This window comes from Gemmata algarum, from assembly GCF_034097035.1.
GTDB lineage: Bacteria > Planctomycetota > Planctomycetia > Gemmatales > Gemmataceae > Gemmata > Gemmata algarum.
In genome coordinates this window covers 225,375-283,045 of record NZ_JAXBLV010000110.1, presented here as the reverse complement: position 1 = coordinate 283,045, position 57,671 = coordinate 225,375, and the positions used below count along the sequence as shown (strand labels likewise).

The 57,671-nt window shown below is 67.3% G+C and carries 44 protein-coding genes (2 of these 44 cut by a window edge); 23 read left to right on the top strand and 21 right to left on the bottom strand.

Translation table 11 applies throughout. From position 1 onward, the window contains the following. Both R5W23_RS10470 and R5W23_RS10465 read left to right on the top strand, forming a co-directional pair. Positions 1-765, top strand: the 3' portion of a protein-coding gene (locus R5W23_RS10470; RefSeq protein WP_320686281.1) for a Nal1-like putative serine protease. It extends 240 nt beyond the left edge of the window; the window shows 765 of its 1,005 coding nt (coding positions 241-1,005); its start codon lies beyond the left edge, outside the window; the stop codon is at positions 763-765. Between the two features lie 22 nt (positions 766-787). Continuing rightward, a complete protein-coding gene (locus tag R5W23_RS10465; protein ID WP_320686280.1) occupies positions 788-1,021 on the top strand; it encodes a hypothetical protein in 234 nt (77 codons plus the stop codon). Here R5W23_RS10465 and R5W23_RS10460 read toward each other — a convergent pair whose 3' ends face one another. The 3 genes from R5W23_RS10460 to R5W23_RS10450 form a co-directional block, all read right to left on the bottom strand. Beyond that, positions 1,022-2,569 (bottom strand): tetratricopeptide repeat protein, encoded by a 1,548-nt coding sequence (locus tag R5W23_RS10460; RefSeq protein WP_320686279.1) that lies wholly within the window; start codon positions 2,567-2,569, stop codon positions 1,022-1,024. Further along, positions 2,556-4,307 (bottom strand): CHAT domain-containing protein, encoded by a 1,752-nt coding sequence (locus R5W23_RS10455; RefSeq protein WP_320686278.1) that lies wholly within the window; start codon positions 4,305-4,307, stop codon positions 2,556-2,558. Before R5W23_RS10455 ends, R5W23_RS10460 begins: the two co-directional genes overlap by 14 nt. A gap of 421 nt (positions 4,308-4,728) precedes the next feature. Beyond that, positions 4,729-6,876, bottom strand: coding sequence for a protein kinase domain-containing protein (locus tag R5W23_RS10450; protein WP_320686277.1), 2,148 nt, complete (start codon positions 6,874-6,876; stop codon positions 4,729-4,731). Positions 6,877-7,082: 206 nt separating this feature from the next. On the opposite strand from R5W23_RS10450, the gene R5W23_RS10445 reads away from it, so the two are divergent. Next, positions 7,083-7,997, top strand: coding sequence for a ThuA domain-containing protein (locus R5W23_RS10445; protein ID WP_261185603.1), 915 nt, complete (start codon positions 7,083-7,085; stop codon positions 7,995-7,997). Positions 7,998-8,004: 7 nt separating this feature from the next. Here R5W23_RS10445 and yidD read toward each other — a convergent pair whose 3' ends face one another. From yidD to R5W23_RS10430, 3 genes are read right to left on the bottom strand one after another with little or no spacing between them, the layout of a single operon-like run. After that, the gene (yidD, locus tag R5W23_RS10440) at positions 8,005-8,253 is read right to left on the bottom strand and encodes a membrane protein insertion efficiency factor YidD (RefSeq protein ID WP_010035954.1); all 249 of its coding nucleotides are present in this window, start codon (positions 8,251-8,253) and stop codon (positions 8,005-8,007) included. Then, positions 8,250-8,741, bottom strand: coding sequence for a ribonuclease P protein component (rnpA, locus tag R5W23_RS10435; RefSeq protein WP_320686276.1), 492 nt, complete (start codon positions 8,739-8,741; stop codon positions 8,250-8,252). The genes yidD and rnpA overlap by 4 nt, the downstream gene beginning before the upstream one ends. A gap of 58 nt (positions 8,742-8,799) precedes the next feature. Further along, entirely contained in the window at positions 8,800-9,732 is a 933-nt protein-coding gene (locus tag R5W23_RS10430) for a J domain-containing protein (protein ID WP_320686275.1), read from the bottom strand. 249 nt (positions 9,733-9,981) lie between these two features. On the opposite strand from R5W23_RS10430, the gene R5W23_RS10425 reads away from it, so the two are divergent. Both R5W23_RS10425 and R5W23_RS10420 read left to right on the top strand, forming a co-directional pair. Beyond that, positions 9,982-10,923, top strand: coding sequence for a DUF1559 domain-containing protein (locus R5W23_RS10425; RefSeq protein WP_320686274.1), 942 nt, complete (start codon positions 9,982-9,984; stop codon positions 10,921-10,923). A gap of 406 nt (positions 10,924-11,329) precedes the next feature. Next, the gene (locus R5W23_RS10420) at positions 11,330-12,211 is read left to right on the top strand and encodes a WD40 repeat domain-containing protein (RefSeq protein WP_320686273.1); all 882 of its coding nucleotides are present in this window, start codon (positions 11,330-11,332) and stop codon (positions 12,209-12,211) included. Positions 12,212-12,306: 95 nt separating this feature from the next. On the opposite strand, the gene R5W23_RS10415 is transcribed toward R5W23_RS10420, so the two are convergent. The 4 genes from R5W23_RS10415 to R5W23_RS10400 all read right to left on the bottom strand — a co-directional run bounded on the left by R5W23_RS10415 (position 12,307) and on the right by R5W23_RS10400 (position 17,125). Next, entirely contained in the window at positions 12,307-13,578 is a 1,272-nt protein-coding gene (locus R5W23_RS10415) for a YkgJ family cysteine cluster protein (protein WP_320686272.1), read from the bottom strand. Between the two features lie 34 nt (positions 13,579-13,612). Then, positions 13,613-14,737, bottom strand: coding sequence for a hypothetical protein (locus R5W23_RS10410; RefSeq protein WP_320686271.1), 1,125 nt, complete (start codon positions 14,735-14,737; stop codon positions 13,613-13,615). Positions 14,738-14,884: 147 nt separating this feature from the next. Further along, positions 14,885-15,856, bottom strand: coding sequence for an isoaspartyl peptidase/L-asparaginase (locus R5W23_RS10405; protein ID WP_320686270.1), 972 nt, complete (start codon positions 15,854-15,856; stop codon positions 14,885-14,887). A gap of 801 nt (positions 15,857-16,657) precedes the next feature. After that, the gene (locus R5W23_RS10400) at positions 16,658-17,125 is read right to left on the bottom strand and encodes a CBS domain-containing protein (protein WP_320686269.1); all 468 of its coding nucleotides are present in this window, start codon (positions 17,123-17,125) and stop codon (positions 16,658-16,660) included. A gap of 228 nt (positions 17,126-17,353) precedes the next feature. Here R5W23_RS10400 and R5W23_RS10395 point away from each other — a divergent pair, with 228 nt between their 5' ends. Further along, positions 17,354-18,202 (top strand): metallophosphoesterase, encoded by an 849-nt coding sequence (locus tag R5W23_RS10395; protein ID WP_261185613.1) that lies wholly within the window; start codon positions 17,354-17,356, stop codon positions 18,200-18,202. Positions 18,203-18,308: 106 nt separating this feature from the next. On the opposite strand, the gene R5W23_RS10390 is transcribed toward R5W23_RS10395, so the two are convergent. Next, positions 18,309-20,627, bottom strand: coding sequence for a sigma-70 family RNA polymerase sigma factor (locus R5W23_RS10390; RefSeq protein WP_320686268.1), 2,319 nt, complete (start codon positions 20,625-20,627; stop codon positions 18,309-18,311). A 406-nt stretch (positions 20,628-21,033) separates the two neighbouring features. On the opposite strand from R5W23_RS10390, the gene R5W23_RS10385 reads away from it, so the two are divergent. From R5W23_RS10385 to R5W23_RS10370, 4 genes are all read left to right on the top strand, one after another. After that, a complete protein-coding gene (locus R5W23_RS10385) occupies positions 21,034-22,497 on the top strand; it encodes a hypothetical protein (protein ID WP_320686267.1) in 1,464 nt (487 codons plus the stop codon). Between the two features lie 33 nt (positions 22,498-22,530). After that, entirely contained in the window at positions 22,531-24,600 is a 2,070-nt protein-coding gene (locus tag R5W23_RS10380; protein ID WP_320686266.1) for a YfaP family protein, read from the top strand. 47 nt (positions 24,601-24,647) lie between these two features. Next, complete coding sequence (locus tag R5W23_RS10375; protein ID WP_320686265.1) at positions 24,648-25,544, top strand: vWA domain-containing protein; 897 nt, start codon at positions 24,648-24,650, stop codon at positions 25,542-25,544. An 84-nt stretch (positions 25,545-25,628) separates the two neighbouring features. Further along, positions 25,629-27,467 (top strand): hypothetical protein, encoded by a 1,839-nt coding sequence (locus R5W23_RS10370; RefSeq protein WP_320686264.1) that lies wholly within the window; start codon positions 25,629-25,631, stop codon positions 27,465-27,467. 130 nt (positions 27,468-27,597) lie between these two features. Here R5W23_RS10370 and R5W23_RS10365 read toward each other — a convergent pair whose 3' ends face one another. Continuing rightward, entirely contained in the window at positions 27,598-29,112 is a 1,515-nt protein-coding gene (locus R5W23_RS10365; RefSeq protein WP_320686263.1) for a hypothetical protein, read from the bottom strand. A 231-nt stretch (positions 29,113-29,343) separates the two neighbouring features. Here R5W23_RS10365 and R5W23_RS10360 point away from each other — a divergent pair, with 231 nt between their 5' ends. The 6 genes from R5W23_RS10360 to R5W23_RS10335 all read left to right on the top strand — a co-directional run bounded on the left by R5W23_RS10360 (position 29,344) and on the right by R5W23_RS10335 (position 35,448). Then, a complete protein-coding gene (locus R5W23_RS10360; RefSeq protein ID WP_320686262.1) occupies positions 29,344-30,096 on the top strand; it encodes an FHA domain-containing protein in 753 nt (250 codons plus the stop codon). Positions 30,097-30,208: 112 nt separating this feature from the next. After that, on the top strand, positions 30,209-31,336 hold the full coding sequence (gene mutY / locus R5W23_RS10355) for an A/G-specific adenine glycosylase (RefSeq protein ID WP_320686261.1): 1,128 nt from the start codon (positions 30,209-30,211) through the stop codon (positions 31,334-31,336). Between the two features lie 215 nt (positions 31,337-31,551). Then, on the top strand, positions 31,552-32,451 hold the full coding sequence (locus R5W23_RS10350; RefSeq protein WP_320686260.1) for an HDOD domain-containing protein: 900 nt from the start codon (positions 31,552-31,554) through the stop codon (positions 32,449-32,451). Positions 32,452-32,690: 239 nt separating this feature from the next. Beyond that, positions 32,691-34,076: a HAMP domain-containing sensor histidine kinase gene (locus tag R5W23_RS10345; RefSeq protein ID WP_320686259.1), complete on the top strand. Its 1,386-nt coding sequence runs from the start codon at positions 32,691-32,693 to the stop codon at positions 34,074-34,076. 8 nt (positions 34,077-34,084) lie between these two features. Then, positions 34,085-34,708, top strand: a complete 624-nt coding sequence (locus R5W23_RS10340; RefSeq protein ID WP_320686258.1) for a hypothetical protein — start codon at positions 34,085-34,087, stop codon at positions 34,706-34,708. Positions 34,709-34,818: 110 nt separating this feature from the next. Next, on the top strand, positions 34,819-35,448 hold the full coding sequence (locus R5W23_RS10335; protein WP_320686257.1) for an HAD-IA family hydrolase: 630 nt from the start codon (positions 34,819-34,821) through the stop codon (positions 35,446-35,448). A gap of 10 nt (positions 35,449-35,458) precedes the next feature. Here the strand turns inward: R5W23_RS10335 and R5W23_RS10330 are convergent, their stop codons facing one another. Continuing rightward, on the bottom strand, positions 35,459-36,295 hold the full coding sequence (locus R5W23_RS10330) for a hypothetical protein (protein WP_261185626.1): 837 nt from the start codon (positions 36,293-36,295) through the stop codon (positions 35,459-35,461). Positions 36,296-36,702: 407 nt separating this feature from the next. On the opposite strand from R5W23_RS10330, the gene R5W23_RS10325 reads away from it, so the two are divergent. Together R5W23_RS10325 and R5W23_RS10320 are read left to right on the top strand one after the other, a co-directional pair. Next, positions 36,703-37,077 (top strand): rhodanese-like domain-containing protein, encoded by a 375-nt coding sequence (locus tag R5W23_RS10325; protein WP_320686256.1) that lies wholly within the window; start codon positions 36,703-36,705, stop codon positions 37,075-37,077. Positions 37,078-37,321: 244 nt separating this feature from the next. Next, on the top strand, positions 37,322-38,092 hold the full coding sequence (locus R5W23_RS10320; protein WP_320686255.1) for a 3-keto-disaccharide hydrolase: 771 nt from the start codon (positions 37,322-37,324) through the stop codon (positions 38,090-38,092). Between the two features lie 28 nt (positions 38,093-38,120). Here the strand turns inward: R5W23_RS10320 and R5W23_RS10315 are convergent, their stop codons facing one another. The 3 genes from R5W23_RS10315 to R5W23_RS10305 form a co-directional block, all read right to left on the bottom strand. Further along, on the bottom strand, positions 38,121-38,423 hold the full coding sequence (locus R5W23_RS10315; protein WP_320686254.1) for a S24 family peptidase: 303 nt from the start codon (positions 38,421-38,423) through the stop codon (positions 38,121-38,123). Between the two features lie 131 nt (positions 38,424-38,554). Next, complete coding sequence (locus R5W23_RS10310; protein WP_320686253.1) at positions 38,555-40,441, bottom strand: M61 family metallopeptidase; 1,887 nt, start codon at positions 40,439-40,441, stop codon at positions 38,555-38,557. Positions 40,442-40,605: 164 nt separating this feature from the next. Then, on the bottom strand, positions 40,606-43,398 hold the full coding sequence (locus R5W23_RS10305) for a beta strand repeat-containing protein (RefSeq protein WP_320686252.1): 2,793 nt from the start codon (positions 43,396-43,398) through the stop codon (positions 40,606-40,608). 631 nt (positions 43,399-44,029) lie between these two features. Here R5W23_RS10305 and R5W23_RS10300 point away from each other — a divergent pair. The 3 genes from R5W23_RS10300 to R5W23_RS10290 all read left to right on the top strand — a co-directional run bounded on the left by R5W23_RS10300 (position 44,030) and on the right by R5W23_RS10290 (position 47,225). Beyond that, the gene (locus tag R5W23_RS10300; protein WP_320686251.1) at positions 44,030-46,273 is read left to right on the top strand and encodes a DEAD/DEAH box helicase; all 2,244 of its coding nucleotides are present in this window, start codon (positions 44,030-44,032) and stop codon (positions 46,271-46,273) included. 117 nt (positions 46,274-46,390) lie between these two features. Further along, on the top strand, positions 46,391-46,756 hold the full coding sequence (locus tag R5W23_RS10295) for a hypothetical protein (RefSeq protein ID WP_320686250.1): 366 nt from the start codon (positions 46,391-46,393) through the stop codon (positions 46,754-46,756). Between the two features lie 121 nt (positions 46,757-46,877). Next, complete coding sequence (locus R5W23_RS10290) at positions 46,878-47,225, top strand: hypothetical protein (RefSeq protein WP_010043755.1); 348 nt, start codon at positions 46,878-46,880, stop codon at positions 47,223-47,225. 59 nt (positions 47,226-47,284) lie between these two features. Here R5W23_RS10290 and R5W23_RS10285 read toward each other — a convergent pair whose 3' ends face one another. Continuing rightward, positions 47,285-48,313, bottom strand: a complete 1,029-nt coding sequence (locus R5W23_RS10285) for a bifunctional heptose 7-phosphate kinase/heptose 1-phosphate adenyltransferase (RefSeq protein WP_320686249.1) — start codon at positions 48,311-48,313, stop codon at positions 47,285-47,287. Between the two features lie 211 nt (positions 48,314-48,524). On the opposite strand from R5W23_RS10285, the gene R5W23_RS10280 reads away from it, so the two are divergent. Together R5W23_RS10280 and R5W23_RS10275 are read left to right on the top strand one after the other, a co-directional pair. Then, on the top strand, positions 48,525-48,881 hold the full coding sequence (locus tag R5W23_RS10280) for a hypothetical protein (RefSeq protein WP_320686248.1): 357 nt from the start codon (positions 48,525-48,527) through the stop codon (positions 48,879-48,881). A 124-nt stretch (positions 48,882-49,005) separates the two neighbouring features. Further along, on the top strand, positions 49,006-49,701 hold the full coding sequence (locus R5W23_RS10275) for a carbonic anhydrase (RefSeq protein ID WP_261185636.1): 696 nt from the start codon (positions 49,006-49,008) through the stop codon (positions 49,699-49,701). Between the two features lie 198 nt (positions 49,702-49,899). Here R5W23_RS10275 and R5W23_RS10270 read toward each other — a convergent pair whose 3' ends face one another. From R5W23_RS10270 to R5W23_RS10255, 4 genes are all read right to left on the bottom strand, one after another. Next, positions 49,900-54,882, bottom strand: a complete 4,983-nt coding sequence (locus tag R5W23_RS10270; RefSeq protein ID WP_320686247.1) for a hypothetical protein — start codon at positions 54,880-54,882, stop codon at positions 49,900-49,902. A gap of 84 nt (positions 54,883-54,966) precedes the next feature. Continuing rightward, a complete protein-coding gene (locus tag R5W23_RS10265; RefSeq protein ID WP_320686246.1) occupies positions 54,967-56,181 on the bottom strand; it encodes a PulJ/GspJ family protein in 1,215 nt (404 codons plus the stop codon). Between the two features lie 104 nt (positions 56,182-56,285). After that, the gene (locus R5W23_RS10260; protein WP_320686245.1) at positions 56,286-57,350 is read right to left on the bottom strand and encodes a type IV pilus modification PilV family protein; all 1,065 of its coding nucleotides are present in this window, start codon (positions 57,348-57,350) and stop codon (positions 56,286-56,288) included. Positions 57,351-57,502: 152 nt separating this feature from the next. Continuing rightward, a protein-coding gene (locus tag R5W23_RS10255; protein ID WP_320686244.1) for a pilus assembly FimT family protein crosses the window boundary here: on the bottom strand, positions 57,503-57,671 show its 3' end. 950 nt of this gene lie beyond the right edge of the window; the window shows 169 of its 1,119 coding nt (coding positions 951-1,119); the start codon falls outside the window, past its right edge; it ends in the stop codon at positions 57,503-57,505.

The window sequence follows — 57,671 nt, the reverse complement described above, 5'->3', positions numbered from 1 at the left end:
GAGAAGAAGGCCAAGGGAGAGGTGGACGTTCAGTTCATCGGGACCGTTACGAAGCGGGCCGCGCCCCTGTGGAACCAGCAGAGGCACCGCCCGCTCCAGATCGGCACCTCGGTCGGGCACGTCAAGATCAGCGCCGGAACACTCGGCGCGATCGTGACGCAGCGGGGCACTGGCGGGCACCTGATCCTGTCGAACAACCACGTGCTGGCGAACGAGGGCCGCGCGAAAAAGGGTGACGCCATCCTCCAGACCGGTGCCTTCGACGGCGGCACCGATCCGGCCGACCGGGTTGCGACCCTGACGGACAAGGTCGCGTTCCGCAAAAGCAAGCCGAACGCCGTTGACGCGGCCATTGCCGCACTGGTCGATGGGATCGAGTTCGACGCCCGCACGGTCCGCGGGCTGGGCAAGTTGGCCGGTCTGGGGCCGGGGTTCGTTGACATCGGAACGGAAGTCGCAAAGCTCGGCCGGACCACCGGCCTGACGCGCGGCACGGTCACCGCGTTCGAACTCGATAATGTGGTTGTTCAATTTGACGCCGGTTTTCTCCAGTTCGACGGTCAACTCGAGATCGAGGGGACGGACGAGCCGTTCAGCGCGGGTGGGGACAGCGGATCACTAATCCTCGACGCCGGAACCAAACTGGCAATCGGCCTGCTGTTTGCGGGTTCCGAAATTGGCGGATCGAACGGCCTGGGCGTGACCTACGCGAACCCGCTCCGGACCGTGCTGGACGCGCTGAAGGTGGACTTGGTGAGTGCGTGACACCCGGGTAAAATACGAACCAATGGCCGAACCTCATTCCCACACCCTGGATCAGGCCCGCGCGGCGAAGCCGCGCGCGCAGGAGGTGTTCGGGGCGCTGGCCGAGGTCGTCGGGATCGGCATCACGCGGGTTGCGGACGGTTACGGATTGAAAGTGAACCTCCGCACGCCCCTCCCGACCGACACCGTCACGCCGACGGAGGTGGACGGCGTCCCGGTTCGGCTGGAAGTCGTCGGCCAACCCCGCGCGCAGTAATCACCCCGCCGGAAATGCCGCATTCATCAGCGCCGCTCCCCGGTCCTGCTGGTAAGAAGCAACGACGGCGGTCATCATCTCGTCGAACTGTTGCCGCGAGTAACCTAATTCGCGGCACATATTCGACATAGTCTTTTCAGCTTGACCTTTCTCAAAACTGCCAATGGCTTGAAGTAGCGAAACGCTAAGCGCAACAAGTTTCATCCCCTCGGGCTTGCGACCAGTCGCCCAGGTGATTAGCCCCAGGTTGTGCCATGTGGTAGCCTCCCCGGCCTTATCTCCGATTGTCTGCCGCATGGCCAGTGATTTGTTGAATTTCTGACGAGCGACCAAGTAATTCCGGTCGGTCGCGTCGATGACTGCTAGTTGATGCCAGACCGCCGCCTCTCCAGCCTTATCCCCAATTGATTGCATGATTGACAGGGATTTGCCGAATTTATCTCGGGCCATCGAATAGTTTCGCTCATTTGCATAAATGCTAGCCAACTGATGCAATATAGCTGCCTCCCCTGCTTTATCGCCAATTGATTGCACGATTGCCAGGGACTTGCTGAGCTTATCTCGGGCGGTTGGGTAACGCTCCTCTCGCAAGTCAATGGTCGCCAGATTATTCCATACCGCTGCCTCTCCGACCTTGTCGCCGATTGCCTGCATGATTGACAGAGCATTGCCAAACTTACTCCGGGCCGCGGGGTTATTCCCCTCATTGGCGTCGATGGTTGCCAGATTGCTCCAAGTGGCGGCCTCTCCGGCTTTATCCCCAATTGCCTGCTTAATGACCTGTGACTTGGCGAAATTGCCCCGAGCTGCCGGATAGCTGCCTTCCCGCATGTCGATGGTCGCTAAACTGTGCCAAATTCTACCATCACGTTCATCATCAGGAATTTCTTCCAGGATGGCCCGCGCGGCCTTCCACTCGGCCCGGGCGTTCCACAGATTACTGAGGCGAGTTGTGGCCCAGTTTCGCTCCTCTTGGAGTTCTGCTCGCAGGGCATGGGTCCGGCAAGCCAGCAACCCCACGTCAACGCTCACCCGCAGTTCGTCCTCACGGTCTCTTTCGTAAATCGCTTTCCAGAACCGGGCCAGCGCGCCATCCGCTGCACGCCGCGCCGCTGGCGACAAGCGTTCTTCTTCGATGAGCCAGTTGCGAATTAATCCGGGTACGGCGTAGAGGGGCGGCTGGTCGGTTTCGGCAAATCGTTGGGCCAATCCGTACTCCACCGCCCGCTCGATGGAAGTGGCCGATTCGGCTCCATCAGCGAGTTGCGCCAGACCGTCGAGGGGCAGCGGCAGTTCGCTCACCGCCAGTCGGCTCACGAGGGCCTGGGCGGCCTCGGGCAGGAGTGCGTAGAGCCGCGGGAGCATGAGTTGCTCGCAATACAACCGCCGGGCGTCCTCAAGCGGGGCGTCTTCGGGGATTTCGTCCTCCCAGCCGCCCAGATCGCCCGTACCGAGCCAGGTTCGCACCTGTACCAGAAATCCGGGCGTTCCGCCGAACACGCGGTGCAACCGGTCGATTAACGTGTCGGAGATGTCACCGGCTCGCACGGCTCTCGACCTTTGCGTCCCGCCGGAGGAACTTGCGCAGCTCGAACGACTTCAAATCCGGCACGTCGCAGTGCCGAACGTGGGGCGTGTCATCCAGATTCGGGGTGTCGGCCGGAACGTAGCGACAGGTCACGACGAGCCGGGAGCCGCCGGTCAGGTTCCGGGTGAGAATGCGATAGGCCGCCCGGAGGCCGGGATCGGCAATCGTCCGGGCATCGTCGAGCACGTCCTCGAAGTTGTCGATGACCAGCGCGAGCTTACGCTCCTTCCAATTGTCTACGGCCAACTCGACACGGTCTTCGACCGGGTATTCGCCGTTGCGGATCGCCTTGTAGACTTCTGGGGCCGTGGTCATGAACGGCCGGGCGAGCGTGGGCAGGAGCTTTTCGATCAGGAACATCCGCCCGGCGTCGCTCGGGGTGGTGCCGCGGGTGGCTTTGATTCCGTAGACATCGAACCCGGCCTGTTTCAGCCGCGCGGCCGTGCGGGTCGCCAGCATGCTCTTGCCCATCCCGCCGATCCCGGTCAGGAGGAGTACGGAAAAGGTGCCGTCCCGGAGCGGCGGAATCAACCGCTGTTGCTCTTTCCGCCGGCCGACGAACCCTTCTCGCAACCCTTTGATGTCGTCGCCGAGGAGGACGGCTTCCGTCTTTGGTCCCTTGTACGGTTGCGGAGGGGCGGCCCGATCAACGAGTGCGCAGTCCGGTCCGGCGGCGAACAGCCGGGCCAGGGCGAACGTGAGATCCCACAGCGTGTGCCCGGCGTGGTCGCGGCGGCCGGTCTGCCAGATGTCGCGCCGGGCCTTCGCGGCGGCGGCCGGCACTGATTCCCCGGCGGCCACGAAGCGGTAGAAAGTGGCCGCGAACCGGGTCGCGGTCTCGTCGCCGACGGAGGCGCCCCACCCGAGCACGACCGGCACCCCCGTCGTGACGAAGTGGTCGGCGAGCCCCGTTGCGGCGGCGAGCCCGGTCTTGCAGGCGTTGAACACCACGCACCGGACGGCCGACCCGCGGAACACCTTCTCGGCGATCTGCTCGGCCGATTGTGGGTCCGGTTGCCCGCGCTCGTTCTCGAACGCGAAGTAGCCGACGCCGGTGGAACTGACATTCCCGTGACCGGAGAGGTGAACCACGTGCGGGCAATGTTCGGCCACCAACTGGGCCAATTCCTCAATGCCGCCGGTTTCGGCGAACGGCAGCACGACGGCGTTCTTGTCGAGCCGCTCGGTGGCCCGCAGCATCACCTCTTCTTCCCGTTCGTAGTCGAGCGGCACATCGCCCTCGGGCGCGGCGGCGAGGAACAGGAGCCGGAGCGGGCCGGGGGCCAGGGCGGTCGGCGGCGACGACACGCTGCTGGGTACTCGCAGAACCGCCCAGGTCGGATCGCACCCGAGAGGCGTCGCCCGGCCGGGCAGCTCGACCAGCTCCCAGGGGAGGTTGAACGGCGTGGGGTCGGCGCTGCGGATTACCAGGGTGTGCGGTCCCTGGTCGGCCGGGGACGGCAGGTAAACCTCAACGGGACGAAAGAAAACGTCGTACAGCGCGCGACCGAGTGCCCGGGCGGCGTCCGAATCTATGAGCGGCGCGTGGGGCAACTCGAACGGCCGGGCGAATGCGCTTCGGACCTCGTCGAGAGTTCGCAGGGCCGGGCCATCGAGAGCGATCGCCGCCCCGAGTGGCTCATTGTTCCGCAGCCACTGGGCAGACGGCTTGTCGGCCGTAAAGTTGAGTTCGAGCATGGGCGCGGGGCTCGGCACGTTTAATCGCGAGAGCGAACGCTCGGTTCGGCGCGGAGCGTGTTCGACTGCTGATTGTACCGGCCGTGCGGGCGAAACGCCTGTGCGATTTCAACAACGGATGCGAGCGGGGGGCACGTCTTGTCACCTAAGAAACGGTGGCAGAATGGACTGCTGGTTGCGGCTTCGTTTCGACCCACACGGGCTTCATGTTTACGAACACAAATTTTGACAGGATCGACAAGATTTACCGTATGAAGACCAATCGATTTGAAACCTTGTTGATCTTGTCGATCCTGTCAAAATCTGCTCAGCCATCGCGTATTGGTGCGACCCGCCCTCGCCTCGGCGCCCGCAATGTTACCCGGAGCGGGGTTCATGCCGCCACCATCACTAAGCCCCGACGAGCGCATGCCATCGGGCATCACGACCCAGCGCCGGGGGTGGGCGTTGTGCTGCCGCGGGCGGTGCCGGCGCCGGCCAGCCCGCTCGCGGTGGTGCCGGTGGTGCTCGTTCCGCTCGTCGGCAGCCCGGCCCAGCGCCGCAGCAGTCGCGTCACCGGCGACCGCGATGACGTGTCCATCACCATCATCATTCCGGTCCACATGAGCGTCACCAGCCCCAGCACCGCGACGCCGGCGACCAGCCCCACGAACCCGAGCCGCCACTGCATCTCGCGCACCGGCTGAAGGACCTCGTCGCGTCTCTCCTGCACGAGTACCACCCAGCCGGTGTCCACCTTGTCGGGGCCGACGCGCACCCGGTTCGCGGACGCCAGCCATGTCCCTCGGTACTCCGGCCAGCCTTCGGAAACGGGATCGGTGAACTCCGAGTCGGCGAAGGCCCGCGAATCGTCGCCCGCGCCGAGCGCGTCGCCCCACTTCACAACCGCGTCCGCGTAGTACAGCGGCGGGTTGCTGTTCCCCTGCGTTGTCGCCCAGTAGGGGTGGCGGAGGATCAGCCCGCGGTGCCCGCTCCGGACGTCCGGCCGGGTGTCGATCAGCACCGCGAACCGGTCCGCGCGCTCGGGGGCGGCGTCCGCGAGGTCGAGCGTCATGCCGACCACGCCGATCGGCTTCGAGTCCGGCCCGTCGGCGAAAACCGGGACCGTAAACGCGACCGACCACACGTCCTCGCCGCCTTCGATCTTACGCCGGTACGCGACCGACCGGTGCGGGCGAGCGATGATCCCGGGAACAGGAGTGCCTTCGGGACGCTCGCCCCGGCCGTGGAAATAATCGCGGTAGCCGCGGTACTTGTGTCGGGCGGCGTCGGCCGGGGGCCACGCGGCGCGCTGGAACCCGTTGGCGTCGTCCGCGAACCAGATGGCCGCCTTGTCTCCGGGCGCGAACTGCCGGTCGCCTCGCTCCTTTCGCTCGCCCAGAAGGCGATCAAGGGTGCGGGCCGCTTCGGGGTCGTCTCGCAGCCGCTCGCCCTTCGCGAGCAACTCGCGCACCTGGGCGTTACGGGCCGCGGCGTCGAGTTGCACCCACCGCAACTGGATCTGCGCCGCGAGTTGCCGGGCTTCCGTCTGCGCGGCGAACTTGTTGGCTTCCAGCGCGCGACTCTCGACCCCCTGCGCGGCCGTGTTCACCGTGGTGCGGAACAGGTACTGCCCGAGCAGCCCCATCAACAGAAACAACAGCGCGAACGTCACGCCGGTGACCCACAGAAGCGGCCGGCGCACGCGCTGGATGTTCCACACATCAATGGCGGCTAGCACCGCTTGCGGGTTCGGAAACCGCTTGCTCGGGTTGGGTTCCAGGCAGCGGTCGATGATCGCGGCCAGACCCTTATCGACTCCGGGCACGGCGTAGTGAGCGGACGGCTTCGGGGCCGCGAGGATCAGCTTCCGGTACGCCGCGAGCTGCGAGTCGAGCGTGCCCGTGAGCGTGGCGGTTGCGGCCGGGTCGCCCCGGTGCGGCGGTTCGCCGACCAGCACCCGGTACACGAGCGCGCCGAGGGCGTACACGTCCCACCGGGCATCCGGCACGGCGCTCAGGTCCGCCTGCTCCGGGGCCATGTAAAACAGCGTGCCGAGCGCGGCGGCGGTTTCGTTCGTCCGGCGCGCCTGTCCGAAGTCCGCGAGCTTGGGGCGGTGCTCGTGGTCGAGCAGCACGTTGGCGGGCTTCAGGTCGCAGTGCAGGATGCCCCGGTCGTGCGCGTGAACCAACCCGACGGCGATCTCGCGGAACAGAGCCGCCGCCTCGTGCGCGTGCGGCGTGTGGGTGCGGAGGTGATCCTCGAGCGAACCGTTCTCCAGGTACTCCATCACGTAGTACGGCGGGTCCGCTTCCCACCCGACCTCGAAAAGCTGCACCACGTAGCGGTCGGAGAACAGGTGCCGGAGCTTTTCGACCTCGCGGGCGAGCGCCGACCAGTCGAGCGAGCCCCGGCGGGTGAAGTACTTGATCGCGACCCGGCGACCGCTGTTCCGGTTCAGCGCGGTCCACACCTCCCCGTAAGCCCCGTGGCCCAGGAACGCGAACTGCTCGTACCCCGGCACCTCTAGCGGGGGCCGCGCCCCGCGCAGGCTGAGTTCCCGCGCCGCCTGCTGGTCGGCGTCGGACATCACGGGTGTCAAGCCGGGTTCGCTCAAGGTGAGTACGCTCTGGCTCATGTCAGGAAAAGCGCCGGCGCCGCACAACTTGCGCCGCCTCGCAGAAAGATACGCCGTCACGCGAACGGGGAAAACGTCAGACCGCCGCTCCTGGGGGTAGAAACGGGGCCGCCGGCGCGACACAATCTCTTCGCCTACCTACCCGGAGCAACACGCCGATGTCACTCTCCCGTCGCAAGTTCCTTACTGCCACCGCCGCCACGGCCCTCGTTAGCTCGGGGGGAATCAACCTTCCGTTCGCCAGCGGCGCCGAGAAAAAGAAGAAATTGGTCCTGATCGCGGGTACACCCAGCCACGGCCCCGGCGATCACGAGTTCAACGCCGGCGTCCGGCTACTCAACAAGTGTCTACAGGGCGTTGAAGGTCTGGAAACAGTCGTGTTCCTCAACGGCTACCCGAAGGACGATTCCGCGCTCGACTCCGCCGACGCGATCCTCTGTTATGCAGATGGCGGCGGCAACCACCCGCTCGTTCGTGAGAAGCGCCTGGAGCGGATCGGGAAGCTCATGGCGAAGGGCGTGGGGCTAATGTGCGCCCACTACGGCGTCGAGGTGCCCAAAGATCTTGGCGGGCCGGAGTTTAAGGAATGGATCGGCGGGTACTACGAGAGCCTGTACTCGTGCAACCCGATGTGGGCGCCGGAGTTCAAGGAGTTCCCCAAGCACCCGATCGCGAACGGGGTGAAGCCGTTCACCATCAAGGACGAATGGTACTTCAACATGCGGTTCCGGGACGACATGAAGGGCATCACCCCCATCCTGTCCGCCGCGCCCTCCGACGCGGTGCGCAACGGCCCCTACGTCTCCCCGCGCGGCCCGTACAAGCACATTCAGGAGGCCAAGGGCCGGGCCGAGGCGATGATGTGGGCGCTGGAACGCAAGGACGGCGGCCGGGGGGTGGGGTTCACGGGCGGGCACTTCCACCGCAACTGGAAGGACGACAACTTCCGCAAGGTGGTGCTCAACGCGCTCCTGTGGATCTGCAAACTCGACGTGCCCGCGGACGGCGTGAAGTCGGAAGTCACCGACGCCGAAATCGGCGCCAACTGGGACGAGAAGGGAAGGAAGAAGTGACGCCGGCTCACGGCGGGTCGTACCCGCCTTTGTTCCACGGGTTGCACCGGCAGATGCGCCACGCGCCTTTCGCGCATCCGTAGACCGGCCCGTGCTTCTTCACCGACAGAATGAAGTACTCGCTGCACCCCGGGTGGAACCGGCACATCGGGGGCAGCATCGGCCGAATCACCTTCTGGTACCCGCGCACGCAAAACACCATCAGCCCGCCCAGCACGAGAGCGGGGCCGTGCCACAGCCAGCGGAGTTGGCTCACGGCGCGCCCTCCGGGGCCGCCCCACTCACTTCAGGACGTGGGGGAGCGACGGCCGCAGCGGGCGAGCCCGTTGCGGGGGAAACGTCTCTCCCCGTCTTTTCAGGGCGGGGGCCGGGAGGTGGGCTACTTCTCGGCCCTTCGCTCAGCTTCCGAGCCGCGTACCGCGCCTGCTTCACCAGTGACGCCCGCAGCGCCCCCAGTTCGGGGTACGGCCCCGGGCGCGGGATGAGGATCAGATCGACCCCCTGGGGCAAATCGTGCTGCGACAGCCGGAACGCCTCGCGGAACAGCCGCTTGTAGCGGTTCCGCACCGCCGCGTTGCCGACCTTGCGCGACACCGAGCACCCCAGCCGCGGGTGCGCGAGGCCGTTCTCGCACGCGTACACCACCAGCAGCCCGTCCGCCGCCGACCGCTTGCGCGTGTAGCACCGCTCGAACTCCGCCGGGGTCTTCATGTGGTGCGTTTGCGGGTACTTGAACGACGGCACGACCGGCCCCTCTGCGAACCTTGTTTCCACCCGTCGGCGGCTCACCGAACAGGACGCGTCACACCCACGGGGCGTTCGCGCGCGGGTTCTGCGGGTTCAGTTGCGCGAACGCCGTGATCAGCTCGCGGCTCTTCTCGTCCACCTGACCGGCTGGCACCTCCACCTTGAAAACGAGGTACTGATCCCCGCCCGCAACGCCCTTGCCGCGGAGCCGGAGCTTGCGCCCGCTCGACGTGCCGGGGGGCACGGTCACGGTCACCAGCGCGAGCTTACTGCCGTCGAGCGTCGGAACGTCGACTTTGGCCCCCAGCACCGCCTCCACGAGCGTGAGCGGTACGTCGAGGTACAAGTCGTTGCCCTCGCGCCGGAAGAACGGGTGCGGAGCAATCTTCACCCGCAGGAGCACCTCCTGCCCGCCGGTTGCGTCGGCCGGAACCCGGAGCCGCTTCCCCTCCTCAATGCCCGCCGGCACCTTCACGTCGATGTGCCGCCCGCCGAACTCCAGCCCGACGCTCCCGCCGTTGGCGGCCACGTCGAACGGGATCGTCACGTCGGACTCGATCGGCTCCGCGCGCGGGCGGCTGCGGGAACGGGTCTTGCGCCGCCCGCCGCCGAACAGGTCGCTCAGGTCCGGGCCGCCCGCACCGCCGCCGAACATGTCGAAGAGGCGCTGCGCGGCCTCGGGGTCCATCTGCCCCCCGCCGCCCGGAAACCCACCGCCCGGAAAGCCGCCACCGGGGAACCCGCCGCCCGCGCCCGGGAAGCCGGACTGCGTGCCGGCGAACCCGAACTGGTCGTATTGCGCTTTCTTGTCCGGATCGCCCAGGATGTCGTGGGCGGTCTGAACCTCCTTGTAGTTCGCGTCGGCCTGCTTGTCGCCCGGGTTGCGGTCCGGGTGGTACTTCTTCGACAGCTTCCGGTGCGCCTTGTTGATCTCCTCCGGGGTGGCGGACTTGGAGACGCCGAGCACTTCGTAGGGGTCGCGGGGCATGGTCGTGTTCGGTTCCGGGGCCAAAAGGGGACGCGCGTTATTGTAGTGGCGCCGGCGGCGCCTTCACGACGTTAGAGGCGCCGGCCCCGGCCGGCGATTCCCAGCGCCGGTTCGTCCGAAGGGGAAAACTGACGCCTGACCTGTTGACAAGAACGCTGGCACTGCGATACTCTCATCACTCGTTCACCTCTCCGTCCGTGTCACTCGCAGCCACGGCCCTTTTCCTACCGCTCGCATTGGGAGAATCTCGTGTCGCTCCCGTTCCATTCCGGACGCGGTCACACCCCGCGTGGTTTTACGCTGATCGAGCTGTTGGTGGTGATCGCGATCATCGCGATCCTGATCGGGCTGCTGCTGCCCGCCGTTCAGAAGGTGCGCGAGGCCGCCGCCCGCATGAGGTGCTCCAACAACGTGAAACAGTTGATCCTGGGGATGCACAACTATGCGTCCGCGGTCGGGAACTACCCGCCGGCCATCAAGAACGACGCCAAGGCCGTCGGCGACGTGTTCCCGGGGTGGGGGTGGGGGACACTGGTCCTGCCGTACGTCGAACAGGACAACCTGTACCGCCAGCTCAACCCGGACGCGGTGCCGTTCGGCCCCCAGGTCGGCTACGGGTCGATCACCCCGACCCCGCTGACCCAGACCCGGCTGAGCGTGTTCCGGTGCCCGTCCGACCCGGCCCCGGACCAGAACCCGTTCCGGCTCGAAGAGGCCGACCGGCAGCTCGGCCTGTCGAACTACCGGGCGGTGTGCGGCACCGACAGCAGCGGGTTCTTTTACGCCAACGAGGACCGCAACGGCATCATGTGGCAGAACAGCAAGGTGACGTTCACCGACGTGACCGACGGGACCAGCAACACGGTGGTGATCGGCGAGTGCTTCTTCGAGCAGGATAAGACCAAGCGGAAGTGGGCGGCGATCTGGGCCGGGCACACCGGGTACTATTGCAGCCCGGACCCGGCCGTCGGGTGCGGGGTGCGGATCAGCGACAACATGTGGCACCTGGACGACTCGTCGGCCCAGATCAACGGGACCGCGCCGCAGTCGTTCGGCAGCCGGCACCACGGCGGGGCCTATTTCGGGTTCGCGGACGGGTCGGTGCGGTTCTTCCGCAACAGCGCCGATGCGGCCACGATCAAATGGCTCGGGTGCCGCAACGACGGGAGGGTGATCAACTATGACTTCTAACCGCGCCTCGGTGCGGGCGGGCGCCCTCCTGCTGTACGCCGCGCTGGCCTGCGGCTGTGGGGGGGAACAACCGCCCCCACCGTCGCCACCACCCGCGCAGGGACAGCAAGCTGTACAACCACGGGTCCAGCCGAAAACGCCGAAGAACGTCCCACCCGGCGGAAACAAGATGGAGTGACCGCGGCCGCGACCGCAGGGCCGGCAACCTCCGCACCCGCTCCCGCCGACAAGTCGGCGGGAGCAGCGCGATTTCTCCCGCCCTTCCCAACAACAATCGGATCGCCCGGTCCCCTTGCATTTCGACCGAGACGTCCGGCCTCACATCTGCCTTTCTCCGCGGGCGACACGAGCGGCCCCGTGGTAGCATGGGAGCTGGTCGGCAAGTCGCGAGTTCAGGGCGGGCTCCATGCGCGTGATCGAAACGGGGTTGGGCGCGGTACGCGCGACCGCGGTGTCTCCGGACGGGCGGCGCCTGGCCGTGTCCGGGGAACACGGGCTCGCCCTGTTCGAGTGGGCAACGGGTGAGCGGGTATCGGGCGTACCAGGTACCGCCAGCACCGGACAGGTGGTGTTTGGACCGACTGGCACCTGGGTTGCCCACGTTGCTAGCGCGCAACTGTTGCACCTGTACGGCGACGACTCGTCGCCTGCCCTGCTTGGAGACGGGTCGGAGAAGTTCGCGGGCGGCGTCGCGATATCTCCGGACGGTCGGCTGCTGGCCGCGACCACCGACGGCCGCCCCAACCGTGCGCGGCTCGTGCTGTGGTCCCTGCCCACGTTGAAGCCCGCGCCCGGGTTCGAATTCTGGCCCCCGCTCCACCGGCTCGCGTTCAGCCCGAACGGGCAGTTCCTGGCGGGCGTCTGGCGGCAGGGGTTCGAGCTGCGGTTCGCGGTGTCCGGGGGCATCGACTACAGCTACCCCTCGACCCGCCCGTTGCGAAGCGGGGGCGCCCCCAACTTCGTTTCGTTCGACCGCGCCAGCCGGACATGTACGTTCGGCTGGGACGATCAGTTCCATGTGATCGACATCGCGACCGGCACGAGCAAGCGCGGCCCCACGGTCCGCGACACGTTCCGGGACGCGGCGTTCAGCCCTGGCGCGGACCTGTTCGCGACCGTTGGTGATAACGGCCGGCTGAAGTTCTGGTCCCCTGCGACCTGGACGGTGGTCCGTGAGTACGACTGGAACTGCGGCCCGTTGACGTGCCTCGCCTTCACCGCCGACGGCTCTGCCGGTGTGTGCGGCACCGCCGACGGCCGGCTGGTGCAGTTCGACGTTGACCAGTGAATCGAATGCGGGACACCGTAAGCGAGCCGTTTCTTTGCCCGCTTTTGTTTTTTGCCTTCAACACCGCGTTCCGAACTCCGGGTTCCGCATTCGATTCAGCGCCCGTACCACGCGACCAATTTCGGCAGATCGCCGCGGGCGGCGATCAACCGGAGCGCGAATTTTTGCCGGGCCGACCCGAACAGCGGGTTGAACCCGAAGTTGTCGTCCACCATTCGCACCGCTTGTGTGACGGCCGCGCCCGGCTCCGTTCCGCCCGCGACCAGCACCCGGGCGAGCCACATCGCCGCCGGGAACGTCAGCGCGAGCGACTCGATCCCGTCCCACACCGAGAGGCCGAAGTTCGGCGCGCCGCAGAACTGGAGCGATTCCACCTTGAGGCGGTGCCAGCGGGTCAGGAGCGCGACCGCGTCCGCGCCGAGCGCGCCCAGGGGGCGCTCACCCGCGGCGAACGTGGCGCCGTCGGTGAGGACCGCGTGGACCTTCGGAACCCGCCCCCGCCCGGTCGCGAACCGCACCGCCGAGGCGAACCGCCGCACCGGGCCGCGCTGCGCCTCGCCCTTCTCGGCGCCGTGGTCCTTGCGCGCGAAGAGCGCCACCAACTGCCGGAACACGGTGCGGCCCACCCACCCCGGCCGCGCCACTTCGCCCGGCTCCGCCGGCTCCTCCTCTTCGGCCGCCGTCCCGAGCACGTGGAGTAGCTCGCTGAGCCGCCCGCCGACCACCGCTTTTTTCGGGTCGCCCCCGCCGTCGAATTTGGCCTTGCGCAGCATCGACACGACGAACAGCAGCTTGCGCCAGCGCCGCTCGAACGGGTCCGCCCCGTTCGCGAGCAGTTTCGAGAACGCGGTCGCGATCCGGCCCACGTCGCCCCAGCCCACCGACTGGTTCCCGTACAGCGGCGGGGGCGACCCGTCGAGCGAGCCTTTGACCGCGGTCGATTCGAAGAAGTCGGCGTACTGGCGGGCGTCGCCGGCCTGCGCGCTCAGCGGCCGGCCCTTGTTTTCGGCGGCCGAGGGGCAGGCGAGCCGCAGCCCGAAGTTCCAGTGGTCGCCGGCGGGCACGAGCAGGAACGGGTAGATGCGGCACGCGAGCGGCTTGGCGGCGGAGCCGAACTGCCCGTGGATGCGGCACAGCTTGTCGGCCCCCAGGAACACGCACCCGCCGTCGGCGCGGTGGTTCAGGTAGAACTCGCCGTTCCGCTTCACGAAGTACGGTACGCCCTGGAACTCGGGCAACCGCTCCCAGCCCTGCGCCTCGATCCGGCGCCGCTCCTCGGCGGTCACGGGCACCGCGTAGGAGCGGCAGCAGTCGCCGCACGAGTGGCAGTCCCAGTTCTGGAGCACGGGCAGCGCGCGAACTTGCATTGAGAGGCGGTTCCGTTCGGGTGTAACGGTCGAATCACCGCCGGCCCTTCTTCTGCGGGCCGGGGTTGGGGCCGGGGGCGCGTTCGAACGAGTCGAGGAAGAACTCCGACAGCTTCTCACCGGGCGCCAGATCCGGCCCTTCGACCGACAGGTAGTAAACGCGCCCCTGGACCACGTAGACCCGCACGATGCGCACCGTCTCGCTGTCGGGCAGCCTCAGCTCCCACTCGCGGCCGGGGAGGTTGTCGCGCGTGCTCTTCGCCTCGTCGCGCACGATCCGCCCCTTCGTACTGTCGGCCAAGTGGCGGCCGAAGCTCGCGAACCAGGCGCCGTCGGGGGCCAACGCTTGCGGCTGCGGGGCGTTGCTCACCGCGAACCGGTAGCGGTAGGTCTTCGGGCCGTTGTTCGTGTACGTCTCCCGGTCGACGCCCCGCCCGGGCTTCCACTCGATGCCCGCGACCGTGGCCACCTGGACCTCGGTCGGCGCGCCGGGCATCTTGACGTAGTACTCGCCGTTCGGTTCGGCCGTAATGGGGAACCACACCGCCGGCAGCGCGAACATCGTTTGCAGCCGCGCCACCAGGGCCGGCTTCAGGAAGTACAGCCCGGCCGCGGACAGGTACGCGAGGCCGACCAGTATCAGCACGCCCTTGAGTCGCGTGGTGCCGGTCCAGTCGATGGTGTACACGATGCCCAGGCACAGGGCCGCCGCCGCGACCGCCAGCGCCGCGGGCACCGCGATCGACACCGCCGCCTCGAACCCGGTGACCGTCGGCCCGAGCAGCCACAGGAGCGGGATGGCGAACGGCATCAGCGCGAACCCGACCATCACCGACAGCGGCAGCCCGACCGTCGCGTGCTTGGTGACCGGGTCGTGCTCGTGGTCCGGGGCCTGGCGCGCCTGCGGCGCGACCGGCGAGCCGTTGAGCCGCTCGCGGGGCGGCGCGATGGGGATCGCGGCGGTGGCGCGGGGCGCGGCCCGGTTCGCCCGCGCCGATTTCCGCGCCGGCGCGGGCGGTGGCGCGGAAATCGGCGCCGGCGCCTCCTCGGCCGCAACAAACGGCAGATGGCACCGCGGGCACCCGACCATCTGGCCGAGCGCGCCGGCGTCCACCCGCGACGCACCCCCGCACCCCGGGCACCGCACCACCAACGACATCCCCGTTCCCCTTCCCGCCGTCGGACGCGACGGATGAATTCTACCAGAGCGGCTGCGGCTTTGAGCACGCAGCGCGCGGATTACCGGTTTCGGGCCGCGCCCGGAGCGAAGGCCCCGGCCGGCCGCCGGTCGCAACGTGTGACCGCGCTACGCGGCCGGCCCGATCTCTTTGGCCGTGAGCAGTTCCACCTTGTCGCCGCGGCCGACGGCGTACTTGAACGCCGCCTTTTCGGTGCAGGCCGCGCCGACGTTCCCCTTCGGGTCGAGGGCGAGGAACGCCACGCGCGCCGGGTGAACGCCGCGCCGGCCCGCGGCGGCGTTCGCCCGCTTGCAGGCCAGCTCGCACGCCTCCTGGGGCGTCTTGCCGGCGCGGAGCAGCTCGGCGATGAACAGGCTGCCGCCGATGCGGATGATTTCTTCGCCCACGCCCGTCGCGCCCGCGGCGCCGGCGAGGTCGTCGACGTACAGCCCGGCGCCAATGATCGGCGAATCGCCCACCCGGCCCGGGAGCTTGTACCCCAGCCCGCTCGTCGTGCAGACCCCGCCGAGGTGCCCCTTCTTGTCCAGCGACAGCACCGTCACGGTGTCGTGGTCGAACTCGGAACCCGGCGCGGGAGCGGGTTGGGAGCCCCATTGGAGGGTGATGTCGGAGGCCCCGTCGCGCCGCGCGGGCGCGTGGCCCGCGGGGGCGTCTTTCTTCTTGTCGGGGTGCGCGTCGAGGAACTCTTTGATGCTCTCGGCGGTGTACGGCATCTCCAGCGGGAACCCCTGCTGGAGCGCGAACCACTTCGCGCCCTCGCCCACCAGCATGACGTGCGGGGTCTTCTCCATGACGCGCCGGGCCAGCGCCGCGGGGTGCCGGATGTGCTCGACGCACGCCACCGCCCCGCACGCGAGGGTGCGGCCGTCCATCACGCAGGCGTCGAGCGTGAGCCGCCCGAGCCGGTCCGGGATGCTCCCGAACCCGACCGAGTTGCGGATGGCGGTGTCGTCCTCGACCGCCTGCGCCCCGGCGAGCGCCGCATCGAGAGCGGGGGCGCCCTTCGCCAGTTCCTTCATTGCGGCTTCGACGGCGGTCTTACCGAACGGCCAGGTCGCAATCGTGATCGGTTCAGCCATGAGCAGTTCCAGGTTCCGGTGTGCGGGTTCCGTGTCGGAGAGCGCTTCAGTGTGAGCCCCGGAGCACGCGGACGCAAGACGGCATACGGCGCCACCGATGTTTCGGGCGGCATTTTCGCTTGCGCTCTCGAACCCGGATCAGAGCCGGTACGGTCCGGGGTTAACTCCCCGTGAACCGCCGCTATGGTGCCACGGAATCGTCCCGCCACACACGAACAACACCCGCATGCCATCTGGTAAATAGGAGCCGCGCACGCGCGGGAAAAGAACGCGCGCCAGTAACAACTCAAAACCAACCGTCTCGTAAACACCGAGGGTACCATGCGTCGCTGGCACACAAGGTCGTCCAGACAGAACGGTCGGCGAAACAAACACACCACGAGCCGAGCAGGGGGCTCGTCACCCCGTTCTTCCACGGGCTACTGTAACGGGGGTTACAGTGCCGCACCGGTCACGCCGCTGGGCCACGAGCTGGGCATCCGCTACCAAACGGCTGCCCGCTTGCTGGCGATTCGCTGGGTGGCTACTTCCCACGAATTCCACGCCTCATCTCAGTACGCCACTCCAGATGTGAACAACGCGCGGCACGAATCGCCCTGGACGATCGCGACGCAACGTTCATCTGGATTGGCATTTACACTCGCTGCCGCTCACGCAAACAGCAAAAACCGTCGATCGACCGCGGAGCGCCGGGCCGTACCCGGCCCACCTCTCGAAGCCAACTCGGCGGCAAACGTGCAACCGCCGAGTCCGCAACGGCAAATGTGCTCGGTTGATCGCACGTGTGCCGGGGTCCTTGGGTCACGCGCCTTCGGTGGTTTCGGGATAGCGGTCCGGTTCGGGCGGCAAGTTGAACACCAGTGCCGGGAAGTGCTCGACCAGGTAGTGAACGACCCGGCGCGCCGACAGCACACCCACCGGCCGGCCGGCCTCGTCCACCACGGGCAAGTGCCGGTACCCGCCCCGTTGCATCCGCTTGATCACGGTCCGCACCGAGTCCTTCGGCGCCACCGTTACCGGCGCGGCGGTCATGAACAGCCGGATGGGGGCGGCGAGCGGCTTCTGGGGCGCGAGGACGCGCGTGAGCAGGTCGCGTTCGGTAAAGATGCCGACCACCCGGCCCCGCTCGGTAATGAGCAGGCAGCCGACGTTGCCGGCGCGCATCTCCTCGACGGCGCGGGCGACGGTGTCGTCCGCATCGACCCAGCGGGGCGGCGCCGGGTCGAGCCGGGCCACGCTATCCACCTTGAGGTTGCGGGACAGCTCCATCAGGTACGGACCACTCGTGAACGCGGGCGGGGTGCGGGGTCGTGCGCCTGGCGCCCGGAGGGACGAACAGCAGTTCCCGCACGGGGGAGAGTGTTGAGGGGAAATTCGCTCACCGCTATTGTCCGAACGCACAGCAGTTGGACAAGGCCGGCGGCACGCGCGGCGGTCGGGCGGTGCCGGCTCGCGCGTGATACAATATCAGAACACCACGCCCGCCGAGGACCGCCCGTGCCCGCCCCCGATCGCATGCTGACGCACTTGCGCCAGGCCCTCGCGCTGGTCCGCGCGACCCCGGGGCGCCGCGGACACACCGTGAGCCTGGAGAACTGCACCGAGGTGCTGGTGGCCGGCGACCTGCACGGGCACGTCGGGCACTTCCAGGCGCTGCTCAAGCTCGCCGACCTCGCCAACCACCCGGCCCGGCACTTCGTGCTTCAGGAGGTGATTCACGGGAAGTTCCGCTACCCGAAGGGCGGGGACAAGTCGCACCAGCTCGTCGATCTGTTCTGCGCGCTGAAGGGGCAGTTCCCCAAACAGGTCCACTACCTGCCCGGAAACCACGAGCTGGCGCAGTGGACGAACCGGCCCGTGATGAAGGCCGACGAGAACCAGAACCGGCGGTTCGAGGAGGGGGTGACCGAGGCCTACGGCCCGGCGTTCGGCCCGCAGATCTACGCGGCGTACCTGGACCTGTTCCGGGCGCTGCCGGTCGCACTCCGCACCCCCAACGGGGTGCTGGTCGCGCACAGCCTCCCGGCGGCGCGGTTCCTCCCGGCGTTCGACCCGGCGCGGCTGGAACGCGAAGGCTACCAGGACGAAGACCTGCAAGCCGGCGGTACGGTCCACAGCCTGCTGTGGGGCCGCGACACCAGCGCCGAGGCGGTGACCAACTTCCTTCGCAAAATGGGGTGCGACCTGCTGGTGAGCGGGCACATCGCCAGCGACGCCGGGTTCCTGGTGCCCAACGACCGCCAGGTGATCGTCGACTGCGCCGAGTCGCCCGCGGGGTTCGTGCTGTTCCCGGCCGATCGCGCTCTGACACACGCCGAACTGGTCGCGTGCGTGAAAACGCTGTGAGCGTGCGGACGCTCTTCGCGGGTTGAGAAGTGACTGCGAATTGAGCGCGCGGCAGGGGATAACGACAGGGCCAGCGCCGGAGCGCTGGCCCCCGTGGCAACAACCGTTACGGCTTGGCCGGCTTCGGTGTGGCCGACGGAACCACCTTGAGTTCCAGTACGTCCTTGCTCCGGGCCTCGGTCCCGGCGAGCGCCCGGGCAATCGCGACCCACGCGGTTTTGCGGTCCGCGGCAACACCGATGGCCACCTTGGTCAGCTTCTTCTCTGCGTCGGTCGGGAGCCGGCTCTGGGTCGCCAGTGTGACCGCCTCGAGGAGCGCGTCGTCCGACTTTTGAGCTGCGATCAGCTCTCCGACCAGCTTTTCGAGCTTGTCGGACTGGAGTTGAGAAGTGACGACCACTTTCGTGCCCTGAACCGTGACCGGCGGCGCGGGCGGGGCCGGCGGCTTCGGCGGCGCGGGCACACCGGTGACCGTACTGGTCGGCGGCTTCGGCGGCGCGGGCGGCTTCGGGGCGCCCGGCGGGAGCGGCACGACGAACGGCTGCACCACGCGATCGGGCGAGAGCGGCACGACGAACGGCTGCACCTTGAGATCGAGGGTAGACTTGCCCTCCACGACATTGGGCGTCACGAAGTAGAAGAAGTCGGCCTCTTTCGCCACACCCGGGGCGCCGGGCGCGAGCATCTTCTTCTTCCACTCGTCGCCGAGCTTCTTCGCGACGGCCGGCTCTTTCAGCAGCGTATCGAGGAGCTTCTCGCGCTTCTTCGGGTCCTTGTCCTCGGTGAAGTACTTCAGCTCCAGCGCGGTCGGGGCGGTCCCGCGGGCGTCGGTCAGAACGCGCTTGAGGAACTCCGCGTCGGAGGACCCCAGCGCGACGTTCACGACCGCTCGGTACTTGACGGTCGGGGTGGGTTGCGGCTTCTTATCGTCCGGGACCGTGTCCCACACCGTAAGCCCATATTCGCCGTGGTACTCGAACACCGACCCGGACTTCGCGGCGTCGGCCTGGACCCGCCGCAGGACGACCGTTTTCTTGGTTGCGTCGGCCGGGGGCTGGGTCTTGGCAGCACCGGGTTCGCTGCTCTTGACATCGTAGACGACCCCTTGAGCCGTCTTGGTGACGGTCACATCGGTGGTGATCTCCTCGACCCGGGCGTCGGTTACGGCCGCCGGATCGGACGAGACGAGTTCGATCGCGTCGGTGGGTTTCGCAATGGCGATCGGATCGATCAGCACGAGAGACCGGCCGTCGGCGGAGAACTTCGCGCGGGCCACCCGCACCCGCTCGACCGGCACGCCGAGTTTCTTCGCGGCGGCGGCCCGCCGGTCCTCGTCGTCGGTGATCCACTCGATCACCTTGGCCCGCTTCTCGGCGTCCGTGTCGGACACGAAGAACCAGGTTTCGACGGGCGTCGGGACCGTGCCCCGCACGTCGAGGCTGAGCCGGCGCAGGAACAAGGCGTCGTCCGGCGCGGGCTCCGCTTGCGCCCGCTCCTTGGGCCGGGTGGTGCCGGCGTGCCCGTCCGGGGCCGGTGTGGCCACCGTCACCGTGACCGGAACCGGTTCCTCGCCGGCCGCCGCGGGGGCGAGCCCCACGCCGAGCCCGGTCGTGAGCACCAGCGCGACGGCGGCGACCACCGTGACCGCCTTGAGTTTGGCGAGCATCATCATTTGCATCACCCCTTCAGATAGTTGAACGGCTTGCGCGGACACAGCCGCCCCGACGGCCCCGCCCGCGGCCACCGCCTCGGCCGCCCGGGCGACGCCCGCGGCCAGCGCGTGCGGTACCGCGGACGCGCTGGCGTGCGTGACGAGCAGCCCGGCGAGCGCGCCGCCGGACAGCGTGACGCCTCGGCGGGTGAGCCGGGCCGCGAGCGAGCGGCGGGCCGCCGCCAGGCGCGTCGCGAGCGTCGCCGGTGGCACCCCGAGCTGCCGGGCCACCTCGCGCTGGGGGCGCCCCTCCAGGTCGCACAGCACCACCGCGATCCGGAGCTTTTCCGGCAACCGGGCGAGTTCCTCGTCGATGACGAATTGAACGTCGCCCCACGCGGGCGCGGCGGGCGGTGCGGGCGGTTCGGGCATGACTTCTACCTGCTTCTCGCGGGACCGGCGGCGAGCCAGAACCATTCGGGCCTTGAGCGCCGTGCGGTACGCGATCCCGTACAGGTACGCGCCGACCCGCTCCCGGGGCCGCACGCCGGCGGCGCGCCGGGCGAGCACCAGGAACACCGCCTGGAACGCGTCGTCCGCGGTGGCGTGATCGGGGATCAGCCGCCGGCACACCCCGAGCACCATCGGCCCGTGCCGGCGCACCAGCTCCGCGAACGCGTCCCCGCTGGCCGACGCGACGAACGCGGTGAGCAACTCGCCGTCGGTGCGCGCGGCCGTCTGGCGGCCCAGTACGACCCGCCGGAGGGTCGGCATCAAGCAATCGGCGTGTCTGGTCGGCATGGGAAACCTGTCGGGGAAGTTCGGGGTTCCGCGTCCCAAGTTAAGAACGGGGCGTCGTGCCTTCGCTCGAACTCGGACCGTGGAACCCGGAACGCTTCCTGTGTCCGCTACCGTGTCTTGCCCGCGACCGCGGGCGCGCTCGGAAAAATTTTCCGGCGCCGAAGGATTGGGTGCATCTTAGCCGGGGTAACATAGACCTTTCGGTTCCGGCGTCCGATCACGTTGCGCCTCGTAAACGCCCTTTGCGCGCGAGCCGGTGAGCGGCGGTTAAGAACCCGGAGAACCCGGCACCGGTCGCGGTTATACTGATCCGACAGCCGGGCGCGACAGGCCCGGCGCCGGGCCGACATGCATCCGATGCACCTGCGGGCGGGGCGTCATGAACGCGGTGAAAAGCGGCGCACTTTTGCTCGCCCTGGCGGCCCCGTTCGCGCTCTACGCAGCTTGGCAGGTCCACAGCGCCACGCGGCTCGATGCCCTCGGCGTGGCTCCGCCCCCGAGTCCGGAACCGCCCCGGAACCAAACGGCGGCGGCCGCCGCGAGGGCTACGACCGCCGCCGCCGAGGCCCGCAAGGCGATCGGGGTGACGTGGCGGTACCGCGCCCCCGACTCGGCCGACCGGTCCGCGGACCCGGATGCGGACGCGACCATGAAGGCCGCAGGGGCGCGAGCCGCGGACCTCACGGACCTCGACACGTTTCTATCCGGAATCGAGAAGCCGGCGTTCGTCGGCAAGTTGAAGGACAAATACGCAACCTGGGCGGTGGATCAGGCCGCCGCTCGGCGGGGCGAAGGCGCCGTGCAGGCGTGGCTCGTGAAGCCGCCACCGGTCGAGTCCGCTGCGGACGCGGACCGGGCGGTAGCGGAAGCCACGAAACTGATCGACGACTACACAAACGGGTCACGGTTCGCGAACAAGTCCCAAGCGACGGTGTGGCGACTCGAGGCCCGGCTGAAGGTAGTGGACCGACTCGCCGTGCTGGCGGACCGCGAGTCCGCCAGCGCAATCAAGGCAAAGCTGCCGTTGGACCGGGACACCAATGTGGGTACAGCCGCACGGGACGCGCTCCACGCGTTCAACAAGCACCTGATCGAACTCGGCAACGAGTTACGCCGGGCGGACGGGGACAAAGTGGCGGTGCCCCCCGAGTTCCGAAAGGGCATCGAAGGACGAGGCGCCGGAGCCGACGAGTACACGGCTCGCGAGGAACTGCTCGCGCTGTTCGCGCAGGAGGGCCTGTTCGACAACCCGACCGGCGCCGAACAATGGCTGAACAAGGTTCACGAGCAGTACGCGCGGACGAAGAGCGCCACAACCCACAAACTGATCCGCGACAAGGTCCAGGAGTTCGCCGACACGTTCATTCCGCCGGTCGCCCGGCTCGACAACAAAGTGCTCGTGAATGGGGCCGAGACGCCGCGCAAAGAGGTTGTCATTAAGTACGAGGTGGGCAACGGCGAGTACAAGCAGGCCCCGCTGTCGGACGAGGTCTCCGGCCTGACCGAGCTCAACTTCACGAAGCGCCACCCGGGCGACAACACGCGTGTCAGGACGCAGGGGGCCGAGGAGGTGCCCGGAGCGCTCAAGCCCACCCCCGTGAGCCAGGCCGCCGTGGGGTACAACGCCGCACGCGAACGGGTGTCACAACGGGCGGCCCCACGGTGGACGGCAGAATCGGTCGCGGCTCTAAAAAAGGCGTGCGAACCGCAAATGGAGTTGGTAGACCAGTTGAGAACGCCCGAGCAAAAGGGGGCCGACAAGGTTCCCCGGATCGCGACCCGGGTGCTCGGGCTGTCGGCGGGCGTGGCCGCGCATCAAGAGCTGTTCGAGTCGGCCCCGTAGCGGCGGCGGACCCATTTCCCGACTGGGACGGACATGAGCCTGCTGGCGACCTGGAAGAAAGTGCTGCTGTTCGGCGCGTTCGGGGCGGTCGGTGCTCTGGCCGGCTGGCTCGTCGGCGAGCCGCTGCTGGCCGCGAGCGGGTACGCGGCGAAATCGGCCGGCGCCGGAGCCGGGGCCACGCTCGTCACCAAACCCACGGCCCCGTCGGGCAGCCCGCCGCCACTGCCCGATGACTTCCGGCGCCGGGTCGAGCAGGCGGGCGGAAGCACCGGGGACGTTCAGATCACCCTTATCTGGGACGACGCGAACGACCTCGACCTGCACTGCGTCGACCCGACCGGGTACGAAATTTGGTACAAACAGAAAGCGTCCCCGACCCGTGGTCGCCTGGATGTGGACCGCAACGCCGGGTGTCAGTCCATCGACCCGCAGCCGGTGGAGAACATCTTCTGGCCGAAGGACGGCGCCCCGCAAGGGGATTACACCATCTACGTCAACTTCTTCCAGCGCTGCACGGGCGGGCCGGACCGGAGCGACTACCGCGTCAACATCCTGGCCAACGGCGAGCGGAAAGAGATCAAGAACAGCCTCACGAAGCTCCCGGGCGGCGGGCCGGGGCCGAAACAGGTGGTCCACCGGTTCAAAGTTGAGCCGCGCCTGGAGTTGTACACCCCGAACGACTTCGACCTCGCCCCAGGACAAGTGGTCAAGGTGCCTGTGACGGTTCGGCGCGCGTACCACGCCGGGCCGGTGGACGTGCGACTCGAGAACTTGCCGGACGGGGTCACCGCCGGCCGGCTCACGATCCCGGAAGGAAAGGACGACGGCGAACTCGAACTCGTTGCGAGCGACGCCGCGAGAGAGGGGGCACGAGCGATCCAGTTCGTCGCCACGGGCGGCTCGCTGACCAGCACCCGAAGCGTGAAGCTGACCGTTCCGAAGGCGTCCGGGGAGCTGTCGGTGTGGGGGATCGCGTCGACCGGCCTCTGGACCGCGCTCGTGGCGACGGGGCTGTGCCTCGCCCTCCTCGTCGGGCAGAACCGGTACCTCGGGAAGAAACCGTTCGCGCCGGGGCGCGTGCCGCTCGCCCTGGTGGTCGCCGGAGCCGGAACCGCTGGATTCGTGTCGGGGGGCGTCGGGCAAGTGCTTTACACTCTCCTACTCGGCATCGGGATCGCAAAGCTCGGGTTCGTCGTCGGGTGGGTGCTGCTCGGCGGTCTGCTCGGGCGCGGGGTCAGCCTTTTCATTCCCAACCTCGACGGCAACAAGGCGACCGGCGCGGGCCTCAGCGGCGGGCTGCTCGGCGCGGTCGCGTTCCTGATGGCGTCCGGGGCCGGCGACTGGGCGGGGCGCTTCGGCGGGGCGGCGTTGCTCGGGTTCTGCATCGGGTTGATGGTTGCGGTCGTTGAGGCCGCGTTCCGGAGCGCGTGGCTGGAGGTGCGGTTCAGCGAGCGCGAAGCGATCACCGTCAACCTTGGCGCGGAGCCGGTGAAGGTCGGCGGCGACGCGCGGGCCTGTACCGTCTGGGCACGGGGGGCGGCCGACGTCGCCCTCCGGTACTGGATTCGTGACGGGAAAGTGTTCTGCGAGGACGTGCCCGCGCGCCGCGAGGCGCCCGTGAGCGCCGGTGACACCCGCCTTGCCGGCGCCGTAACCGTCGTCGTGCGCACCGGCGCCGGCGCGGTGACCACGCCCGCCCCCGCGCCGGCGCCGGTTCCTGTTCCCCCACCGATCGCACCGTCTCCCGCGCCCCCGCCTCCTGCGCCCCCTGCCGCCGACGACTACGACGACGGGTTGCCGATGCCGCTGGTGCCGCCGGCGCCGGCGCGCCGCCCGGTCGCTTCGATCCTCGACCTGGACGACCCGCGGCCGGCCCCACCGAAGCCCGTGGCGCCGCCGGCCCCGGCGGCGAAAGCGGTCGGGCCGGCCGCGGGTCCGAAGCCGCCGGTGCCGCCCCCGCCGCGCCCGCCCGTTCCGACCGCCGCAAAGCCGCCGGCGATCGTCGCCAAGGACGGCGGCGCGGACGCGTGCCCGACCTGCCGGCGCAAGATCCCCGGCGCCCCGGGCGCCCGGTACTGCATGGTGTGCGACAAGACCTTTTGAAACGCTGCCCCGAAGCCGACCTCTGCCACAGATAAGGAGCCCCGCCAGTGCCCTACGACATGCAGATCGACCGCTCCAACCCTGGGTGCATCGTGTTCCTGGTGGACCTGTCCAACTCGATGCTCGACGGCATCGCGGGGACGCAACGGGCCAAGATGGACACGGTCTCGACCGCGATCAACCGGTTCTTCCAGGAGCTGATTACGAGCTGCGAGAAGGGCGAGGAGAAGCCGCGCAGCTACTTCGACGTGGGGCTCATCGGGTACACCACCGACGCCAACGGCGTCGCGATCGTCCGCCCGCTGTTCCAGCTCGGGCTGGCCGGCCGCGACCTCGTGAGCATCAGCGAGCTGTACGACAACCCGCTCGAGATCGAGCAGCGCCGCAAGAAGGAGTTCGTGGACGACGGCGCGGGCGGCCTGACCGAGGTGGAACGCCAGATCGCGTTCCCGGTGTGGTTCCGCTCGCCGGCCCCGACGGAAATGTTCGGCACCCCGATGTGTGAGGCGCTGAGGTACTGCAAGCACGTGCTCCAGGCGTGGATCGACGCGCACCCGAGCAGCTTCCCGCCGATGGTCATCAACCTGACCGACGGCGAATCGACCGACGGCATCCCGGTCCCGTTCGCCGAGGACCTCAAGGCGCTGGCCACTGCCGACGGGAACGTGCTGCTGTTCAACTGCCACCTGTCGGGCCGCGACGCGCAGCCGGTGTTCCTCCCACCGACCGAATCGGCGCTGCCGGACGAGTACGCCCGCGACCTGTTCGGCATGTCCAGCCCGCTGCCGGACAAGCTGCGGCACATGGCGGAGGTGAAGGGGATCTCGGCGCCGCTCGGGTGCAAGGCGATGGCGTTCAACGCCGACGCGGTGAGCTTGCTAAAGCTGCTCAACGTGGGCACGCAGGTGGTCGCGGCGGCCACCCTGCCCCCGCACCTCCGTTGAGCGCACGTTTCAAGTTCCAGGTTCCAAGTTCCAAGTCCGACGGTCGGGAGCCTGGTTTCGTGCCTCTAACTTGGAACCTGCCACTTGGAACATGAAACTACAGCGGAGCCGCCGCCCGGGTGCCTCGTGCTGCTCCTGCGCCTCTCGAGCGGGATGACCCGCGACGTGGTCACCCCTCGCGGCGAGGCGCCGGCGGTCGAGGCGGCGCGGCTCCTCGCGGATGACCTCATTGAAGGGCTGGTGAACACGGCCGCGGCCGGGTACGCGGTCGGCGCGCTCGATGTCGCCGTGCTCGGCTACCGCGCGCCCGACCAGGAGGGCCAGCAGCTCCTCTCGCTGCTCCCCGACGGCGACCCCAAGCCGCGGTTCGTGCCGCTCGCACACGTCGCCGGGATGCCGGCGGTCCCGCGCGACGGGGAAGGGCTCCCGCGGAAATGGGCCGTGCTCCCCCCCTGCGCCGGGGAGCCGTCTGCCGGCGCGGCCCTCGCGAACGTCTACCAGATGGTGTCCGTGTGGCTCACCGGGCGTTACGCGAGCCGCCCACCGGTCGTCATCCACTGCGTCGGCGGCGGTGACCACGACGACCGTTACTTTAGCACCGCGCGGTCACTGAACCTGCTCACCACGGCCCACGGGCCGACGCGCCTGCTGCACTACACCTTCGCCCCGCCGCCCGCGGACGCCGTGGACGCCCGGCTTGCGAGCGTGTCGGCGGCGCTGACGACGCGGCTCGGCGCGTTTATCAACGAATGGGACATCGCCGACCCGTGGGACGCGATCTTCACCTGCGCCTTTCAGGAGGACGCGACCGCTTGGGCCGAGGCCGGGGAAGAGCTGTCCCGCGTGTGCGCGATGTGGGCGCAAAAGATGGGCAACACGCCCGAACAGTGGGAAGACGCTTACGCGCTGGACGAGGGCCACGGCGCCGCGGCCATTGCCGACGGCGCCAGCAGCGGCATCTATTGTAACATTTGGGCGCAGCAGCTCAGCCGACGGCTTCTGGCGGACCGCCCGGACGTGCGAGATCCCGCATCGCTGAACAAGTGGGTCAGCGGGCTGCGTGCCGAGTGGCGCGCGGCGATCAACTACGACGGGCTGAACTGGTCGAAGCAGGCCAAGGTCGATCAGGTCGGCGCCGCCGCGACCCTGTTAGGGCTGGAGGTCGGCCCCGCGGGCGTGACCGGCGGGCGCCCGTGGCGGGCGTGCGCGGTCGGTGACGCGAGCCTGTTCTGGGTGCGTCAGGGCGAGTTGCTGGCGACGTTCCCGGTCGTCGCGGCGGACCAGTTCGGATCGGCGCCGCTGCTGGTGCGGTCGAGCCCGGGGTACCGCACGGTCGCGCTTTCAGCCGCCGGAACGTGTGAGCCGGGCGACCGGTTCGTGCTCGCGACGGACGCCGTGGCCGCCCGGCTCTTCAAAAGTGTCGCGACCGAACCCGGCGTCGACTGGGCGCGGCTCGAGGACCTCGCCGAAGCGGATTGGCGTGCGGAACTCGATGCGCTCCGGCGCGGCAACGACATGGTCAATGACGACTGTACGCTGATCGTGCTGCGCGTCACCGACCCGGCGAGCGGGGTGCGTGAGTCACCCCGAACGGTCGAAGAGGCTCTGGCGGGTGAGCCGCTCGAACCGGCGTTTGCGGTCGAAGAGGTGCCGGCAAACGAGGTACTCACGCTCGAAGAGGCAATTGCGCTCGAACCGCTCGCGGTCGAACAGGCGCCCGCGAACGAGCCCGAATCGGCGGACCCTCAAGAGGCGGGCGTCCCCCATTCGCCGCAAGAGCGCTCGGGGGCCGGTGCCTCGCACGCGCCGCCGAGCGAACCCGTTGCGCCCGGCGACGAGGTGGTGATCGATTTGCGCTACAACCCGCCACCGGAGGCGCCCTCCGCAGACGGCTCATCGGAGCGAAGGGCTTCGAGCGACTGACCTGCGCGCGGAAGCAATGTCCCCGCCACGTTCGTTCGCGCTCGCACCGGGCGCAAACGAACGTGCTCCCTGGCTGGTGAGCATTCCACAAAGGCCGCTCACCAGCCGGGGAGCGCGACGCAGTCCGGAATCAGTTCAGCCCCGCGGCGCGTTTCCGCCAGCGCACGAGCGGCGCCCCCGCGGCCTTCGCGTCGAGGGCGTTCCACGCGGTCTGAGCTTCCGCAAGGACATCCGCGGGCTTCGCCCCCGCACCGAGCTTCCGGAGTGCCGCCGCCGCGTCGCGGGTGAGAGCCTCGCGATCTGGGCCGCGCAGACCTAACGTCGGGTTCTTGACCGCATCGGCCAAGTACGCCCGCAGTGCGTCTTGCAGCGCCTGCGATCGGGCCGGATCGAACCCGTACCCGAGCCACAGCGGGAATTGGTCCGGGCTGAGGTCCGCGGGGCGCAGCGGTCCGGCGCCCAGGCCCGGGGTGCTGATCAGCTCCGCAGTTCGGGCCGGGCCGGCCAGTTCCGTGAGCAACTCGAACGCCAGTTCGGGACGCGGGCAGCGCGCCCGAACCACCCCCAACCGCCCCCCCGCGAAGTACGGGACGTAGTTCACCACCCGCTTCTCGACCGGCGCGGCGCCCGGTTCGAGGGGCCGCGGCGCGCCCGGTACGGGGGCGATCCCGAACCGCGCCGGTACCGTACCGTTCTCGCGCGGCAGTTTCGCGAGCTGGTCGAGCGACACGATCGCCAGCACCGCCTTGCCCGCCGCGAGCGCGGCGACCGGGTCATCGGACGCGCCCGGCGGAACGGCGCCGGCCGCCGCGAGCCCCGCCAGCCACCGCGCCGAGTCCGCAAACCCCTGTGCCAGGAGCCGCGGTTTGCCGGTCCGGATCTCGAAGTGGAACGCGAGCAGTTCCTCGTCCTTGACCCGCTCGATCAGGTCCTTGTCGCTCAGGGCCGGGCGGTCGAAGGAACTCGCGACGCGGGAGAACAGGTCGAACAGTGCGGTCGGGTCGGCCGGCAGCGGGGGCACGCTCGGCCCCTTGTCGCGGGCCGCGAAGAACGCCGCAACGTCGGCGTACTGGTCCCAGGTGGCCGGCGCGGCGAGCGGCCCCTTTCCGCGCTTCGCGAACTCCGCGACGACGGCCGGATCGGCGAACCGGTCGGCCCGGTACACCAGCAACACCCCGTCACCGGTGAGCGGGATCGCCTGGGCCTGATCGCCCCACGCCGCGAGCCGCTCTGCGTACGGCGGCAGCATCTCTGACACGAGCCCGCGAAGTTTCAGCGGGAGCGGCGTGAGGTGCCCGGGCTCGGCCCACTCGCCGAGACGGTTCGCGGGGAGCACCGCAAGGTCGGTGGCGTCGGCTGCGGTCATCGGGTCGCGGGTGAGGGTCACCGCCGCGCCCGTTCGCACCTCCCAGGAACGGATCATCGGCTCGACGGCGGCGGCGAACGCCGGGTCCGAGCAATTGAACGTCAGTTGCGCCCCTTCGTGAGGCCGGCCGGGGCGGTTCGGAGCGGTGCCCGGGGACCCGCTCCCGTCGCACCCGGTGGCCAGAGCACCAAGTGCGGCGACGAGCAGAACGCCGCCAATTATGGTGAGGGTGTGAAGCCGGTATCGGTTGCGCGGAATCGGGGGAAGTGCCTGTTGCATAGCGCGCCGCCCGTAGCATACAATGACGAGCGCTACCACCAGGGTTTACCGAAGAAACCCAAGACTCGCAATGGTGCGCACAATCTGAGCGTAGCCCGATCGGGGTTCGCGGCAAGTCGGTGATGTCGTCCCTGCCCAGGCACGGCCCACGCGCGGGGACGGTTCCCGCTCGCTCGCGACTCTTCACCTCGGCCGAGGGTTCGGACGGTTCAACGGCGAAGGACACACGACATGAAGGTGAGTTTGGTCGTTGCGTCTGGGGCCCACGAGGGCCGCGTGATTCCGCTAACCGGGTCGCAGTTCCTGATCGGCCGCGATCAGCAATGCAACTTGCGCCCGGCCAGCCCCGCGATCAGCAAGTTGCACTGCGGTGTTGTGATCCGCGACGGGAAGGTACTGGTCAAGGATTTCGGCAGCACCAACGGAACGCTCGTCAACGGCCAGCTTGTTCAGAGCGCAGAGGCCGTCGTTGAGAACGGGGCCTCGCTCCAGGTCGGCCCGCTCGACTTTACGGTGCGGATCGAGAAGTCCGCACCGAAGGTGGACGGCACCCCGCTCGGTGATTCCCCCGAAACGGCGGCGGCGCTGGCCGCGGTCAAGGCCGCCACTGCGGCCCCGAAGGCGCCCGCCCGCGACGCGACGCCGGCGCCGGTCAAGCCCACCGTTGGGAAGTCTGGGGTGACCGCGCCGACCAAGCCCGCTCCGGCGAAGGAGCAGCCGAAGCCGGCGCCCGCCGCCGCGAGCGGATCGGACGAAGACGACGTGGCCGCGATGCTCCTGGGCATGGACGATGAGGGGAACGGCAGCGTTCCCGACGGCAGCACGGTGATGGAGATCCCGAACCCGCTCACGGCCGGAGGCGCCGAGCCCCCCAAATCGAACAGCGGAGAGAAGCCCGGCGAGCCGAAGAAGGCCCAGACCCGTGAGGAGATGACCAACGCCGCCAACGACCTGCTCCGTCAGTACATGCGCCGCCCGAAGTGAGCGGCGGCCGGAACCCCAAGTCTTCCAGGCGAGTTTGAACCCGCGGGCCAGCACCGCGGGTTCAAACTCGCTACCTTTTTCGGCCCCATTTTTTGCTCCTGGAACCCGGAACGTGAAACTCCCCGACGGTTGGTCTCCCCGTACCCTCGCGGGGGTGCGCACCAAACTCCTGAACTGGTTCGACAAAAACCAGCGCGACCTGCCCTGGCGGCGAACCGTTAACGGAGCCCGCGACGCTTACCAGGTGTGGATCAGTGAGGTGATGCTCCAACAAACCACGGTCGCGGCCGTGGTGCCGTACTTCGAGCGGTTCCTGGCCGCTTTCCCCGACGTGCGTGCGCTGGCCGCCGCCGACGAACAGCGCGTCCTGAAGCTCTGGGAGGGCCTCGGTTACTACCGCCGCGCCCGGCACCTTCACGCCGCCGCAAAACTCCTGGTCGCGGCGCACAACGGCGACCTCCCGGACGACCCCGACGTGTGGGCACCGCTCCCGGGCGTCGGCCGGTACATCCTCGGCGCCGTGCTGTCACAAGCGTTCGACCGGCCGCTGCCGATCGTCGAAGCGAACAGCCTGCGCGTGCTCGCGCGACTGTTCGCGTACCCCGGCGACCCGCGAGAGGGGGAAGGCAAGGTCTGGGTGTGGGCAGCCGCCGAAACCGTTCTCCCCGCGAAGCGGGCCGGGGATTTCAACCAGTCGTTAATGGAACTCGGCGCGCTGATCTGCACCCCGGCTGCACCGGCGTGCGACCGCTGCCCGGTGAGAGACAACTGCGAGGCGAAGCGGCTCGGCCGCCAAGATCAGATCCCGCCCAAAAAGAAACAGCCCGCCATCACCGAGGTCGCAGAAGTCGGGGTCGTGATTCGCGACGGCGCGAACGTACTGTTGTGCCAGCGGCCGGCGGACGCGGGACGGTGGCAAAACATGTGGGAGATACCCCACGCCCTCCGAATGGAGGGAGAAGACGTTTCCGCGGCGGCGGTGCGGGTGGCACGAGAGCTGACCGGGTTCGATGTCGAGCCGGGCGCCGAGATCCGGACCGTCCGGCACGGCGTGACCCGGTACGCGATTACCCTGGTGTGCGTCGGATCGGTTCTCCGGGGCGGGGCGTTTGCTGCCGGTCACTATGCGAACGCGAAGTGGGTCGCGCCGCGAGAACTCGGGGACTACCCGGTCAGCTCGCCGCAACGAAAACTGATGACCGCGCTGGCCGACCCGAACCACCAGCCGCGTTTGTTCTGACGAACAGGCCGCCTCGGCAAGTGCAAAGTGATGGGCCGAAGCTTTCGGCGACCGCCTGCCGGAGGATGATGCGACGGTAGGGCGCCGCGTTAACGCGCTCGCCACGGAAATGCTGTATGGCGAGACTTTATTTGACTGATCTTGCATGTTGGTCTATAGACATATGCCGCCCCACACCGCAGGTCACATTTCGCGATGACGACTTCGGGGACCGCATGCCGACTCAAACGAGCAGAGCGCGTCGCGAACTGCTGCTGACCGTGTTCCCGCCCGACCTCTTGCCCCCGGCCCCCGCGGTCGTCTTGCAGGTGTACGCCGCGGCGGGGTCTCCGGACTGCGACCCGACCCACCTGGCCGCGCTGCTGGCCACCGATCCGGCCCTGTGTGTTGGCGTTCTGCGGGTCGCGAACTCGTGCGTCTACGCTCTCCCCCGTCCCGTTGCCAGTGTGTCGCGGGCCGTCCAAGTGCTCGGGCGCCGGACCGTGCGCGCCCTCACACTCGCGCTGTCCGCCCCCGGCCCTCGCGGCCCCGGCGCGCGCGAGTACTGGCTCACGTCCGTCGGCGGCGCGATCATCGCCCGCGAGCTGGCGGTGCTGAAACGCGCTCCGGCTCCGGACGAAGACATGGCCGCGGCGCTGTTGCGCGACCTCGGATCGGAGTTGTTGCGCGGCGCGTTCCCGGTGCGGTGGGCGAAGCACCCGCAGCGGCACGGCCACCGGCTCCTGTTCGACCCGTGCGGGGCCGAAAACGAATCGTTCGGGGCGAACCACGCCGACGTTGGCGCCGCGCTGCTCGCACGCTGGGGTCTGCCGCCCGAGGTGGTCGAGCCGGTCCGATACCACCACCGCCCGGATCAGGCCCCTGCCGGCCCGCTAAAAGAGCGGGCCGAGTTGTTATGGCTGTCGGACCGGCTGATCCGGTTGGACGAAGTGGCCGCTTACCCGGACCTGCTGTCCCAGTTATTAGAAACGGCGGAACGGCGGTACGCGCTGACGCCGTCAGCGATGACGGCCTTCCTGGACGCGGTCGTCCCCAGGATCGAAGCGTTTGCGGCGGCGATCAACGTCGGCGATGTTCACTGCCCGAACTTGGCGGCCACCCTTAAGCTGATCTGACCACCTACGGGTTCAAGAGAGCGGACGCCGCGAGCCGTTGAGCCCAACAGGCACGCTGAAAACGGCAGATTCCCAGGCCACTCACGAATCATCCACCTTTCCAACACGTCACCAGAGAAACGGCTCTTCGTGTCCGCAGTGGTGCGAGAACCGCAAACTTCGCATCGCCTTCTTCCCGCAGCCGTTACAATCCCATCAAGCCCGGCGGGGTCTCACCTTCACACGTTCTGCACAATTCTATGTTTTGGCGCCTGTTCTCCACGTATCTGGTACTCGTCCTCGCCGCGGTGGGGCTCCTCGGGCTACTCGTTCGCCACCGATCCGAGGAGATGTTCCGCGAGCTGATGAGCGAGGTCGCGGTGGCGCTGGCCGGGGTGGTGGTGCTCGCGACCGTCGCGGCGTTCGCGCTGGCCCGGCTGTTCGTGCGTCCGCTGATCGAGTTGCGAGAAGGGGCGCGGAAACTGGCCGACGGCGACTTGGGCCACAAGATCCGCGTTACGGGTGGTGCCGAGCACTACGAGCTGGCGGAAACGTTCAACGCCATGAGCGCGCGGCTCGCGTCCACGTTCCGGCTGCTCGAGCACGACCGCGAGCAGTTACGGGCGATCCTCTCCGGCATGGTCGAAGGGGTCGTCGCGATCGACGACAAGCGGCGGGTGCTGTTCGCCAACGAACGGGCCGGTCAGTTGCTCGAGTTCGACCCGCGCAAGGCGGTCAACCAGCAGTTGTGCGACGTCACGCGATTGGCGCCGTTCCACGCGATCGTCGAACAGGGGCTCACGGCCGCCGAACCCCACCGGGAGGAGTTCGACGTGCCCGGGTCCGGTGGGCGCCACCTGGAGGTGTACGTGTCGCGGTTCCCCGGTCAGGGGATGCCCGGGGCGGTGGTGGTGGTCAACGACACCACCGAAGTGCGGCAGGCGGAGCGCATGCGCCAGGACTTCGTGGCGAACGCGTCGCACGAACTGAAGACGCCGATCGCGGTCATCAAGTCGAGCGTGGAGGCGCTCCAGGACGGCGCGGCCGAGGACCCGCACACCCTGGCGTCGTTCCTGGAGCAAGTGGCCCGCGAGTCGGACCGGATGACGTACTTGGTCAAGGACATGCTGAGCCTGTCGCGGATCGAGTCCGGGGCGCTGGGGCTCGAACCCCGCGTGGTCGTACTGGACCGCGAAATCTCCGACTGTATGGAACGGCACCACCCGCGGGCCGACACGAAGACCCTCACACTGGTGGAGAAGCCGCCGCCGGACGCGCCCGCGAACGTGGCCGCGTGGGCCGACCCTGATGCCCTGCGGCAGGTGATGGACAACCTTGTCGATAACGCGATCAAGTACACGCCCAACGGCGGGCGGATCACCGTCCGCTGGGGCGCAACGGCGGACACGGTCAGTTTCGAGGTGGAAGACACCGGCGTGGGCATCCCGGAGGGGGACGTGAACCGCGTGTTCGAACGGTTCTACCGGGTGGACCGGGCGCGCGGGCGCGCGGAAGGCAGCACCGGCCTCGGGCTCTCGATCGTGAAGCACCTGGTGCAGGCGATGCGCGGCCAGGTGCGGGTGAACAGCAAGCTCGGCAAGGGGACCACGTTCCGCGTGACGCTCCCGCGCGCGGGCAGCGCGTGAGGGGCAATATGAGTGAAGACGTGTGGTTGTCGGTAACGCGCGCGATAACGCTCCTGAAGCTGACAAAGGGCCGAACCACGGACCGCAAATTGAGACTGTTCGCATGCGGGCGCCTTTACACCATGAGGCATCTCATTGTTGGCGATGCGACTACACTCCTTGATGCGGTCGAAGCGGCGGCCACGGCCGATGAGCTTCGCCGGATCAGGAGAAATTGCCCGGAGATGTATTGGATCGCGTCCGATCGTCGGCTCCGGGGGCGTCTCCATCATGTTGATTCGTACCCGTGCGGCCTTGCGGCGACGGTCACGGACGCCAACGCACGGAACGCAGCCAGGCGTTCGCTCGGTTACGGGTATGAGTGGGCTCATCAGCAAGAAGCGATGTTAGCCCGTGAGGTGTTCGGCAACCCGTTTCGGCCGATTGATTTTGCCCCGTGGCACACGGATACCACAGTGGCGCTCGCAAAGGGCATGTACGAGTCGCGCGATTTCTCCGCGATGCCCATCCTCGCCGACGCCCTTCAAGACGCCGGATGCGATAACGCCGATGTGCTCATTCATTGTCGAGACGCGAGCGCGGAACACGTGCGCGGCTGTTGGGTCGTGGACGGCGTTCTCGGTCTGGCGTGAGTGGGAGAAGCGGCCGGCTGGTATAAAGCGCACATGGAACGCGCCGTCCCGCTCGGGGACTTGGTTCCGAGGGACGCGCTCTTACTCTCCGCCTTTCGGCCGAGGCTACTGTGCCGTTCAAACTGGTCGTTTGGGACTTCGACGGGACGCTCGCGGACTCGCTCCCGACCGCCACCGCCATCTTCAACCGGCTCGCGGCCGAGATGGGGCTCAAGCCGGTCGGCGACCTGAGCGCCGCACGGTCGCTGCCCACGCGGCAGTTCCTCCGGCAGCACGGCATTTCGATGTGGCGGCTCCCGCGCCTGGTACGGAAGTATCAGGCTGCGGCGGCCGAAGAAGCCGACCGGTTGAAACTCGTGACCGGGCTCCCCGAGGTGCTCGCGGCCCTCGCCACTTCTGGGATGAAACTCGGCATCCTGTCATCGAACCGCGAGGACAACATCCGCCGGTGCTTGCGTGCGAACGGGGTCGAAGGACGCTTCGCCTTCGTGGTCGGCTACCCGCGGCTGTTCGGCAAAGCCAAGGCGCTCAAGCGGATCATTCGTGCCGAACAGATCGACCATTCGGAGGTGCTGTACGTCGGCGATGAATTGCGCGACATCGAAGCCGCGAAGAAGGTCGGCGCGAAGGTCGCGGCGGTGACCTGGGGCTTTCACACGGTGGAACTGCTGCGCTCCGGGGCGCCGGACTTCGTGGTCACTACGCCGGATGAGCTGTTAGGAATTGTTGGGCGGCCGTGAGGGTGAAACGTCACCTCGATTCGAGGACGCTCTGGATCGCCAGCGCGAACGCGCGCCCCTCGTCGCCTTGATCGCTCAGCCCGAGCGGCTTGGCACGGAGTCGCGCCGCGTCGTCGCCGAACGAGTCAACCGTCCGCAGGTGCAAGTACCACACGGCCCCGGCGCGGAGGTCGTCCTCGCCGAACACATACGCCGGGCGGTTCAGCCGGTCGGCGGTCACGCGGTTGAACTCGGTCAGCGCGGCGGACAGGGTTTCGGGGGTCGTTTCGATCGCGTGGAACGTCAACCCGCGGCTCGCGGCCATGTCCTTGATCGCACTCACATCCTGGCCGGTCGGGTGCAGGTACACGACCGAGCGGAATCCGGCAGTCTTGAGCGCGTCGAACCCGTCGAGCGTCGGCTTACGGCCGGCGAACAGGCCGTCCTTCACCTTGGTTGCGCCGCCGACGCCACTCGGTGTGGCGCTTTTGGGCGGCTCAGGCGTTTGCGGTTTCATCGGGGCGCCGAGAATGCCCTGCGGAGGCGGCTGCGTGGGCCGGGCCGAGGAGCTACCGGGCGGGGATTCCGGGTACAGCACTTCTGGGCCGCCGCTCTTCGGTGCCGGGCTGCCGCCGGGCGGCAGGTCAAGCGCCGGCGGCGGGAAGTTGCTCGAACCGGTCGGCGGGGATGAGGGGGCCGGCGTGGTCGGTACGCCCGCCGGCGGCAGCAGGATCGAGTTCCGCGGCGCTTCGGGCAGGTACGGCCGCGGGCGCTTGTCGGGGTCGTTCAGGTGGCAGCACCGGTGCCGGCACCCGACCGCCCCGACCAGCAGAACTGCACTCGCGGTGAGCAGCATTTTCCGTAACATCGACCCTCCTCCGCAGCGGCCCAATGGGCGGTCTCCGACATCCGATTCTAGACCGCCTTGCGGTGGCCCCCAGCGAACTTGAGCCGTTCTGCACCGATTCCGGTTGTGCGGCGTGGCGGAGTTTCCGGTTGTGCAAGTTGTGCGGGGCTAGTGGCGTGGGCAAGCTAGACCGCCCAGTGAAAATGAGGCGAATAAATCGCCCATCGAGTCGGTTGCTTTCGTGTGCCGTTTCGCCATCTTTTGGGTACCGTACCGAGCACGACTCGCCCGGCTGAAATAGAACCTCACCCAGTGGCAGTGCATAGCACTTCGGGTTCCTCGGCGCTGAGGACGTGCAGCGGCTGATTAACGAGGTTATGCTCACCAGCCGCGACGACAACGAATAAACACCAACGGAGACGCAACCAGTGGCGAAGCAACACGCTCCCGGGTTCCTGAAGATTGTGGCGGACGCGAAGACCCGAGTCACGGAATGCACGGTCGATGACGTGCGCGCCCGCCGGGACGCGGGCGAATCGTTCGTGCTGGTGGACGTGCGCGAGGAGAGCGAGTTCGCGGCCGGACACGTTCCCGGCGCGATCCACATCGGCAAGGGCGTCCTCGAGCGCGATGTCGAGGCCAAGATTCCTGACCCGGCCGCGCCGGTGGTGCTCTACTGCGGTGGGGGCTTCCGGTCGGCTTTGGCCGCCGACGCGCTTCAGAAGATGGGGTACACCAACGTCATCAGCATGGACGGCGGCTGGCGCGCGTGGACCGAGAAGGGGCTGCCGGTCGAGAAGTGAGGCGCACCGGTCGAGCAAGTCGCACAAGTTTATGAAGATGTTTTGCGCGGTGCCGTGACGCCCACACGGCGGGACCGGTCCGGCCAAGCAACGCGCTCCCGGCTTGCGGAAGGTTGTGGCGGGCACGAAACCGTGACACGAAGTGCCCCCGCCGGGGGCACGTTCCATTCTCGTGCGTCTGGACACGGCCGGAACGGTCGCGGATACTGACCCGCTCGCCCGCCGCCAGCCCCAGGAGCCACACATGAAGCCCCTCTCCGTGGTCGCATGCGCCGCCCTGCTCGGGAGCCTGTTCCCGGCCGCCCGCGCCGACCTGCCCAAGCCCGAAACGTTCGACGACGCAGGCTTCGTGTCCATTTTCGATGGCAAGACGCTCGGCGGTTGGAAGGTGTCCGCCAAGACCGGGCACAGCGGCAAAAGTAAGAACAAGAGCGGCGGGAAGTGGGAGATCAAGGACGGCGCGATCGTCGGCAGCCAGGACGAGCCCGGGAACGGCGGGATCGTCATCACCGAAAAGGAGTACGGCGACTTCGAGGTGGCGCTGGAGATGAACAACGACGACGGCCCGGACAGCGGACTGTTCCTGCGCAGCACGGACACCGGGAAGTGCTATCAAGCGATGATCGACTACCACAAGGGCGGCAACCTGCTGGGCATTTACGGCGAGGGCATCGGCGGCAAGCCGCACGTCCGCAACTTCGACTTCGGGAAGGACGTGACGGAGATCGTGGTGCCCAGCAAGCAGGCCGACGGCGGGTTCAAGTGCCCGGTGAAGGCGGAAGACTGGAAGGCGTTCTGGAAGCCCGGCGAGTGGAACGAACTGCGGGCACGCATCGAAGGCAACCCGCCCAAGATCACGACCTGGATCAAGGGCGTGAAGTTCATGGAGTATCAGGACACCGAGAAGCGGCTGGCGGACAAAGGCGGCATCGCGCTGCAAGTCCACGGCGGCGGGGACTACACGAAGCAGTTCGTGCGCTACCGCAACATCCGCGTGAAGGAGCTGAAGAAGTAGGTTGCTGTCAGGCGTCGTGCGTGCGGCTTCAATCGGTGACCGCGGTCACCCGACCGACAACGGCCGAGCGGGGCGCCCAGCCGTTGATTTTGCCGACGTTGTTCCCGATCAGCAGTTGGTCTCCGTTCACCTCTTTCACGAGGTGCAAGAGGAACCCGCCACGCCACGCGACCAGTACCACATCGCCAGCGCTCACCGTCGCCGAATCGGCGGGCGCGATCGTGACGAGTTGGCCGCTTTCGATCCGCCCGCGCATCGATCCGCCGGTGGGGCGCACCTGGACCGTCCGCCCCTCTGACAGGCCCGCTCGTGCGTCGTTGACCCAGCCCATGCGAATACCCTGTCCCAGGATCGAACCCGCGAGGGCCTGTACCTCGCCGACACCCCGGCAGAACTCAACCGGGTGAAGACACCGACGGGCGAAGGGCGCTTCACTCAGAACGGAACCGCTCCTCGTCGCGGTCACTTCGTTTTCGGCCCCATCAGTTCGCCGAGCACATCGGGCTTGCCCGCGGTGCGGTCGAGGCGCGGGTAGCGCAACCCGTCCTTGTAGTCAATCACGTGGGTCTTGAAGAAGTCGCCGCTCTCGGCCAACAGTTCGAGCTTCCCGCCGGATTTCGTCGCGCCGACAGCGGCCTTGAGCCCGTCCGGCGAGAAGCGGCGACCGTTCACCGCGATCAGTTTCATCCCGGGGGCGAGTCCCGCTTTCGCGCCCGGCGAGTTCGGAACCGTGTCCCCGACGAGCCCGTCCGCGCTGACCGAGAACCCGACCGAATCGGCGAGGTTCACGCCCTTCGCCAGCCCCTCCATCGTCGTAAACAGGTCCGTCGGCTTGTCGGAGTACGCGAGCGCCCAGCCCCCGCTCGTGATGCCGTCCAGCGGCGGCGCCTCGGCCACCGCCTCGACCCGGCGCGCGAAGTGCCCCTTCCAGTCATAGGGTGCCACCTCATTGAGGGCCTTCAGCACGTCGTCGAGTGCGTAGCGTTCCACCTCGGGTGCGCCCGTTCCGGTGCCGAAGAACGCCTTACAGAAGTCGTCCAGAGTCTTCGCGCCCTTCGTCCGGGTACGAATCAGCACGTCCGCTTCGAGCCACAGCAGCGTGCCCTCGTCGTAAAAATCCACCGATCGCCGGGCCGACCGCCACGCCCCTGTGGCGTCGAACAGCGTGCTGGCCGCAGCAGCCGTGTCGTCCAGCGGGCGCCACCCGCGGGCCTTGACGTTCGACATGCGGGCGGCCGTCATTGCGAGGTAGTCGCGGCCTTCGTCGGGCGTGTACAGCCCGCTCCGCACCGCCAGCAACCATCCCAGGTAGTTGGTCAGCCCTTCGTACACCCACAGCAGCCGCGTTTGCTGCGGCTTCTGGTAGTCGCGTTTCAGCATGTCGGCCGGGCGCCGATACTTTCCGTTCCAACTGTGGACGAACTCGTGCGGGAACAGCGTTGCGGAGGCCTTCCGCTCGCCCGCTTTTACCAGCGCGAGTTCGGCGAGGCGGTTGTCGCTCGACTGGTGGTGCTCAATGCCCGCGCGCGGGATGTGGTTACTCAGACCCAGCAAAAAGGTGTAGTTGGTGTACGGTTTCGCTGGCCCGAACAGCTTCTCGGCCTCACCCGGGAGCCGCTTCCACGCGGCGAGGGTCGCTTCGGGTGCGTCGAGGCCGGCGACGCTGTCGCACGCGATAAACACCCGGTGTTTGCCGCTCGCCCCGTCGAGGGGCACCTCGCGCACGTGCTCGCCGGCCAGGAGCGGCGAATCGACGAGCATTCCAAGCGCGACCGACCCGAAGGTCGTAACGCCAGCGGTCGCCCCTTTGATCGGAAGGGCGGTGCCACACGCCCAACCGGCCGGCAACTTCACCATCGGAGCAAACGTGAGTTCCTCCAGCGGTGCCGCACCGGGCAAGTCCAGTTGTGGGTACATCAGCACGTCGTTCCAGTTCAGCATCAGCAGTTTCGGCGACGCGACCGTCATGAACTGCGCCCCGCCCTCGGCCCCGGCGGCGAGCAGCAAGTCGAACGTGACCTCAATCTCCTTGCACCCGTCGGGAATGGTGACATCGACCGTGAACGGGTCGGCGTCGGCGCGCTTCCACGTGAGCACTTTGCCGTTCGCAGCGGCGCGGAACTCCGTGACGTTGGCGATCTGGCCGACGGGCCGGTGCCGCCCCGGGATCCACTGCGGGTAGTGCAGGGTGAGCGACTCCGGCTGCGTCGGGATCACCTCACGCACGTGGATCACCTTCCGCGCGACCTCGGACGCGTCAACGTGGAGTCGGATGTCCCCCGCTGCGGCGGGGGACGGGAGTAAGGTGAAAGCAATGAGAACAAGGACGGCGAGCACAGAACGCGGCATAACGGCTTCTCCGGTACGAGCGGAAGCCGACATGGTACCCGCGCCGCCGCAGAATTGCGATCAACCGTCAGAAGCGACAACGGCTCGCCCAAGTGGGCGAGCCGTTGCGTGCGTATCAGTCGTTCACGCACTCCGGCGGGCTCCAAGTGCCCGCCAGGAGTCAATTAGCCGACGAACACACCGCCGAGGAACCCGTCGAACGCGGCGATGGTGCCGAGGGCGGCAAAGCTGCTGCCGTCGAACGTGCGCACCAGCGCGTTGCTGCCCGGCCCCGGCCCGACCAGGATGTCGGGAACCGCGTCGCCGTTGATCCGCCCCAGGCCCACGCGTGCGCCGCTGGTGCCCGAGATCGTCGCGATGGTTGCGCCGCCCGTCGCGACCGTGGTGCGCTGGAAGACCTTCACTTGGCCGTTCACGCCCGGCCCGGTGCCGACCACGAGTTCCGCGAACCCGTCGGCGTTCAGGTCCCCCGCGGCCACCGTCACGCCGCCGCTGAACCCCGGGAACGCCAGGAAGCTGAGCACCTCGTTCCCGGTGCGACCGAACGCCTTCACGTGCGACGCGCCGGTCGCGGTGCCCACAACGATCTCGTCGGCGCCGGTCCCGTCGTAGTTGCCCGCGGCCACCGTCACGCCGCCGTTGAAGCCCGAGAACGCGATGAAGCTGGACAGCAGCGTGTTGTTGGCGAAGCTGAACGCCTTGACGTGCGCCGCGCCCGAGCCGGTGCCCACAATGATGTCGCCGCGGCCGTCGCCGTCCACATCGCCGACCGCAACGTTTACCCCGCCGTTGAACCCCGTGAACGAGAAGAAGCTCGAGATCAGCGCCCCGGTGGCGCCGTCGAACACCTTCACGTGGCCGCCGGCCGCCCCGGCCCCAGCCCCGGCCCCCACGACGATGTCTTCCACCTGGTCGCCGTTCACGTCGCCGGTGGCCACGCGCACGCCGCCGTTGAACCCGTCGAACGCGAAGAAGCTGAACCGCAGCGAGCCGTCCTGGTTGTACACCTTCACGTGGCCGTTGGCGCCCGCGTCCGCGCCCACCGCCGTCAGGTACACCGGCGTCGCGGCCGGGGTATTGATCTGTTGGTCCGTGAACAGCGTCACGGTCACCGTCGCACTGCTGAACGCCAGCCCGTCACTCACCTGGACGATCAGGTTGAACGGCCCGCTGCCCACCACGCTGACCGCCCCTGGGTTGGCGACGGTGATCCGGCCGGTTGTCGGGTTGATGGCGAAGGCGCCGCCCGTGTTGCCCCCAATGATGCTGTACGTCAGCGGGTTGTTGTTCGCGTCGCTGGCGGCCACCACGCCGGCGAGCGCCCCCGACGGGCTGCCGGCTGGCAGCTCGAACGACTGGTTGACCACCGACGGGGCCACGTTGCCGGCCGCGGCCGGGGAGCTGAAATCGACCGTCCCGCGGCCGGGCACGTCGACGCTGTGGTCCACCACCTGCTCGATGAACGCGAGCGACGTGGACGCGAAAACGTTGTTGCGGGCCGAGGTGTTCGCTGCGGCACCAGCGGCGTTCAGGTTGATGATCGCCCGCGCCGCGCCCGCCGGCCGGTAGTTCGCGAAGTTGTTCCCGCCGCTGCTGGTGCCGAGGGACGTCCCGCCGCCGCCCGCGTCCGCTAGGCCGCCATTCTCCACCCGCAGCCCGGCGATCGCGTTGTTGTTGAGGTCCGTGCCCTGGATCAGGGCCGTCCCGCCGTTCACGTCGATTCCGACGCCGGTGCCCGTGAACGAGCCGTTGTAAATCGTCGCGACCGAGCCGGCCTGAATGCTCACGCCGGTGCCGGTCGCCGTGCCGGTGATGACGTTGCCGCCGCGCAGCTCGGCCACGCCCTTCGACTGGATCAAAATCCCGGTCTGCACGTTGGTCAGCGTGTTGCCGAGAACGAGCACCGGACCATAGCTCGAGAAGTCGTACCCCGGGAACTCGACGGGGCTGAGCCACTCCAGCCCGATGTTCGCCCCGGTCACCGTGTTCCCGGCGTAGGTCACGACCCCGTTGGGACCGGAGTGCGAGGTGATGATGAACGCCTGTTGCAGGTTCGCCGCCGGGTTCACACCCGCGGCGTTCAGGAACTGGTTGCCGCTGACGGTGATGTTGCTCCCGTGGGAGTGGCCGTTCTCCCAAATGCCCACGATCCGCTGCGGGTTCGCGACGGCGGCCGCGTTCAGCACCCGGATCGTGTTCCCGGTGATCCGCAACCCCTCATAGGTTCCCGGCAAGTACGTATCGGACTGAATCCCGACCGTGCTCGAGTTCGCCGTGGAGCCGGCCGCGTCGCCGGGGATCTCGATCAGGTTGTTCGAAATCGTCTGCCCGGTGCCGAAGCTGTAGTTGATGCCGACGTTCTGGGACACGTCGGCCGGCGCCGCAGCCGTGCTCAGGTCGGTCGCGATGCGGATCCGGTTGTTTGTGATCGTCGTGCCGGAGTACGCGCCCGCGCCGACCGTTTTCGGGTCCGCGTACATCCCGATCCCGAGGTCAAAGTCAAGCAGGGTCAGGTTGGAAAACGTCCACCCGGTGTTGGCCTCGGCCGGGGTCGCCGCGCCGGGGAAGTAGAACACGCCTTCGAGGTCAACATTGGGGAGGTCGCCCGGCCCCTGGATCACCGCAGACCCCAGCGACGCGGCGGTCACAGTGACGTTTTTCAGGCCGCCGCCAATGGTAATCGCGTAATCGTCACCGCCGGTGCCAGCAACGCCGTCGTTGCCCTGCGCCCACGAGGCCGCGGCGAACGTCTCGGTCCAGTCAAAGACACCGCTCAAGATAACGGTGTCGCCCGACTTGACGAAGTTCGGGCTGAGCGGGTTGGTGAACGCATCGGCGAGGATGCGGTAGTTGTTGTTCGACGCGGTGAACCCACCGGTCAGCGCGGTGATTGTGATGGTTGCCGGGGTGAATCGGCTCTCGAGCGATTCAGTCGTCAGGCGAGCTCGGTTGCGCATCGGTTCAGGTCGTGAGGAGGGATCGGGTCGGGATAGTCTTCCGAAAGCGACACCTGCGAGGGTCGGGAAGGCCCGCAGGTGAGCACCGGTGGCCGCCGTCAGGCGCGAACTGTGGCCAGCGCCGCAGAATCCTTCTGCCCGCAGTTGCATTTATAAGCGTATAGCGTCAGCACTGATTACGGCTGAATGCGACTTTAATGAATATCCGAGAACTCACGTCGCACTACCAGCTTAAAAAATAGCTCTTTCGCGGCGGAGCAGAACATTTTTCGGGTCACATAGTAAACGCTAGCGATTACTGTCTCACCAAAATTCGCCACACCCGAATAACCAGTTTTGTGCAGCCGCGGGTGTCCAGTTGTCGGTCGCGTTCTGTGATACCCAAAATTAGTTTACACAGCTTGCACAGTTTACATGGTTGACGCGACGTAGTGAACCCACAAATTATTTTTTCGCCTACGCCTCAAAGGCCTCATAACGCGATTGACCGGTCCGAGCGTGCCCAAAGCACGTCCTCACCGGCTCACCAAAGCCGACGCACGGTGGCGACGTTCCGCGCGGCGGCCGCCGCGGGGCACGGTACAATGGCGGCGCAACCCGTTCTGCGGCCCGGGTCGGCGAAAGGAAACGCATGCTCCGCGAAGTGCAAATCGACATCCGGCGACAGCGGGCAAAGGCCACAAAGTTCGCAATCGAGAACACTGGTAAGAACCGCGTGTTCTCGGACTATCGGGTGACCAACCCGGAGTCCGGCGGGCAGTACACGGTTTCGATCAAAGGGTTCGAGGTCGGGGACAACGCCTGCACCTGTCCGGACTTTAAGGCGAACACCCTGGGGACCTGCAAGCACATTGAGGCCGTGCTCGACCACCTCAAGGACGAGCTGCCGGTACACCTCCAGAAAAAGAAAGCGGTCGTCACCCGGCCCGAGATCTTCCTTCACTACGGCGAGCAGCTTCAGGTCGGGGTTCACCTCCCCGCCCGGCACTCCGACAAGCTCGGGCGGCTGGCGCACGCCTACTTCGACGACAAAGGGCTGTGGTCCGGGCGGGGGAAGTACCCCGACCTCATCCGCGACGTGGAGGCGGTGCCCGAAGAGGTCACCGTGATGTCCGACGCGCTCGAGTTCATCGACCGCGAGATCGAGCGCGCCGAGATGCTCGCCCGCGAGCAGGAGTGGCTGCAACAACTGGAAGCCGGCACGCTCGACCTGCCCCTCCTCTCCGTGCCGCTGTACGACTACCAGATGCGCGGGGTGCTGTTCCTCGCGTGCCGGGGCCGCAGCATCCTCGGCGACGACATGGGGCTCGGGAAAACCGTGCAGACACTCGCGGCGGTCGAGCTGCTGGCCCGCGAGCGCGGCATCCGCCGCGCGCTGGTCGTCGCCCCGGCGTCGGTCAAGTACCAGTGGGAGACCGAGATCCGGAAGTTCACCGCGCGGCCCGTTCAGGTGATCGAGGGCGGCCCCGGGGCACGGCTCGACCAGTACGCCGAGCCCACCTTCTTCCGGCTCGTAAACTACGAACAGGTCGTGCGGGACCGCGAGGCGATCAACGCCTGGAAGCCCGACGTGATCGTGCTGGACGAGGCGCAGCGGATCAAGAACTGGGAGGCGAAGACCTCGCGCGAGGTGAAGAAGCTGCGGAGCCGGTACGCGATCGTTCTGACCGGCACCCCGCTGGAGAACCGGCTCGAGGAGCTGTACAGCATCGTGCAGTTCGTGGACGAGCGCCGGTTCGGGCCGGCGTTCGAGTTCCTCCACGAGCACCGGGTGCTGGACGAGAACGGCAACCTCAAGGGGTACCGCAACCTCGACAAGATCCGCGAGAAGCTCGCGCCCATCTTCCTGCGGCGCACCCGCGGCGAGGTGCTCACGCAGCTCCCCGCGCGCACGGACAACACCGTGTTCGTGGAACTCGCCGACGAGCAGCGCGGCCCTTACGAGGAGCAGCGGGTCACGCTGGCGCGGCTCCTTCAAAAGAACTACCTGACCGACCTCGACAGGAAGCGCATCCTCGCGTCGCTGGTGAACCTCCGCACCATCTGCGACAGCCTGTTCCTGTACGACAAGCAGACCCGCGTGTCCCCCAAGCTGGACGAGTTCGCGGAACTCGTCCCCGAACTCGTCAGCGATCACAAGCTGGTGGTGTTCTCGCAGTGGGAGACGATGGCGATGGAGGCCGCGAAGGTGCTCGACCGGTTGGGCGTCGGGTACGTGCTCCTGCACGGCGGCCTGCCCGGGAAGGAGCGCAAGGCGGTGCTCGAGCGGTTCCAGACCGACGCGGCGTGCAAAGTGTTCCTCAGCACCGACGCGGGCGGCACCGGCCTGAACCTCCAAATGGCGGACACGGTGGTGAACCTCGAACTGCCGTGGAACCCGGCGGTGCTGGAGCAGCGCATTGCCCGGGTTTACCGGATGGGTCAGAACCGCCCGGTGCGCGTGATCAACTTTGTCACCCGTGGCACAATTGAGGAGCGGGTGCTGCGCACGGTCGAATCGAAACAGGCGCTGTTCGCCGGGCTGTTCGCGGGCGACGCGGACGAGATCCCGTTCGAGGCGGTCGGCACCGGCGGGTTCCTCGACACCATGCGCGAGCTGGTCGAAACGGGTGCAGAAGCGGAGGACGGCGGGCAAAGAGCCAGCGACCACGATCAGAAGACACAAGGCGAGCGTGCGCCGGCCTTACCGCCGTCGTCGCTTGCGACCCGGCCCTCGCCTTCCGCGTGGCACGGGTTGGCCCAAATTGTAGAAGGTGCGTGCGCGGTGCTGGCCGACCCGGACGCGATGCAGCAACTCCCACCCGAGGCACGCGAGCGGCTGCGCGCCGCTATCCGCTCACTCGACAGCCACTTCCGTTCAGAACCGTCAAATTAGTATCGCGCGAAGGGCCGTTGGTACGGGTCGTGCAAGTTCTACCTCCGCTGAACCGGCCCGGCGTGGATCGCCGGCCGAACGAACGGCTCCCCACCCGGGCAGCCCCGGAGGACAAAGATGAAAACGTTCGCACTTACGGCCCTTGCCGCCATCGGTCTCGCGTTCACGGCCGGCACCGCCGACGCCCAGTTCCGCAGCCGCAGCGTACCCAGCTACAACTACCCTTCGACGGTCTACAACTACCCGTCCACTGTTTACCCGTCGGCGATTTACAACTATCCGTCCGTCACCTACTCGTCTTACGCGCCGGCGTACACCGGCATCGTCACCAGCAACTACTACTCCCCGTATTCGGGCAGCGTGGTCACACCCGCCGGCTTCACCACGACTTACAGCACACCGTACTACAGTGCTCCGTACTACAGCACGCCGTACTCCAATAGCTACGGCGGCATGTACCGAGGCCGCGGCTGGCGGCGGTAACGCTTCCACCACCGGGCCGAGGGGCGAATCCTCGGCCCGCACTTTTTGTTGTTAAGGCACGACAATCGCAAGGTATGTTCTAACGTTCCGAGCCCGCGGACTTCAACATAGGAGGCACACCATGAAACGCTTTACTTTCGCCGCGGTGGCCGCCCTCGCCATCGGCCTGACCACCGCCGCGACCGCCGACGCCCAGTACGCGTACCGCTTCTACAACACCACCCCCAACGGCGGCGTTGTGGTCACCAATAACTACGGCAACTGGGGCGCGTACGGCGCGAACCGCACTTACGTTTCCCCGTTCGGGGGCGTGTACCAACGGTCGTACTACGGGGACGTGTTCGGTAACTCGGTCGGCCGGTCTTACGGATACAACCCGCTCGGCGGGTACGGCTACAACCGCGGGTTCGGGTACAACCCGTACAACCCGCTCGGCGGCTATAACTACAATTTCTACCGCCGCTGGTGAGCGAATTCGTAGTCGAGCAAGCGAACGGGCCGCGGATCTGATCCGCGGCCCGTTCGCGTTTAGCCCACCTCGCGCCAGCGGGCGCGGACTTTCTCGGGCGGCGCGGTGCCGGTCACCCCGATCTGCTGAATGGTGATCGACGCCACGAGGTTCCCGAACGCGGCGGCCTGCTCGTGCGTCAGCCCGCTGACCATCGCGGACGCGATCCCCGCGGAGCAACTGTCGCCGGCGCCGCAAATGTCGATCGGCCCCGCAACGGGGTACGCCGGCACGCTGGTGAGCACCGGCTCGCCTTTTCGGGTGTCGAACAGGCGGATGCCCTGTTCGCCGTTAGTCGCGAATACGAGCGGGCCGGGGGGCAGGGTCTTCAAATCGGCGTCGTCGTAGACCGCCCCTCCGATGGTGGGCACCTGGAAAGACAACTCGCGCGACGACTTGAGTTCGTTGCCGTTCGGCTTCACACAGACGTGGCGGAACTGGTAGATCCGCTCCCGGCTGTCGGCCATGACAAACTTGTCCGGGTCGCGATCGGCTAGTCGTGCGACGTGCTCGCGCACGCGGGCGGTCACCACGCCGCAATCCTCTTCGCTCACCTGATCGAGTACGAGCAGCGCGTCGAGTTGCGGCCACGTGGCGTCGAGTAACTCGATGATGCGCGACTGGATGCCGTCCGGCGTCGGGGTGCGGTTCTTGATGTCGAGCCGGTTCAGTTCGTCCTTTCCCAGCATCGGTTTCGTGTAGGTGGGGGTGCGCCGCGCCTCCGACTGGATGATCCCGCCCTGTTCGACGGCGGGAAGCGTCCGGAGCGCCTGGCGGAGTTCGTACCCCTCGCCGTCGTCGCCGATGCACGCGATGGGGTAGATACGCCCCACGCCCAGCGCCGCGAGGTTGTTGATGACGGTTCCCGCGGCGCCGGGATAACTGCGCACCTTCACGACCTGATACGCGGTGAGCCCGGTTTCCACTGAAGGCTCGTTCAGACCCGGGTCGATGTCCAGGTAACGGTCGAGGAACAGGTCGCCGAGCACCCCGATCGTGCGGCCCGGGATGGTGGTCAGTACACGTTCAACAAGGTCGGTTGTGAGCATGGGGGCGGGCTTCTGACGCGGGGGCAGAGTTTCTGTTCGCGTTTTCAGAGTACTGGTTCGATTGCGGCCGACATCTCGAAATCCGGGCCGTTTATGGGCGAATCGTGGTGAGTGTGCGGCCGCCGGGAGTGACGGGGGGCGAATGCACTTGCTGCGGAACGAATTTTGCGTATACAATTTGCCCTTAGCCCCGTTGCCGGTCAGGGAGTCCATGCGCAGATTAGGTGCGACGCTCCGGTTCCTCGCTGTGGCCGTGTGTCTGGTGCCCTTCACCAGTTCGCAACAGGCCCGGGCGGTGCTCTTGCCAATCCTCCCGGCCCCGACCGCGCCCCACGCACCGACGAACGAGGAAGAGGAGCAGCGCGAGGAGCGCGGCGAGCGGGAAGAGAGTGCGGCCAAGGCGCGACACACCTTCCCGTATCGGAATGCCGAGCCGATTCGCGAACTCGTTGCGACCCTGCCGCCCGCGCACGCTATGCACCACTCTCACGTCGCCAAACCGCGGACGACGCCGCCGAGCGCCGCCGACCCGTTCCGCAACGGACTTGGCGCCCCCTATCGCTGTTAGCCGGTTCCGTCACGCACCCCGCGCGCCCCGAACCAACCGGTCGGTCCCAGGACCGCGCCGCGCACGCGACCGTGCGCGGCGGCCCAGCCCCCTCGCGTCACGATCCAAATGGAGACGGTATAACGTGGAAAAGCTCATCAGCGGGATTCACAAGTTCCAGGCCGACGTGTTCGCCCCCAACAGCGACTTCTTCCGAAAGTTGGTGGAGGGGCAGCACCCGCAGGCGCTGTTCATCACCTGCTCCGACTCCCGCATGGTGCCGGACCTGATCTGCCAGACCGACCCCGGCGAGCTGTTCGTGCTCCGGAACGCGGGCAACATCGTCCCGCCGTACACGCCGGGCGCGGCCAGCGGCGAGGCGGCCACGATCGAGTACGCGATCCGCGGGCTGGGCATCAAGGACATCGTCATCTGCGGGCACACGCGGTGCGGGGCGATGCAGGCGGTGGCGGAGCCGTCGGCGACGGCCAACATGCCGCGCGTGCGCCAGTGGCTGGAGCACGCGCAGGCCAGTTCGGAGATCGTCTGCTCGTGCTACGGGCACCTGACGGGCGAGGCCCGCGCGAAGGTGATGGTGCAGGAGAACGTGCTGACGCAGGTGGAGCACTTGCGCACCCACCCGACGGTGGCGGCGGCGCTGGCGGCGGGGGAGCTGAAGCTGCACGCCTGGGTGTACAAGATGGAGACCGGCGACGTGTTCGCCTACGACCCCGAGAGCGGTCAGTTCACGAAGCTCGCGACCGACGCCGACCCGACCCAGTCGTACCCGCTGATCCCGCGCCGCCCGGCGACGCCGCTGAGCACCGCGGACGCGATCTGATCGCACGCCGGCCGCGGCAACGCCGGCGCGGTCCGCCGGTGTCACCGCGACCGGCCGTCAGCCGGTTGTGCGTCGTCGCAGTCGCGTCTTTGCCTCCTGGACGTTCGGTGTCGGTGGGAAAAGCGGCGTGAATAAGCAAGGGGCGGGCGGCGGTCCAAGTGGATCGCCGCCCGCCCCTTCACTTCAGTCTACTCGAACTCAGCGGAGCCGCTCGACGTAGGGCACGACCGGCTTGTACTTATCGAGAGTGAAGTTGAACCCCGGTTGTGGCCCAACATACCCCGGCCGCACGTTCGACACGCACGTCCCACCCCAGGCACTACGCGACAGATTGAGGACCCCAATCTGATTCGCCGCGAGTCCATTCGGGTACCTCGCTCCCGGGTCCGGCGGGTTTGGTGGGGCCATCGGACCAACCGCATCGACGACCAAGACTTGCGTTTCAGGGCCGTACCCCAGCACCAGTTGGGGATTAGAACCGGCCTGGAACGATACCGTTTGCCCGTCAACCGGCACTCGGAACGTTGTGCTGTCACCAACTCCGCTCGCCAGCGTCAGCACGGCGGGCATCGTCGCCGGATTAGCCGTCGGTCGAACGGTCGAAGTCAGCGCGGTGAAGAACGGTTGGCCGCTCGCGTGCACCGGGTTCACCGGGTCGAGCGCCATGTTCGACATGTCGATGACCGCGACAAACTTCTGCCGCATGTCGCCGGGGATCTGGTCGTACACTTCGGCCCCGAAGCGCGGCGGCGCTGGCGCGCCCGACGGGTAATTCCCGGTCTGTAGGCCCTCGTACTCGAAGTATCCAACGGTCAGGTACACCACAAACGAGTGGCTCACGGTGGTGAGGTTGTTCATGACCTTGCGCAGCGGCTCGCTCTGCGTGTACGGGTGATGAACAACGGTGGGGTCAGCCTGCGGGTCCAGAATCAGGTGCGGCTCCGGGTTCGGGATGGCCATTGTCGGCTCCGGGCGCCGCAAGATCGTGTCGCCGTCGCTGAACGTACTCGGGTTCCCGTAAGCAAACGTGCCGGCCGTAGCAGTCGGGGCCGCGAACGGCATGAACGGCCGGTCGCCACCACCTTCCCCGAGGCTCCCGGTTGGCACCGGGGAGTTGAACACGGTGGCACCGTCCGCCTGCTTACGTCCCTGCATGTTCGAGCGGGACCGCAGCCACTTGTCCCACACCGTGTCGTTCACGAAGGCGAGGTTGAACCGGTTGTTCGCCTGTGGCGCCCACACGCCCTGCACGACGCGACGGTCCTGAATCACGTTCGGGTTCAACTTACCGGCGACCCGGCCGCCGTGGGCCACGCGTAGGTCCGGCGACTTCACGGACAGCAGCCCCAGCGCCCGCGTGAGCCCGTCGTTGTGCCTCGTCCACAGCGCGTAGCTGGCGTCGTACCGGAGAGACGGTGCGGTCGCGTTCGGGCGCACGAACTCGGACGTGAGCCGGTGCGGCGGGCAGTCTCGCACCGTGAACAGATCGCCCTGCGTTTCGAGCGGCCGGTCCAGGTGGGGCAGCCAGTCGAACGGGAGCATAATGGTATCCGTGAGCGTTGCCGGGGCATTGGCAGGTGTCACGGTCGCGCCCGGCGGAAGCGATGGTAGTTGCCCCCTATTCAGGTGTCCGTTGTGACGTCCGAACGTGTTTTTCGGCTCGTTCGGGTCGTTCGTTACCGTCGGATCTGTCGCCGGAGTCGGGAGTGTTGGGGCGCCAGTCTGGTCCCGAATCATGGAATCTGTTAGCGAAGAAGCGACAGCGCGGGCAGTGTTCCCGTTGTACACGTTGTACACTCCAGGGCCGTCCGCTGGAACCATGCCCGAATACGCAGCTAACGGCTGGACCTTTCCAACAGAAAACCTCTGGTCCACCGGGTCATACCCACCCGGGTTGCCACCGTCTCGTTCCTTGCGGTCCGTCGCTTGTCCCGCCGCGCGGTGAACCGCGTCGAACGCTGGCACGTTGTCCATCATGTCAACTGTGACGTAGGGGTTGGGCGTCCGATTCGGATCGTAGCTGTAGTTCGGGTCGTTGGCCTGCAAGTACGGATTGGTGAGCCGGCGGAGTTGGACGACGTGCCGCTTGAACTCCTTGTTTGATAGGGTGGTCGCGCTGGGCATCGTCAACATGTACCCCATCCCGTTACTGGACATCGCCGGCCCGAGGGGTTGCGAATCGACCTTGTTCGTTGTTGCCCAAACGCCGGCCGCCGGTGGGTTAAATTCTTTCGCGTCCTTTTTCGGAGTGAGCGTCGGCGGGCCGACAAGCACGAACCCGCCCGCCGGGAGTGTGCTGGTCGGTGCGCCTGTATACGGCGGAGCATACTGGCTATTGGGGCCATTGTTAAGCAGTGTCACATCGTTAGGCGCGACAGCCGCAGGGTTACTGCCGGCCGGAACAAGCGGGAAATTAAAGATCGCGTCAGCAGCGACCGGCGTTCCGGTCGCGTTACCAAATACTCCGGACGTGTTACCCAGCGAGCTAAGGAACGAGATCCGGTCCTCGGTGCCACCAGTAGCTTGAATCGCACGTGCGATTTGGATCTGATAAGCGTTCAGGCTTACGGCGCCGGTACCAAGTACACCGGTGTTTGCTGCGTGCGGGGCAGAAGTCGGGTTCACTAACTCGGCCCAAAACCGAACGTGTGCGTTGGCCGTCGGTGCCAACGGGATCGGGTTACCGTCCTTATCCTTGAGGGCTTCAACTTGGTCACTCATCCCCGTATCGTTGGTGATCTCACTATACACCTCGTTGAGCAGCAACCGCGGCTTTTCGACGCCGAACACCGCCCGGTTGCCAACCTTTGCCGCTTTCAAATCCTCTGCTGCACCTTCAACAGGGTTCCACAGGAACGTGGTGCTGACATCGTCGTTGTCGATGTGGTCCACGATGTTCACTGCGAGCTGCGCCAGGTATCGCAGCGCGTCGTATTGCTGCGTGGTGTACGTCACACCCGCGCCGTTGATTTGGCGACTGATCGGGTTAGGAAGGCTGATGTTGCCGGTGTTCGGGTCAACGATGGCCGCCGCGCCGGTCGCAACACAGAGGCGGACGAAAATGTCTTTCGCCAGCGCCTGCCGGTCGGCCTCGGCCTGAACAACGTTGCCCATGTTCTTTAGCAACAACGGGTCCGGGGTCGGCGTTCCCACCGGGTTTACATCGGTGCCCAGCGGCTTCGTCAGGTCGGTGCGGTAGTCGGCCAGTGGGCGGTTCAGGTTCACCGACCCCAGTGCGGCCTGAATGTTGTACCAACGCTGCGTAATGCTCGTGCCAATAGCCACCGGCGGCGCGAAGTCGGTCACCGTCCCAGGGTTTTGCGGCGGGGGGTATACGGTCGCGGTAGCGTTGGCGCCAGCGAACAGGCCGCCCGGCTTGGTCGCACCCGCAACGATTTGCAGCGCTGGCGAAGCAGACCCGGTACCGCTCCCGTCGTCGCGGCTCACGAAGTTCGGCGCCAGGGCCGGGCGATCCAACCCCGTCGCCTTTGGGGTGAAGAGGAGCCGCCGGTTGTGCGCCGGGTCGAGCCGGTAAGTGGACGGCGTGCCTGCCCCCGGGTTCGCCAAATACGGGTAAGCGTTCGGTTGCCCCAGGAACGTGTCTTGCGCGGCCTTGGTCGCGAACGCCTGGTAGTACCAGTCCGGAGTGTACGCGTACCGCAAGCTGAACCGCTTCAGGTCCGTGTACGGGAATATCGGGCTGGTCGTGTTGGCCGTGTCACGCACCGCGAACTCGTCCCGGTTGTACCCGGCGGGGTGTCCGAGCGTCGGATCAGGGAAAGCCGGGGGCTTGGGCACCTGGGCGTTGTCGTTCTGGAAATTGCTGTAGATGGGGTTCAAAGTCGGGTTGGCACGTGACGGCTGCCCGAACAGGCTGTTGCCGGCCGGGAACTGGAAATCCACCTGTGCCCCGGTCCACGACACGCCGCCGTAGGTCGGGAGCAGTTGTCCGGTCGCGAACGGGTTGAACTCGGCGGCGTAGTTCGCCTTTCGCCCCGCGGTCAAGCTCTTACGGTTCGCTTCCATGTTAGCGGCCAAAGGCATCGGAGGCGGAGTGGTCGCGTTGTAGTCGCTGAGCCCGTAACCAATATCAACCGCCCACGGCCCGTAGCCGCCGTACCCCTCGTGCGCGCCGCCATTAAGCTGGTTTCCGTGGACGCTCATGTCAAACCGGCCGTCCAGCGGCAGGACGAGCGCAGCCACCAGTGGTTGCACCAGCGTACCGTTGGCCAACCGCATCGGCGACAGACCGATGTGCATCCACAGGCTGTCGTTTAGCGCGATGAAGCCCTTGCCGTCAATGAATCGATACGATCCGGGGCAGTTCTGCACGTCCCCGGTATAGCTGCCGTCGGCGTTCGGTGGAACGCGTGGGAAGTTCGGGTGCTCAGGTAAGGTCGCAGAACCAGGACGTGGGCGCAGTGTCAGTACGCGACCGGCGTCGTTATACCAGTTTGGATTTGTGGGCGCGAGCGAGCCAAAGATCCAATCCCGGTGGAACGACGGAACCAACACCTCACCGGTGTACGGATCTTGGGCGCCGAGGAAGAAATCTTTGACGCCCGGATACGTATAACCTGCGTGCTTGCCGACGTAGTCGCGGCCAGCGACGGTGTCCTTGAACTGCCAACTGCCGCCGGCACTCGGCAGTCGGTTCCGAGTCCACTCCGGGTCGATCAGCAGGGGCTGATTGTCCATCTGCATGGCAGTGTAGTTCACGATCCGCTGACGGTTCGTGATGCCGGCTAGAGATGGGTAGGTGGCCGTACCGTTGTAGGTGTACGTGTTAGGTTGGTCGTTGAAAGGGCCGACCCCGGCCCACGGGGTCACGGACCCAACCCACGGGTTGCCCGGCGCCGAGTAGTCAGACCGACTGCCGTACATGCTCCGCGCGATGCTGTGGCCGCGCATCGCGTTCTGGAGCGCGGCGCCGTCGTCGAGATCGTCATAGAGCAGCCCGCCGAAGAACGCGTTGACCGCGTTCGTCGGGTCCGGCGGTGTCTTGGCGGGAACCGCGATGGCGTCTTGATACGCCATCGCCGCGGCCTTCTCGCGGGCCGCGTACATCACCAGCGCCAACCCGGTCACCATCATGATGGTGATGAGAAAGAAACACGTGATGAGGATGGCCGTACCGCGGCGCGGGGGCCGGCGGTGAGAGCGGAGGAGTGGTCGGAACATGTCCTTCTCCGATGCGTGTGCGTTCGGGATCGGCCCGCGCTCACCGGTCGGGAGCGCGGGCGGTGTTCGGGTTCGTCCGGGACGTTACAGTTCCACGGCCGTTGTGGTCTGGCGTGTTTGCTTGTTGCTCGGGTTCCAGCACCGCAGCCGGATCTGGATGCCGGTGATGCGGATCGGCTTGAGCACCGGCCCCGTAACCGTTGCGGTCGCCAAGTTGGCCGGCGCCCGCAGGCTCTCGTCACCCGTGTCGTACTCGCCGTTGAACGGCAGCGCGTCGTACGGGTAGTCGGTGTTGCCCAAGTTAAAGGGGCGGGGCCAGATGTTGCCGGTCGCGGGCGCCAGATAGGAGACGCCGCCGGTCTGTGGCCCGGTGAATTTCAGCTCAAACGAAGTCACGTAGTTGTGCAACACGTCCTCGCCGATCCGGTAATTGGAGATCGACTGTCTCACCAACCGGCTACCGCGGGGGGTGAGGTTGTTGAGGTTGAGTACGTCGTACCGGGTCTGGCCACTGTCATAGGAGCACGCGATCACTTCGAGCGGGTCGGCCGGGGGCATATTTTTCGGGGCGCCCAGATATGATTTGAGTATCGACTCGTAGGCCGGATCGTCGTCCGTGTTCCGGGCCGCCAGCCGTTGCCGCCGGATCAACTTGTACACCTCCGGTGCCCCCGCCAAGCCGGACGTTGTGCGGGGCGGGTTGTGCCGTTCCAGGAAGTACGCCACCTCGGCGCAAGTGCCGGTGATGACGTTCGGGTCCCCCATCGGCACGTCCGCGGTCAACGTGTTCTGCGGCGCCCCGCCGGGCACCACAATCGTAAACTGCATGAAGTGACTGCCCGCCCGCGACGAGCCGAACCCGGCGTTGTCGTCCCCCTCTTCGACGTTCCAAGTCGGCGGCTGAGACGGGTCATACGTCCAGCCGGTTCTCGACTTCGCTGGCGGGGCGTACACCCAGAAGTACCCGGACCGCGGCGGCTTATAGGTGAGCAGCCCGTTGACCACCGTTGCCTGATCGATCCGCTGGTCACTCACTTTGCGGCCCAGGTTCGGCTTACCGTCCTCTTCGAGGAAGTGGTCGAGCTGGAGGTCGCGACGCATGACCGCGATGGCCATACGCTCCTGGCCCACAAAGTCGCCCTGGGCCTTGGCCTCACTCACCGTGTTCGTGATGATCGTGGTGGCCTGAACCAGGATGCTCATGAGGATGAGCGTGACGGTCACCACCACGAGCAGTTCGGGCAGGGTGAACGCCGCCCGGCCGCGACGGGCGGGGCGATGGATCGTGCGAGAGGTCATGCGGTCGTCCTCGTCGGGAGCGGCTGACAGCCGGTCCCGGGTTCGCTCGAAAGTTTGGGACGTGTGTTGGTCGTTTTCGGGTGTCGGGCACCGTTCCGAAACGGTCACGGGCCGAAGTTACCGGTAAGTTGCGGTCGCTCGAACACCCCGGCGATGCCCGGCATCACCACGACCGTTGCGGCATACGGGTTCGTGTTCCCATCCAGCCGCTTGACCGGGGAGTCGAGTTCGATGTCCAGTGTCCCAGACCCGTCGTCGGCGGCGCTCACCACGCGGTAAAAGTTCGCGTGCCGAATGGTGCCGTCGATCGTCGCGTCCATCAGCCAGCCGCCCTTGCGGATCTCGACGTTCGCCGGGAGCAAGCTCGACGAGATCCGAAGTGCGGTGGAACCCGGCGTAAAGGCCACGCCAGCGGTTTTGGGAATAACATGCTCGGACCCGGCCGGATAGAACTGGTGCCGACGATTACTGAACACCACTAATTTGAGCGTTGCGGTTGTCCGGTTGCCGTTGGTCGGGCGTTGGATCACGGCTAGCGCGTTATACCGCAGCTCGCGCACCGTAATGCTGCTACTCGGAGTCAGGCCCGAAACCACCTGCGGTTGCGAATTCTCGTCCCAGGAGAAGCCGTCGGGCTGGCTCCACATGCGCCACGCCAGTGAAGCCTCCTGCGTGTTCAGCGTATTCCAGCCGGACGGCGGGGTCGCCGGCGGCTTGTACGGGGCGAACGGCGGGTTGAGCCGCGTTCCGTTCATCGTGCGCCGGGGTATCAAGGTGGCCCCACCGTCACCTACACGGAGTTGCGCGGCGTCCGAAGACAATCGCCCTGACGCCCCCATCGGGTCCAAGAACACCGGATAACTCGCCTCGCTCGCACCGGGTACGGTGAGGCCGCTGCCCGCATCATCGAGTGCCGGCCAGAACGGCTCGCGGTCCTGATAGGTGGGGTCGTCCTGCCGGGTGAGGTCGTCGGCGATTTTGTCCTTCCAGTAGCTCCGCACCAGGGCGTCGATACTGGTGGCGAGGGTGGCGGTACGGTCGGCGACCAGCGCGTCGCTCATCTGCTTGGCGCCGAACGGCACCATGCTCATCACCCCGGCCAGTCCGATCGCCACCACGAAGATGGCGACCAGCAGCTCGGTCATCGTCAGTCCGGGTCTGCGGGTCATGTGTCGCCCTCGCGGCGGCCCGGGTGGGGCGGGCGCCGGTGCTGTGGTCCTGAGTCGGGTACGGGTCCGCGGAGCCGAGCACGCCCCGCCGTGAATATCATTCGCTCGCTGGTTCAGGGCGCCAAAAATCGACGCCCGCTTTTTTGCTGCCTCTACTGCCCCCGATCGCGAACCAACTTGAACGGTTCGCCGCCCGACGTGTAACTGGTCCCGTTTCCGGGCCACGCGATGTTGTTGTGCGCGATCGTACCGGACGAGCGAATTGCGATCACATGTTGTTCGCCGCCCTTTTGCAGCGCGTCTACCAAGTCCTGCCCCGTC

Coding starts and splice junctions, on each gene's coding strand:
- R5W23_RS10465 (WP_320686280.1), top strand. CDS start 788: ATGGCCGAACCTCATTCCCACACCCTGGATCAGGCCCGCGCGGCGAAG.
- R5W23_RS10455 (WP_320686278.1), bottom strand. CDS start 4,307: ATGCTCGAACTCAACTTTACGGCCGACAAGCCGTCTGCCCAGTGGCTG.
- R5W23_RS10450 (WP_320686277.1), bottom strand. CDS start 6,876: ATGTCCGACGCCGACCAGCAGGCGGCGCGGGAACTCAGCCTGCGCGGG.
- R5W23_RS10445 (WP_261185603.1), top strand. CDS start 7,083: ATGTCACTCTCCCGTCGCAAGTTCCTTACTGCCACCGCCGCCACGGCC.
- R5W23_RS10430 (WP_320686275.1), bottom strand. CDS start 9,732: ATGCCCCGCGACCCCTACGAAGTGCTCGGCGTCTCCAAGTCCGCCACC.
- R5W23_RS10420 (WP_320686273.1), top strand. CDS start 11,330: ATGCGCGTGATCGAAACGGGGTTGGGCGCGGTACGCGCGACCGCGGTG.
- R5W23_RS10415 (WP_320686272.1), bottom strand. CDS start 13,578: ATGCAAGTTCGCGCGCTGCCCGTGCTCCAGAACTGGGACTGCCACTCG.
- R5W23_RS10410 (WP_320686271.1), bottom strand. CDS start 14,737: ATGTCGTTGGTGGTGCGGTGCCCGGGGTGCGGGGGTGCGTCGCGGGTG.
- R5W23_RS10405 (WP_320686270.1), bottom strand. CDS start 15,856: ATGGCTGAACCGATCACGATTGCGACCTGGCCGTTCGGTAAGACCGCC.
- R5W23_RS10400 (WP_320686269.1), bottom strand. CDS start 17,125: ATGGAGCTGTCCCGCAACCTCAAGGTGGATAGCGTGGCCCGGCTCGAC.
- R5W23_RS10390 (WP_320686268.1), bottom strand. CDS start 20,627: ATGCCGACCCTCCGGCGGGTCGTACTGGGCCGCCAGACGGCCGCGCGC.
- R5W23_RS10385 (WP_320686267.1), top strand. CDS start 21,034: ATGAACGCGGTGAAAAGCGGCGCACTTTTGCTCGCCCTGGCGGCCCCG.
- R5W23_RS10380 (WP_320686266.1), top strand. CDS start 22,531: ATGAGCCTGCTGGCGACCTGGAAGAAAGTGCTGCTGTTCGGCGCGTTC.
- R5W23_RS10365 (WP_320686263.1), bottom strand. CDS start 29,112: ATGCAACAGGCACTTCCCCCGATTCCGCGCAACCGATACCGGCTTCAC.
- R5W23_RS10360 (WP_320686262.1), top strand. CDS start 29,344: ATGAAGGTGAGTTTGGTCGTTGCGTCTGGGGCCCACGAGGGCCGCGTG.
- R5W23_RS10350 (WP_320686260.1), top strand. CDS start 31,552: ATGCCGACTCAAACGAGCAGAGCGCGTCGCGAACTGCTGCTGACCGTG.
- R5W23_RS10345 (WP_320686259.1), top strand. CDS start 32,691: ATGTTTTGGCGCCTGTTCTCCACGTATCTGGTACTCGTCCTCGCCGCG.
- R5W23_RS10340 (WP_320686258.1), top strand. CDS start 34,085: ATGAGTGAAGACGTGTGGTTGTCGGTAACGCGCGCGATAACGCTCCTG.
- R5W23_RS10330 (WP_261185626.1), bottom strand. CDS start 36,295: ATGTTACGGAAAATGCTGCTCACCGCGAGTGCAGTTCTGCTGGTCGGG.
- R5W23_RS10320 (WP_320686255.1), top strand. CDS start 37,322: ATGAAGCCCCTCTCCGTGGTCGCATGCGCCGCCCTGCTCGGGAGCCTG.
- R5W23_RS10315 (WP_320686254.1), bottom strand. CDS start 38,423: ATGGGCTGGGTCAACGACGCACGAGCGGGCCTGTCAGAGGGGCGGACG.
- R5W23_RS10310 (WP_320686253.1), bottom strand. CDS start 40,441: ATGCCGCGTTCTGTGCTCGCCGTCCTTGTTCTCATTGCTTTCACCTTA.
- R5W23_RS10305 (WP_320686252.1), bottom strand. CDS start 43,398: ATGCGCAACCGAGCTCGCCTGACGACTGAATCGCTCGAGAGCCGATTC.
- R5W23_RS10300 (WP_320686251.1), top strand. CDS start 44,030: ATGCTCCGCGAAGTGCAAATCGACATCCGGCGACAGCGGGCAAAGGCC.
- R5W23_RS10295 (WP_320686250.1), top strand. CDS start 46,391: ATGAAAACGTTCGCACTTACGGCCCTTGCCGCCATCGGTCTCGCGTTC.
- R5W23_RS10290 (WP_010043755.1), top strand. CDS start 46,878: ATGAAACGCTTTACTTTCGCCGCGGTGGCCGCCCTCGCCATCGGCCTG.
- R5W23_RS10285 (WP_320686249.1), bottom strand. CDS start 48,313: ATGCTCACAACCGACCTTGTTGAACGTGTACTGACCACCATCCCGGGC.
- R5W23_RS10280 (WP_320686248.1), top strand. CDS start 48,525: ATGCGCAGATTAGGTGCGACGCTCCGGTTCCTCGCTGTGGCCGTGTGT.
- R5W23_RS10270 (WP_320686247.1), bottom strand. CDS start 54,882: ATGTTCCGACCACTCCTCCGCTCTCACCGCCGGCCCCCGCGCCGCGGT.
- R5W23_RS10265 (WP_320686246.1), bottom strand. CDS start 56,181: ATGACCTCTCGCACGATCCATCGCCCCGCCCGTCGCGGCCGGGCGGCG.
- R5W23_RS10260 (WP_320686245.1), bottom strand. CDS start 57,350: ATGACCCGCAGACCCGGACTGACGATGACCGAGCTGCTGGTCGCCATC.